This window comes from Thermosipho sp. (in: thermotogales), assembly GCF_020054775.1.
In the GTDB taxonomy this organism is placed as follows: domain Bacteria; phylum Thermotogota; class Thermotogae; order Thermotogales; family Fervidobacteriaceae; genus Thermosipho; species Thermosipho africanus.
This window is the reverse complement of the sequence record NZ_JAIHAP010000006.1, coordinates 1-54,591: the sequence shown is the minus strand read 5'-3', so window position 1 is coordinate 54,591 and position 54,591 is coordinate 1. Positions and strand designations below refer to the sequence as shown.

Sequence of the window (54,591 nt, the reverse complement as noted above, 5' to 3'; positions counted from 1 at the left end):
GCACTGTAAAAGTAAACATCATCTGGAGTTCCAACTTGTTCTATTTTACCATTTCTCATAACAACTATTCTATCTGCCATAGACATTGCTTCTGATTGATCATGTGTAACAAAAATGGTAGTAGCTCCTGTTCTATGATGTATTGCTTTTAACTCTGTTCTCATTTTAACTCTTAATTTCGCATCTAAATTTGAAAGTGGTTCATCCATTAAAAATATTTTTGGTTTTACTGCAAGAGCTCTAGCAAGTGCAACTCTTTGCCTTTGTCCACCGGATAATTGGGAAGGAAATCTTTTTAAAAGTTCTTCGATTTTTACCATCTCAGCAACTTCTTTAACAATTTTATCAATTTCATCCATAGGCATTTTTCTTAATCTTAATGGAAAGGCAATATTATCATATACTGTCATATGAGGCCAAACCGCATAGCTTTGAAAAACCATACTAACTTCTCTCTTTCTAGGCTCTAAATATGTTACGTCTTTTCCATCAATAATCACTTTTCCTTCAGTAACTTCTTCAAGCCCTGCAATCATTCTTAAAGTAGTTGTCTTTCCACATCCAGATGGCCCTAGAAAAACTATGAATTCTCCATTATTTACTTTAAGATTTACATTTTTTGCTCCCCAAACATTCTTTCCATATCTTTTTGAAAGATTTATAAGCTCAAGTGTAGCCATGTATCATCTCTCCTTTTTATAATTGTTTTTATACTTTTACTCCGCCCCACATTTGCAAAATGTACCTTCTAATAATCAGGGTAAAAATAACAGCAGGAAGTGCAAGTGAAACACCTCCAGCAGCAGTCAAATTTATTAATCCTTTTGCACCTACAAGTGTTTGATAGACAACAACTGGGAAGGTAGGATTAAACTGAGTTAAAACAATTGCTTGTGCAGTCTCAGACCAACTACCTATGAAGGCATACATTGCACTTGCTGCCAATCCAGGAAGTGCCAGAGGTAATGTAACTTTAAAAAATGCTCCCCATCTTGTGGTCCCAAATATCATAGCAGCTTCTTCTAACTCTTTAGAAATTCCCATAAAAATACTTGCTGTTATCCATATTGTCATTCCAATTTGCCCAACAGAATAAACTAATGAAAGACCAATAGGTTTATCATAAAATCCCATATTTATGAGAATTATAACCATTGGCATTGCAATTGAAATTCCTGGAAACATTCTTACAAATAGAACACTCAATTTCAGCAAATTCTTCCCTTTAAAATTATACCTTGCAAATGCATAACCTGCCATTCCACCAATAGTTAAGGAAATAAGAACAGTTAAAATTGCTACTTGAATACTTCTAAATAGGGCAGGAAGAGCATCACTTGTTACTCTGAAAAAATTAACATAATTATCAAATAAATGCTTAGAAACTGAAAATTTTACAGAGCCTATTTCATCAAGTCTTTCATTCAACTCTTTTATTTGTTTTTCATATTCTCTCTTTTCATTTTCAAATTCAATAATTTTCTCATTAATTATTGAAATCAAATTATTCATATTAGCTTTTTTTGCCTTTTCTAATTGAGTTTTATATCTTACTAGGTTAACCGTTACTGTATTTAATTTAGACTCTAAACTTGCAATTTTATTTCTTAAATTACTTATTTCTTCACTGTTTTTACTTATCAACTCATTTAACTTTTTAACCTGAATATCAAATATTTCTTTCTTTATAGTTGAATTTGTTTTATTCCTTACAAATTTTTGCAATTCTTCAAAATCATTTGTTTTAATTAGTGTAGAATATTTTTTCTTTGCAGAACTATAAACGCTGATCAAAAATTTTCCGTCAACTATTTCAAGTTTATAATTATTAAAAAAAGAAGGTACTAATTGAGTAGGCCAATCGTAAGCTTCCTGGTCCGACATTAGTGAAATTACTACTAAAAAGTATATCGGTGTTAATATTACAAGAATAATTCCAGCAACAACAAGATAAAAAAGTGTTTGTTTTAAAATTTTATTTACTCTCATATCATTGCTCCTCCCTTTCAAAGGCGCCAGAGACTTTCAAATAAATTATTGAAACAACAGAAACAATTGCAGCAACAATAACAGAGTAGGCAAGAGCAACTCTATAGAAACCTAATAATTGTTCCTCATAAAATACCACTTCTTCTAGTAACACAGGAATTCTTCTATAGCCATAAATCATTACTATTATTAACCACACTTGAATTGCGGATATTATTCTTAAAATTAAAGCAGTTTGAATACTTGGTTTAAGCATAGGCAAAGTTATTTTTCTTAAAACTGTAAATCTTGAACCACCAAAAATGTATCCTGCTTCTATTGCTTCTTTAGAAAGACCTTGAAGTCCAGCAAGAAGAATAACCATCATAAAAGGAATAACTTGCCACGCGTCAATAAGAATTATCAACATTAACGATTGAAAATCATTCCCAGCTAAAAAAGCAATTTTACCATCCGCAGAAATCAATCCTAAATGGTATAACAAACTGTTAACCCATCCATATGTGGCAAAACCACTTGACCACATTGCACCTACTGCAACAGCAGGAAGTGCCATAGGGATTAGTGCTATAGACAATAAAACTTGGGCACCTTTAAATTTTTTGTTAATTATCAATGCAAGCCCAAGAGCAACAACAAATTCAAGAGTTACCGATATGACTACAAAAATAGAAGTATTAATAACTGCTTTTTTGAAGTACTCATCTCTAAAAATTGTCAAGTAATTATTAATTGTAAAGACATTATTGTCGTCAAAAAAACTATAGTAAATTGCAGAAACAACTGGCCTTAACCAAAAAATTATATAGTAGATTAACGTTGGGGCAATAAGAAAATATGGAATCCATTTTTTTGAAAAAGTCTTTGTCAAAATTTATCACCTCTCATTTAAATAAGGGGGCATGCAGCCCCCAAAAATTTATTTTTATTTTCTTTGTGCATCAATTTGAAGTTGATAAAGTTCAAGCATATCAACATCCAATTTCCCTTCTTCAAGAATCATCTTTTTAAAAAGTTCATCATAGACAAGTTTTACTTGTCCCCAATCTTTCCAAATTGGTGCAATGTAAGAAAGAACTCCCTGATTCATAACTTTAATAGCATTTTTAATAACTTCATCTTGTTCATCATTTCCTAAATACTTGATTGCTTCATCAACTGGAGGGATAAATCCACCTGTTCCTTTATGAGATTTAACCATGATATCAGGTCTTGTCATATATTCTAAGAACTTTAAAGCGAGATCAAAATGTTTTGTACCATTGACAATTGCAAGACCACTTGTTCCAGCAATTGAACCAATACCTGCAGGTCCTTTTGGAGCAGGCGCAATAATAAATTGAGTTGGATTGCTCTTATAAACTTCACCAACACGAGCACAATGTGCAACAGTCATCCAAGTTTCTTCTCTTTTCATTGGAGGTCTTGTATCATCGTATGTTTTTACTGCAGGTGAAAATGCATCTTTCATTTTATAAATCAAATACCATGCAGCAACTGCTCCAGGATTATCTAAATTTGGCCAATGACCACCATATGATAAAGAAATTGCACCTATTTGGTAAATGAGTGATTTCATAGGAACACCAGTTACAGCAAATTTACCTTCTCCCTCACCTTGAGCAACTAAATTTGCCCATTCAGCTAACTGCTCCCAGGTAAGATTCTGAACATCAACGTCAGCTGGCTTATATTGCAACGCTTTTTTATTAATGAGCGTAAGATATACATCAGCTCCAACAGGGAGGAAATATCTTTTACCATTAAAAACAGTCATGGAATCAAAACCTTTAGAAAAGTGCCTATCGGTCCATTTGCTAACATAAGGTGAAAGGTCTACTACTAAACCATTTTCAACCCACTCTGGCATTTTAGTGGCATAAGCAATAATAACATCAGTAGTAATTTTTCCTGTTTCCTTTTGTACTTTTACTTGTTTTAACATTGTTTCATCATCCATTGTTTGGAAAACAACTTTAACGTTATACATTTCCTCAAATGGCTTGATAATCTCATTTAAAATAAATTCTTTTTCTGTTGGAGGAGTCCAAAGCCTTGAACTAACAACCAACGTTTCAACACTAAAAGCCATAATAACTGTAATTACTAATAACAAAACAAATAATCTTTTCATAACCCCACCTCCTCATGGAATAAGTTAGAATTATACAATTACTTTGAAAACAAATTTTATTGTCAAATATGTTAAAATAATTACAAGATTCTTTATAATCATCTAGTATTTTTTCAAAATATTGATAGATAGTTTTTCTAATAAAGTTATGGTCAACTTCAACTCGATAATACCATATTTAAATTTTGTAAAAAAATATTATTTATTTCAATTTTATGGAAATAATCTCCATTATATTCTAAAATTTGAAAAAACTTTCTTTTATGGAGGTGTATTATGAAACTAAATTTTAATAAATATATCGAAAAGTTAAAAGAATTAAAGGAAAACTCATTGGTTAATTTACTAAAAGAATGGAATCCAAAAAATGAACTTTTTCTTAAGGTAGATGAAAAAGGTAACTATAAGGATTTCAAGGGAGATACAATTATTTTTTTCTTGGAAGAAGAAGAAGATAAAAAAAGGTTTTAAATATTCAAAAAAATTATATTCTAAATTAGGCAATTATTTAGCACACCCTTTATCAGAAAAATATTTTCATATGACATTACATGATCTTTGCAATTATAATATAACTAAAGAAATTGAAAATTGCATGAAAAACAACAAAGAGAAGGCAAGAAAAATACTAGAAGAAATAAAATCAAGTAAAAAAATCAAGATGAAATCTTTAGGTCTCTACAATGGTGGCTCAGCCATTGGAATAATGTTTTCTCCAACAAATGAAGAGGAATTAAATCTACTATTAAATACTAGAAAAAAATTTGATACTTTGATCAAACAAAATGACTTTTACATTCCACATGTAACATTAGGATATTATTTGCCAATTGATTATAATGATAAAATTAGAAGAAAAATATACAACACATTAGTTCAAATTAATGCCGATCTTGAAATAGCGATAAATTTTAAAAACTTAGAGTATGTTATTTTTGAAAATATGGATATGTATAAAAAATAACATAAAAAAAATTCTCCCCCTTTGATATATAAAAAGGGGGAGTAAATTTGTTTTATTTTATAATGTAACCTATTAAATAACCATTTTTAAAAACTTTATTTTCCTTTATTGTATAATTTTCATTTTTTTGAAAAACTAAGTATCCTATTTTAAATACATTATCTAATTTTTTCATTCCATGTGGAGAAAATTTTATTATTTCATATGTTAACTCTTCGCCTGCCGAGTGTTTATTCATATGGTTTCCATTTTTCCATCTTTTTGAATATGTTACATCGTATATTTTTCCTTCAACTGCTACATATGCTTTCATACCATTTTTACCATTGTACATACTTAAATCTCTGTAAGGAATAATTAAAAGACCTACTTGATAAATATTATCCCAAGTTGTAAAGTCTGAATATTTTTTCTCTTTTATAAAATATGTTACTTCCTTATCTTCCAAATTAAAACCTATTTTTTCTTTCCAAGTTTTTGAATTAGTTACATCGTATACTATTCCTTCATATGAAATTAAAAATTTTTCACTATTGAATTTCTTTAAATCTTCAATAGTAAAACCTAATATTCCAATTGGCTTGTATTTTTCAACTATAGCTTTTCCATGTGGTGAAATAGAATATATTTCATAAGTGTATTCCTTCCCCGCTTTAAATCGTCCATTTGCATGCACACCGCCTACCCAAGCTTTTACATCGCTTAAATCGTATACTAATCCATTTACTGAAACCCAAGAACTTCCATTTTCACCATCATTCTTAGTAAGACTCTCATATGATATAACAAACATATTTTCATTATTTAACATATCTTCCAATGATAAAGAAAAGCCTAAAAACACAATAAAAATTAAGAATACACTAAATAACCTTTTCATAACTACCCCTCCTTCAAAAATTAAAATAGCCAAGGATTTAATAAGTGAATTAATAAAAATGCAACCAATAATACACCTAAGCTTCTATGAAAGTAAATCCACTTACGTTTTAAAAATTTCAATTTTCCTAATAAATAAAATAAGAACATCAAAATAATCATCCACCATAATAAACTACCTGTATGAAAATAAAAATTATATCCTAATGCTAAAAAACCATGTATAAAACCACTTATTACCAAAAAAAGACCTGTTATTTTGTGATATTTTTTTAAAAATCTTATTAAAAATGTTAATTTGCCATTTTTTAGTTTTTGATTTAAAAGCCTTAGAGGAAATGAACTAAAGTTAAATACTAATAGTGATACATTGAACCAGCCTAGAAATTCAACCATTATAATCTCTCTCCTTTAGAATAATTCTATCCTTGGATGAAAATCTTCATATACATCTCTTGAATCATTTTTGTAAATTAGACCAAGTGCTAATTTACTAGTATCCATAGCAATCTCAAAAGCTTTTTTTCTATCAGTTGGGTCATAATCTTCTGGAAGAATATATGTATTTTCTTTGTACCATTGATATGTATTATATTTATTAAAAGTAACACACGGTTGTAAAATATCTATCAAAGCATATCCCTTATGGTTAATTGCTTTTTTAATTAATTCTACAGTTAATTCTGTATAACCCATAAACGTTCTGGCAACAAATGATGCATTCAAAGCAACTGCAACAGCAATCGGATTAAATGGATCAATATAAACTCCATCAAATTGTAATGTCGTTTTTACGCCTTTTGGAGTTGTTGGTGAAGCTTGACCTTTTGTTAATCCATATATCATATTGTCATGAACTATATTAACGATATTAGGATTCTTCCTTATTGTATGAATAAAATGATTACCTCCTTCTCCATATGTACATCCATCACCACTTTCGGCAATTACAACTAGGGAAGGATTTGTCAATTTTATTCCAGTTGCAACTGGTAGAGTTCTACCATGTAAACCATTAAACATATTCACATTAACGTACTGAGGCATCTTTGCTGCTTGACCAATACCTGAAACAATAACAACTTGATTAGGCTTTAAGTTTAATTCAGAAAGTGCAGTTTTTAATTCATTAAGTATTCCAAAGTTACCACAGCCTGGACACCAAGCAATATCAGCATCAGGAATATCATATAATTTTACGTTCAACATTATAACGCCTCCCCAATCTTTTCTTTCAACTCTTCTACAGAGAATGGAAATCCATCGTATTTCAAAATCCTATTCGACGTGTCAATACCAAATTCCACTCTGACTAAATCTGCAAATTGTCCAGTAACATTTTGTTCTACAAAAATAACTTTCTTAGCCTTTTTCAAATAATCTTCAATCTTTCTTGCAAGAGGATATACCTGAGGAAAATGTAACATAGCAATTTTTTCATTATTTAATTCTTCTATCGCTTCTTTTAAAATTTGAGAAGTTGAACCCCAAGAAACAAAAAGATATTCATAATCTTTATTCCCACACAATACTGGTGAAATAAAATCTTTTAAAATTTCATTTAACTTTTTCATTCTTTTATTTACCATATCTACTCTAACTTTTGGACTTTCAGTTATATGTCCGTATTCATCGTGTTCATCACTATCAACTCTAACTACACCTTCTCCATATCCAGGAATTCCTCTAGGAGAAATTCCATTCTCAGTAAGTTCATATCTTTTATAATCTTTTGTAGTTTCAACAATGTATCTATGAACCTCAACTCTTGGCAATTTTTCAACGTTATAATATGTATCCAAAAAATATTGATCTGTTAAAACAAATACTGGAACTTGAAATTTGTCTGCAAAGTTAAAAGCTTGAGCAGACAAGTAAAATGCTTCTTCTAGAGTTGAAGGGGCAAGAATTATTCTTGGAAATGAACCATGGCCTGCATATAGGACTAAATTCAAATCACCTTGTTCTGTCCTTGTAGGAAGCCCAGTAGCCGGGCCTGGCCTTTGACCTAAATGAACAACTATCGGTGTTTCAATCATTCCAGATAAGCTGATTGCCTCTTCCATTAACGCAAAACCACCACCAGAAGTAGAAACAAGTGCACGTGCACCAGCATACCAAGCCCCTATAACCATATTTGCAGCAGCAATCTCATCTTCAGCCTGATCCACAATTATTTTTTTATCTTTAGACATTTTTGCAAGTTCAGTAAATACAGCAGTAGCAGGAGACATTGGATAAGATGATATAAAATTACAGCCACCAGCAACCGCTCCATTAGCAACTGCTTTTGAACCATTAAATAACATATGCTTCTTAACATCATTGTTTTTTTCAATTTCAAAATTAATATTTAAATCTTTACCAATTTCAAAGCCTTTTAAAATTGAATTTAGGTTACTTTGAATAACATTTTCTCCTTTTTCTGAAAAATATTGTTTTACTGTATTTTTAACAACTTCCATATCAGCATTAATTATTCCAGACAATATTCCTGCAGCAACAGAATTTGCATAAATAATACTTCCAAACTCCTTGGAAATATCAATTAAAGGCACAAAGATAGCATTTTTTTCACCTTTTATGAATTTTTCTTCTCCTATAATTATTGTTTCATCGTCTATTCTATCACGCAATCTTTCAATAGCATTTGAATTTAAAACAACTAATAGGTCAATCTTTCTTCTAAATGCCCTAACAGGCTTTGAAGAAATAACAATTTCAGTAGAATTATTTCCACCTCTTACTCTTGACATATATTCTTTTGTTGCAAATACATAGTAGCCAGAGTTTTTGGCAATATTTGTAAATAAATTTTCAACAGTTTGCACTCCTTGACCAGCAGCTCCGCTAAGTACTATTGAAAAAATTTCTTTCATATAATCCCCCCTTCTAATTAGTTCTAACTAATTATACCATATTGATAATAATTCTCAAAATTAACATTAATTTAAAACTTTTTATATAATAAAAATTTTATCGATTTATATTAAACACTTAAAAAAAAAAAACGGGCTTAAATAAGCCCGTTTTTTAAATACATTATATAATCAAAAATTTTTTTCTAATAGCTTTGATATAGATTTATCACTAAAAATTTTTCTTACTAATAGATAGGAAAGTTTATTGGAAAATCCTGGAATATAAAGTGGTTTGTTTTTTGAATAAGCTTTTAATGCTCCTTCGACAACTTTCTTTGCACTCATTGTTTTATCTGAATTCTGCATATTAGCTCTTTCAAAAAATCTAGTTTTTGTCTTTCCAGGTGCTAAACACATAACATGAACATTGTGTTTTTTTAGCTCAGCCCAGAGTGCATACGATAAACTATAAACATAGGCTTTTGTCGCACCATATACTGCAAAGTGTGGAATAGGAAAGAATCCTGCAACTGAACCAACGTTTATTATTCCACCTTTTCCTTTTTCAATAAACTTTTTTGAAAAATGATAACTTAAAATCGTTAATGCTTTAATGTTTACAGATATCATATTTTCATATATTTCTTTATTACCATTAACAAATTCTCCGTACCAACCGAATCCTGCATTGTTAATTAGATGATCAATAGGATAATTATCTAATTTTTTAATAAGATCTTCCATATCGTTTGATAAATCAAAAGACAATGTCTCAACCCTAATATTTTTATTAACACTTTCTATTTTTCTTTTCACACTTTCTAGTCTCTGCTCACTTCTTCCCACTAAAACCAAATTCAAATCCATTTCAGCAAGTTGATATGCAAATTCCTCACCAATTCCTGAAGAACCGCCTGTTATTAAAACCCATTCACCTTTTTGAAATTTTGGCATAATTTTACCCCCACTATTAAACTTTAAAAATACCTAGATCATTTTTTTTATTTTTTGATGGTCCCATATTAAATGTTGAACCAAGAGCCAAAACAGTTGCAAGTTCAATTGGAAGACCCACTTTAACTATTTTTTCAACGGTTTTTTTAACATCGTACTCGACAAATTTAAATCTATAACTAAACACACCTTTATCAATTTCTAATATTAAATAAGTTGCTCCTGGTTTTCCATCCTTGGTTCTACCAACACTACCAGGATTTAAAATTGTTTTTCCATACAAATGCTTTGCCATAGCCAAATGAGTATGGCCATTAACTATGATATCTTCTTCAACTGATCCTGCAATTAATTTTAATCTTTCTGGATCGGTAGATGGTTTTACATATTCCAATAAGTGATTCAAAGGACTTCCATGCACAAGTAAAATTTTAACTCCTTCAACTTCTAATGAAAGTTTTTTTGGAAGATTTTTTAAAAATTCTTTGTTATTTTTACTTGTTACTTTAATTGTCCATGATAATGATTCATCACCAACTTCAGTTTCTCTTCCAGGATTATAAGAACAACCACAACTTGTTTTTTCAAACCCAACTGCATCATCATAGTTTCCCATTACCGAAATAATATTTTCCTTTTTTATTTTTTCTATAACCTCATTTGGATTTGGTCCATAACCTACAAGATCCCCAAGGCAAAATATCTTATCAACATTTTCCTTTTTTATATCTTCTAAGACACTTTCCAAGGCTTCTAAATTTGAATGTACATCTGAAATAAATGCTATTTTCATCATTTTATCAACCTCCATTATTATTTATACCACAATTTAATGCCTATGCATTTTTAAATTTCTTTCTCGTTGTATTTGCTATTTTGACTAGTGTAAGCATTACTGGAACTTCAACTAATACTCCAACAACAGTTGCAAGTGCAGCTCCCGAGTTCATTCCAAAGAGAGAAATAGCAACTGCAACTGCAAGTTCAAAGAAATTGCTTGCTCCAATCATTGCAGCAGGTGCAGCAATTGAATGTGGAACTTTCCAAAAATAAGCCCAGAAATATCCAATAGTAAAAATAAGAAAAGTTTGAATAATTAACGGAATTGAAATAAGTAAGATGTGTATAAAATTCTTTTCTATAGTCTCACCTTGGAAGGAGAAAAGAAGTATTAAAGTCAGAAGAAGCCCAATAATAGAGATTGTTGAAAATTTTGGAATGAATTTTCTTTCAAGATATTCTTTTCCCTTATTCTTAATTACATAATGCCTTGTGATTATTGCTACAATTAAAGGAATAAGAACAAAAATAACTACTGAAAATATAAGTGTTTTGAAAGGTACTGTAATATTTCCAACTTTCAACAAAAATGAAACAATGGGAGCAAAAGCAAACAATATTACAAGATCATTAATAGCTACCTGAACAAGAGTATATAAGGCATCTCCATTTGTCAAATAGCTCCATACTAAAACCATAGCTGTACAAGGTGCCGCTCCAAGCAAAACAGCTCCTGCCACATATTCAGATGATAACTCAACACCAATTATATTTCCAAAAACTACTTTTAAAAAGAAATAGGCTATAAAGTACATTGTAAAAGGTTTGATCAACCAATTAACAGTCAAAGTAATTATAAGGCCTTTTGGGTTTCTTCCCACATTTTTAATGCTTGAAAAATCTATTTTCAACATCATAGGATAAATCATTAACCAGATTAAAATTGCGATAGGAATTGATACATTTGCATATTCCCATTTACTTAGAGTTTTTGGGACTTGAGGTAAAACCTTTCCAAGTAAAAATCCCCCTATTATACAAAGAGCTACCCAAACACTGAGATATTTTTCAAAAAATCTCATTTTCTTTTTCATATTTTTACCTCCTTTCACATCTACCAGGATTTTTTAAATACTCTCTTAAATTTCTTAAATCATTTTTAAATGGATCAATTTTACTTAATTCTTTCAATATTTCTTTTATAAAGCTATATCTTTTTAACATCTCCTGGTTCAAACTATAGTAAGTCCAATAGGAATTTTTTCTTTTATTAACTAATTTCAAAAATTCAGCCTGTTTTAAATGTTTTGAAACATTAGATTGAGTTATATTAAGAACATTTTCAATATCACAATTACATACTTCTGTATTAGAAATTAAAAATAGTATCCTTGCCCTTGTTTCATTTGAAAATAATTTTATAATTTCTATAACTTCAATCATATAATCACCTCTTAACTATATGACCATATGGTAATATAATTATAACTTTTATTCCTATATATGTCAAAAAAAATTCCCGCACATATGTGCGGGAATAAAATTTTTTTATATTTTAATTACCACTCTCCTGTAATAGCAAACACGTGAACATTTACTTCGTTTGGAAGAATTATTTCTTCTATTATGCCATTTATCTCAAATCTAATAATTTTTAAACCACATTTAATAAATTGTTTTTCTCCTGTCAAAACAAATCTATAATCTGAAATAATATCAATTTTTTCAGAACACCAATCAGGAATTTTCATTTCAAAATCTTTGCCATTAACTTTAAAGATTACATTATAATCTCCATGATTTGCAGCAACTAAAAGATATAAGTTTTTCACAAATACTTTTTTAAACTTTAAAATTTGTCCATTACACCTTATATTATCATTTCCTTTTTCATATATTTTAAATGGTATTTTATAATCTTTTATCTTTTCTATTATCTCTTGTGGAAGATAACTCCCAAGAACTGATCCAAGATTATCAAAATTTCCTTTTTCATTTATTGAATCAGCTATTCCATTGTTGTTTAAAACATTTTCAAGATTAAACAGGATAAAATTATCCATTTTATCAAATGTCACAAAACTTTCTGTTTTATTTTCAACAACTTTAGCCTCTACGTTTTCTTTTTTGAGTGTTAATTTCCCGTTTTCGTAAAAAGCAGAAATATCAGATGTTAAAACTCCTATTTTTTCAGGAATTAAAATTATTTGGTCAATAATTCCAGCCCCTTTTAATATAACCCTAAACTGATCTAGCTTTAATTTCCCAAGATGGACATAACTTCCATTTAAGGTTCCAGTTACTTTATCATCACCAGACACAACCGTACAATCGTATCCACCATTTCCAACTATTATAACATCATAAACTCCAGGAGAAACATTGAACTTGAGTCTTACATTATCTTCAAATGAAAGAGCGCTTGAACCACCAAATTTAGCATCAACCAAAACTTGAACATCGGATAATCCCCAGTCACCAGCTTCTGCTTCCAAAACTTGTAAGGGATATGATTTTAAGAGCTTTCCTTCCGATAATTTTTTTAATTTATCGGGCATAATTTCTAAAAATAACATTGTTCTAACTGCTGAAATAGTTGATTCAGCACCTGCATTGTAGTTTATATGAGCAAATTCCATTCCATCATATCCTTCACTATTTGGACCATACATAGGTTTTCCAAGCCTATTTAACCCTTTGTACCATCCTGCCATGAGGGAGGCTAAAACACCTATTTCTTCATCTCTTGTTTCGAGATAATATTTTATTGCTCCAACTGTAATACTTTCAACTGCATAAGAAAGTTCAGGAAAAAGTTTTACTTTGTCTGAAATTTCATATATAAACCCCGTAGACAAGAAAATTGGCCCTTCTATTTCAAGAGCTTTTTTTGCGTATTCTAAATATTTTTTATCTTTTAAAACTCTATAACTTTCTACAAGAGCTTCCACATACCTATTTCCCCATCCATGCCAGAGTATTTTATCTTTATAAGTTTTAAAAAATCCATACTGATAAAGTCCCAATATGGCATCTGCAGAATTCCTGATTTCATTTTTAACATTAATTCCCAAATCATTTAATGCACACAAACCAAGAATGTAAACTGATGTCTGATCGCCCACTCCATTTAACAATCCAGCATCAACATAGTTGGATAATAACTCATAACCCTTCTTAGCATTTTCAAGAAATGTAAAATCATATTTTGAAATTTTTGATAAAGCCCAAAATGCCCTAACAGCCCACCATGAATGCTGCTTTGAACTTGTTATACCAGTTTTGTTTATAGTACCATCAACATATGCAAAATTATAAAAGTCTCCGTCATAATCTTGCATTTGAACAATAAATTTTGCTGCTTTTTTTGCTAAATCAAGATATTTACTATCTCGAGTAAATTCATACATTTCAACATATGTAACAACTGCTCTTGAAACATCATCAACACATATATCCCCTTCTCCTTTTGCAGGAATTTTCCTATAACCATCTGAAGTTTTATCAGCATATACAAAATATCCTCTCACCATTTCTCCATTTAATACAAAATCTTCTCCTAAAAACTCCAAGTGATTTGTATTAATTTGTGAAAATAAAAATGCTCCAAAAAATAAAAAAATAAAAATTAAAATCTTTTTCATATAATCACCTCTTATAATACTCTCTCATTTTTGCATTTTCTGGCAAATTCATTATTTCATTTAAAACTCCTTCTACCTGCTCTTCAGACCTGGTTCTTGGATCTCTAAAAAGAAGTTCTTTTAAAACATTTATATCTCCTTTAGTAAATGCTTCAAGTGCCATTTCCATTCGCATTATTCTCGGCTTTAAGTAATACTTAATAACTCTTTCTGATAATTTTGGCATAATTTGTTCAGGATGTATTCCCGATGAATCTACCCACGCTGGAATTTCAACAGCTACATCGTTGTCTATTCCTTCTATTGCTCCGTTGTTTAGTATGTTAACAACAAATCTTTGTTTTTTATTGTTAACTATTGAATCTATAAATGGAACGTGTTGTTCTCCACTAAATTTTTTTGGATTAATTATGCTTTCAATTTCTTCTTTGAAAATTTCATTATTCATATAATCTTTGTAAGTATTATAATCCAACAATTTGATATTTGGATTCATTGAAACAAAATTTGCTAATTTATTAATCGTTTCAGTAATTTCTTTTATGTTGTTCTGATACCATTTCCAACCAATTTGTGAATCGGCACCACCAAATTTTCCATACCATTTTTTCTTTGTTTCAAGGTCATAATTATATTTCCAGGAAGAATTCCTCACAGTATCTCCTATAGGCATTTGTCCATAAAATTTATACATATCTATAGCAGCTAAAGAAAGCTGGTCATCAAAAGGATGTTTTGGTTCATAAACATTATTTCCTATCCATTCATCTATTACCTTATATCCATCTTTACCATCATACAAAAATCTATTTAACCATATACCATGATTTACACCTGCAACTTGCCAATCTAATTTGCTTATATCAAGCCCTATAACTTCAGCTAAGCGATGTACACCGTAGTGTCCATGACAAAAACCAACCATATTTATTGGTACATTTCTTAAAATCAATGTGGTTCCTTCAAACACTGGATTTGCAGCCTGCAATAGCCATGCGTCTTTTTCACCCTTTTCTTCAACTAATCTTGCAACTTTTAAAAATAAATCCAATTGATTAAAATTCGATATTGTGTAATAATCTGATACCATGTTAAATTCTTGTGAATCTATTCCTCTATAGTAGCCCCATTTTTCTCCTATTTTCCTAACTTTTTCTAAATAATCATGCCCACCTGCCATAGCTGTATTAATTACAAACCTTGCTCCATCAATTGCTTCCTCAAGGTTTGTAGTAGTTTTAAATTTTAATTTTGCTCCCATTTCTTCATTTAATTTATTTGCAAGGATGTATGTTGAATTTAACCTTGATTCATCTATATCCATCAAACAAATTTCAACATCTTTAAATTCAAGTATTTTTGTAAAATCGCTAATAATTCTTAAAGAAAAAACGGCGCTCCCCGCGCCAACTATTGCAACCTTAAACATATATTTACCCCCTTATCCATTTTTCAACTTTTTCAATCTCAATTGTTGCAAGTGCTATGTAATTATCAACTGCCCCATAATAAACATAATACTTGTCTTTATATCTAACCATTGCATCTGAAAATACTACATTTGGAACTCCTCCAAATATTTCCCATTCTTCTTCTGGTTCCAAAATTGGCGTCTCAGAACGTTTAATAACCTTTGTTGGATCATTTAAATCGAGTACAATAAATCCCAATCTGTATGTATATCTTGGCCCCTCTTGAACTCCATGGTACAATAGAAGCCAGCCATATTCAGTTTTAATTGGTGGAGCTCCTGCACCAATTTTAACATTATCCCAGTAATCTTTTCTTGGAGATGCTATTTTTACATAATCTCCCCAGTGAATTAAATCATCTGAAAAAGCAAGCCAGATATCTGGTTCTATCCTGTGTATAAGAACATACTTTCCATTAATTTTTTCTGGAAATAAAGCAGCATCCTTATTCGGACTTTCGGGAAGTATAGGTCCAAATCTTTCGTAAGTTATAAAATTTTTGGTACGTGCCATTGCAACCTTAATTCCAGTAGGAGAATATGCTGTGTAATTTACATAATAATATCCATCTAAATATGTAATTCTTGGATCTTCAACGCCGTATAGTTCCTCTTGAGTTGCTGGTGAAAAAACTGGTTTTTCAAATCTATTCCAATTTACTCCATCAATACTTACAGCATAACCCATTCTAGAAACCATATCTTCACCCTGCGCTCTGTATAACATATGAAACAACTCTCCATCGTATACTACTGCTGGATTAAAAACAAATCTACTTTCCCAAAGGTGATTTGGATTTGGTGCAAATAAAGGATTTCTTGGATGACGTTCAAGTTTCAGCTCCATATAAATTCCTCCTCTCATCAACTTATTTTAAAGATACTGAAATTCCCTGCAAGAAATATTTTCTAAAAATTAAGAAAATTAAAACCATAGGTATTGTTTGAATTACTGAACCAGCAAGTATTGGTCCAACATAACTACTATATTCATGGTTGAAACTTGCAAGCAAAACCGATAACGGCATTTTATTGTAATCTTTCATAACAATTAAAGGCCACATGAAGTTATCCCATGCACCTATAAATGTAAATAAGCCAACAATAGATGCTGTGGAACGTGCTAGTGGAAACATGACTCTTGTTACAATCCAAAAAGTATTTGCTCCGTCTATCTTAGCTGCTTCAATATAATCATTTGGAATTGATTTAAATGTTTGGGCAAACATAAAGCTTCCCCAAGCACTTATTATAGAAGGTAAAATTATTGCTGAATATGTGTTTAACAATCCAAGAGTTTTTATTAAAACAAATAACGGAACTATAAACATAAATCCAGGAAAAAGCATTTGAAAAAGAATAAAATTAAAAACACCTTTTCTACCCTTAAATCGAATTTTAGATAAAATATATCCAAAAAATGCCGAGGAAACAATTACAGAAAAGGTAATAGTAACTGAGATGAATATACTATTTAAGAGTGCTCTAAAGAAAGGTCTTTGAAGTTTATCTGACATCAAAAATATAAATTTATAATGCTCTATTGTAAATTTGCTTGGCCAAAAGCGTGTATAAATTTCACTAGCTGGCTTAAAAGATGAAAAAAGAAGCCAGAAATATGGATAAATCCAAATTATCGCTCCGATAAATAACAATGTGAAAGTAATGTATGGAAATCTTTTTTTCTGAGCATTTGTCATACAAGGGACACCTCTCTTTCAACCAAGAAGCGGACAAGTAAAACACAACCATAACTTAAGAGTCCCGTTATTACTGCTAAACTTGCAGCATATGAAGGATCCATCCTTTGAAAAGCAGTTGTATAAATATGCATCATAAACGTAAGAGTTCTTCTCATTGGACCTCCACCAGTTATCATATATGGTTCTGTGAATATTCCAAAAGTCAGGTTAACAGCAAAAACAAGAACTGTAGTTAATGCAGGATTAATTAATGGAAATGTTATTTTCCAGAATTTTTGCCAGTTAGTAGCTCCGTCAAGTTCGGCTGCCTCGTATAAAGATTTTGGAATAGCATTTAAACCTGCAAATAAAATCAATCCATAATAACCAACAAACTTCCATGTTACCATTATTGCAATTGAAAGAAGAGCAAGTTGCGGATCACTAAACCAAGGAACAGTAATACCAAAATTTTTATATAAAAAACTATTTATTGGACCACTCTCTGAAAAAAGATTAGAAAAAAGAATCGAATATGCAACACCAGATGAGACATTTGCTATCAAAAAGCTTAAAGCAAAAAAAGTTCTAAATATATTTACTCTGTATAATGCAAGCGCAAAAAGTAATGACAAACCAAGTACCATCGGAATGAAATAAACCATAAAATTAACTGTATTTAAAAAAATTCTCCAAAAAATTGGATCACTGAAAAGCCTTATAAAATTTCTAAATCCCACCGGTCGCGGTGAACCAAAAAAATTCCATTTAGAAAATGAAAGAATTACTAACCAGACAAAGGGATAACCCCAAAAAATTGCTGTGTATATTAAGTAGATGGAAGAAAATCCCCACCCAAGATAATTTTCTCTTTTTCTTAATTTAGAAACCAAATAAATCCCTCCTAAATAGAACTCTTTCTTTTAATAAATTTTGTGAATAGAGACATCATTATTGGATGTATGTCATGTCCCACCAAAAGTTCATATATTCTCTTAGCAGCTAGTGAGCCCATTTCATCTTTAAAAACTTTTAAAGTAGTCAAATGTGGATCAAAACTCTCTGCACTTATAATGTCATCAAATCCTATAACTGAAACATCTTTTGGAACTTTGAAATTTCTCTTTTTCAGTTCCCTTATCACCCTCATTGCAGTTATATCATTTGACGCAAAGATCGCTTCGGGTTTTTCGTTCTTTCTAAGCATAAAATCTATTACATCAGACATGTTATCTTTAATGTCGTCATATTCATAATATTTTGGAAGAAGTCCAGCTTCTTCCATTGCACTTGTGTACCCATCAAATCTTCCTTTAAATCCATATGAATTTAAAGGTCCATGTATATGATAAATTTTCCTTAGCCCTTTTTTTATTAAATATTTTGTTGCAAAATAAGCTCCATCAAATCCGTTTGTAACAATACAATCAACTTTTTCTCCAGGAATGTAATGGTCCAAAAGTAAAAAAGGCTTTTTTAAATTTTTATATTCTTTTATTAACTCTTTAGTTGTGTCACCGCCTACCAAAATATAACCATCACATTCGCTCGGGTTAAATAAATCCATTTTGCAAAATTTAATTCCATAAGCTTCTCCGGTTTTTTCAAGAGCTGTAAGAATTACAGTATAAAACTCTGGAACTACTTTTTCTTTTTCCATATCGATTAATCTCTTACTTTCACATATTCCAACTCTAAATTTTTCTTTGTGTCTTGCTAGAGCAGATGCAAGAATCTTAGGTTTGTAATTCAATTCTTCAATAGCCTTCCATACTTTAAGTTTTGTTTTTTCTGAAACATTATTAGCGTTATTAAGAACTCTGGATACAGTAGCAATAGAAACGCCTGCTTTTTTTGCTACATCTTCAATAGTTGCCAATTTTATTCCTCCTTCTTTTTTTTAAAGTTGCGGAGGAAGGCTCCTCCGCAATATTATTTTACTATTTTTATTCTTCTAAAAGAGTCGCTTTTAACCTCTAAGAATTTAATCCATTCTTCAAGACTATTAGATTTATTAATACTATATAATCTTTTAAAATTCACTTGTTGACCGGCATAATATCTGTTTGGCCAATAATTCATGTCAGTTGGATATGCTCCTTTTGTTGCTTCAAATGCTTCAAATTCTCCAGGAATCCATTTGAATATACCATCTCTGAATTCCTGCGATTCAAATACCCATGTATTTCCATTAATCCATTCCACAAAATTATCTTTTACTACAGGAATTTCTGGTAAAATTTCTGCAATTCCCAATTTGAATTTTTCAGAATAGTTTCCTCTCCATCTTTCTTCAGATGCAAAAATGTATGTTGCTCCCCACCATAACGGTTTCATTGAATCTTTTGCTGGAAATACAATATATGGTTTATTGTTAACTATTCTTATTGCTTTTCTTTCTGACCAATATTCGTAAGGCGTTATATTTAGTTGATCTGCCCAAACCAATTTTCTAAAAACTGGTAGAACATGAAGAGCATCTCCATCAATGCTTGTAAGAACTCTAGTTACCATATGTTGTAACTTCATCAAATCTGCGTAATTTCTAAAGGAAACATTGTTATCCACTAATATATCTCCATTCTTAAATACATGGGTAGCAACATATTGATCAAGTCCTGAAAAAGTTATAGATCTCAACTTTGTATAAACACTGAAAGCAACAGGACCTGTTATAACTTTAATTGATACAGGTTCAAAGGCGTATGATACTTCTTCAAAATGTTTTCCAAGTTCGCCGTTAACATAATAAGTACTATTTGCAAATCCTGCAACTCTTAAAATTCCTATTTCATCCAGGAGTATCCCCTCAACACTTCCATATTTTGTAACGTGAACTAGACCATGATCATCTATTTTGAATGTTTCACCGTTTTCACCACTAATAATCCAATTTTTGCCATCTTTACTTACTTTAAAATAACTTTCAAATTCTACTTTGCCCATTTCATTTTCAGGTATAATTATTTCACAATTTCCGTGTGCAAGAAACATTAAATAATCATCACCAGATATTCTTCTATTGCCATCAACATCATCAATCTGGAAAGGAACGTAATTCCCGTCAACCTTTACCCTTATAGCATCCCAATAAGGATCTACATCTTCTGGTATATAATCAAGAAAGTCTGACATTTTCATTACGAATGGAATATCTGCATTACCAGCTTCAACCTTTAAGGTAAAAGATAATGCTAAAGTGGAAATAATAAAAAGAATTAAAATTAAATATCTTTTCATGTCTTATCCCTCCTATTAATAAAGTATTTTATTAATTTCTTTTACACATTTGTTAATTGCATCTTCTGGAGTACTTTTCAAATACATTAAAGGTTCAATTAGGTAAACTGTCATTGCATCTTGAACGTCAATTGTATTTGATACCAAGGCTGGTGGAATAGCGTTTCCAACTTCTTTAGCATAAGCCGCAAAATAAGGATCATCATTCATGAATTTTTCAAATAATGGATTTGTTGTTAAATCTTCTCTTGCTGGGGGCATTTTAGTTATTTCAATCCACCTAACATCATTTTCTGAGTTTCCAAATACCCATTTAATAAATTCAAAAATTTCCTTCTTATACTTTGAATGACTAAATACCACTAAGCCCTTTGTATCAGCAAATGTTTTTATTGGCCCTCCATTATAGTTATCTGGAACAGGAGGTGGTGAAATCCAAATATTCTTGTATACTTCAGGGTAAGTGTTTTTCGCCCAATTTAAAGACCATGGCCCCTGTAAAACTCCTAAAGCTTTTCCGGTTGACAAGGAAAATTGATTTCCCATTTCAACTGCTGTCCATTTGTTTTTAAACATTGTATAGATAAATTTTGCAACGGATTTTCCGTATTCATCATTAAATGACGCTCTATAACGTTTTGTGTCAATATATGATTTTCCTGAACTTGCCGCATAATAATAAGTTATAAAATCAAACCATCTATCCCACCAATTTCTACCCTGAACAACTTGCATTGCATATCTATCAGGAGGATCTGCATATTTTTTAGCTACTTCATAAATATCAGAATATGTTCTTGGTGGTGTGTCAAAACCTAATTCCAGAAGTTTGTCCTTTCGCCACCACATCAAGATTGGGTTAGAATAAATCGGGAAAACGTAATAATGATCACCTAATTTCCAACCTTCAATAACCTTTTCCATATTCCTTGTTTTAACTAAGTTAAAAAATTCCTGGCCGTATTCCTCATCGAGAGAAACTATAATCCCTTGCTCAGCAAGTTGTGCAGCAAACCCACTAAAGATATTTGTACAGAAATCTGGAGCGCTTCCAGCGGCAACTGCTGTTAAAATAGCTTCCTCAGAACTTCCAGCTGCTGGGATAGTTTTCCAATCAATTTGTACATCTGGATGATTGTTGTTCCATTCTTCAATCAAAGGTTTCCAAAATTCTTCTTGCAAGGGATTTGGGGCAGTCCAAAATACTATCTTGTCTGCAAAAACAATAAAACAGAGTAAAAATAAAAAAATAATTAAAAGTTTCTTCATACTTTCACCTCCCTATTTGTTGTAAGCGCTTACATATATCGTTAGAAGATTATCATATTTTAAATAACTTTTCCAAATTCATTTACTCAAAATTAAGAGCAATTAAATCTAATTATTTTTATTATTTTTAAAATTACCTTGTTTTTTGTAAGCGCTTACATATCTGTATTACATTTTAAACTTAGTCCTTATTTTGTATCACAAGATACAAAATTTTGTCGAAAAATTGTATATAATTTAACTGAAAACATAATGTATTGGAGGTTATTGTATGAAAATCTTGGTTACTGGATTTGAACCTTTTAGTGGAGAAAAAATCAACCCTTCTTTTGAAGCTGTTAAAAAATTACCAAATTATATTGGTAACGCACAAATAATTAAAGCATCAATTCCAACTATATTTAGAAAAAGCATTGAAGTCCTTGATGAATTAATTGTAAAAGAAAAGCCAGAGATTGTAATTTGTGTAGGTCAAGCAGGTGGAAGATATGAAATAACTGTTGAAAGAGTTGCAATAAATATTGATGATGCAAATATCCCAGACAATGAAGGAAATAACCCCAAAGATAAAGTTATTTTCGAAGATGGTGAAAATGCTTATTTTTCTAACTTACCAATCAAAAAAATGGTTGAAGAAATAAAAAATTGCAACATTCCAGCCTCGATTTCAAATTCTGCTGGTACTTTCGTATGTAATCACCTAATGTATGGGCTACTTTATCTTATAAACAAAAAATACAAAAACATGAAAGGTGGTTTTATTCACGTTCCATATTTACCACAGCAGGTTTTAAATAAGAAGAATGTTCCCAGCATGTCTCTAGATAATATTGTTCAGGCTTTAGTCTGTTCTATAAAAGCCATATTAAAAGAGTACAATGACGAATAATCTTGGAGGCTTTTAATATGGAAATCTTTTCTTATGAATCAATTTTTGATAAAGAAAAGCAAAATGAATTGAGAAATGTTTTTCTTGCTCTTGCAAAAAAAGGCAAACAGATAGAAGTTGGTAAAAATTGTGAGATTGAACTTTCAAATGAATCTTCCATTGCAATTGTCGTTGAAGGAAAACTCAAACAATCGCTTACTAATAAAGAAGGACTAGAAAAGATTCTATTTTATCTTCAACCTGGCGAAATATTTGGTGAAGTTGATTATTTTGGTGAAACCAAATTCAATACCATTACAATTGCTGTGGTCAATTCTAAAATTTCTATTCTTGAAAAGAAAATAATAGAAGAACAATTAACTGCTTCACCGATTCTTTACCGATATTTTATGAAAAGCATTATTAGAAAACTTAGAATTATCGAATTTCAAATGCTAAACATGACCTTTAATGATTCAATTGGCAGAATTTCAAATACTTTACTCAGGCTTGCAGCTCAGCAAGGAATTAAAAAAGATGGCAAAGTTATAATTAACTTTCCTTTAACGCAACAGGAATTAGCAAATATAATTGGATGTTCTCGTATAACTGTTACGAGAACTTTCAAAGATTTAATTTCAAAAGGAATTATTTCAATAAAAAACAAAAAAATAATTATAAAAAATCTAAAAGAACTTGAAAAACTTGATAAATCATTTTAAAAATAGGGGGGAAAATATGAAATTTTTGACAACACCTATACCAAAGGATATTGAAAAACTTATAAATCTTGGTATGTTTAAACAGGTAAAAGAAAACATTTTAAAGAGATTTAAAAAACCTATTCCAGAATCATTGAAAGAACGTCTAAAGTTCGAACTCTTCAGGTTAGAACTTTTAGAAAAAGCCTATCCATATAACGAAAAAGAAGCTTTTGAACTTTTTAAAAAGCTTTTTAAAAACGCAAAAAAACAGGAATTTGAAAAGCTTCTAGAAGATGGGTATATTGATTTTAGATTTATTAACGGAGAAAAAAGGTTCCAGGAAAGATTTCATTACAATGTAGGTTTTACATTGAAAGAATATAAAGAAAGACAGAAAAAAGATAAAAGTAGGAGAAATCTTAGAAAATTAACTAATGACACAATAGTAAGATTATTAAAAACTAAACAAGAAAAAACTTACTCTGTTTCTGCTAAAATCTCAATTAAAAGAAAAAATCCTAAAAACGAAGATGTTTGTGTTTGGCTTCCTGTACCATTTGAGAAATTCCAACAAACTTCAGTAAAAATAACTAATGCAAGCCATGATTATATCTTGTCTTCTCCGACAACTTTACAAAAAACAGTACACATGAAAGGAAAAGATACAGAAACTTTTTGGGTTGAATTTAGCTATAATATTTCAGAATGGATTGGAGAAAATTCAAAGTACAAATACAAACCTACAAAAGCTGATTTATCTGAAAAACCACCTCATGTTTTATTTACACCATATTTGAAAGAAGTTCTCCAAAAAATATTAAAAGCCGTAAAACCAAATAATGATTATGAAATAGCAAAAAGCATATATGATTATCTCACCAAAAACGTTTATTATTCCTATGTTCTTCCTTATGCTCTTTATGACAATATTCCTGAATACGTTACAACAGTATTTAGAGGAGATTGTGGATTTTATGCAGTTACATTTATAACGTTATGTAGACTTGCTGGCATACCTGCAAAATGGCAATCAGGATGGTTCGCAACCCCTTCTGGTGCATCTCCTCATGATTGGGCATTAGTTTACCTTAAAGATTTTGGATGGGTACCAGCAGATTTATCTTTTGGAGGTAGTAGAAGAGATAACGAAGAAATGAGAATGTTCTACTTTGGAAATTTAGATGGATTTAGAATGTTTGCTAATCTTGATTTTCAGGCTGACTTTTCTCCCAAGAAAAAATATTTCAGAAATGATCCATATGACAACCAGGTTGGCGAAATGGAAAGTAAAGATGGTTATATTATAGACACAGAATCTGAAATTGAAATTTTATCATTTAAAGAAGTTAAATAAAGGGGGAAGAAAAAATGGGTAAAATAAAATCAGTAAAATTTAAATTAAACGTCTTTGAATATGAAAAACCATTTCATATTACAAATAGTATCTCAACTAAAACAAGCAACATTGAGGTACGTATCGAATTAGAAAACGGTATACTTGGTTTTGGAGAAGCATCTCCGTCTTTTAGAGTAAATGGAGAAAAGGTGGAAGCTTTGCTTGCTCTTGAACCAGTAATAAATGAAATGATAAAAGGTTATGATACGAAAAATTATAGACAGATTTTTGATATTACAGACAAACTATTTGCATTTCCAAGCATTAAAGCAGCAGTACAATATGCTGTATTAGATGCCTTATCTGAAGAAATTGATTTGCCAGTTTATAAAATCCTGGGTGGTGCAAAAGGAAAAATAGAAACAGATAAAACCGTTTCTATTGGTACGTTAGAAGAGAGAGTAAATGATGCAACAAAAATTTTTGAAGAAGGTTTCAGAATTATAAAAATAAAAGTTGGAGAAAATCTCAGGGAAGATATTGAGACTATAGAAAGAATATATGAAAAAACAAGTGGAGCAAAATATATTGTTGATGCCAATATGGGATACACACCAAAAGAAGCTATTACCTTTGTAAACGAACTATACAAAAAGGGAATTGATATCAACGTTTTTGAGCAACCTGTAAAAATGCACGATATTGAAGGATTAAAATTTGTTAGGTTTCACTCTCCATTTCCTGTTGGAGCAGATGAAAGTGCAAAAACAAAATATGACGTTATGAGGTTAATAAAAGAAGAAGCTGTTGACTATGTAAACATTAAACTTATGAAGAGTGGAATCTCAGACGCATTGGCTATAGTCGAAATTGTAAAAGCAGCAAACTTACATTTAATGATTGGTTGCATGGGGGAATCAAGCCTAGGAATAAATCAAAGTGTTCATTTTGCACTTGGAACTGGTGCGTTTGATTTTCATGATCTAGATAGTGCATTAATTATAAAAGAAGAAAACTTTAGAGGTAAATATAAAACAGAAATCCCTTATCACATAGCAATATAACTGTTTGTAAAAGAACTTTATAGTTGAAAAATATAATTTTTATGGAAAAGTTGGCTAGTTTTAGCCAACTTTTTTAGTTTTTCATTTTTTGAATGATATAAACAAATGTTGAACAAATATATATGGTATATTACTTGAATTTTCTGTTTTCTCTTAATTTTATCCTACTCATATAATATATATCTACGTTTTTTGATATTTTTTATTTTTTTAATCCATTTCTAAGTAAATCCTAAGTAATTTTTAAGTATTCATTAAGCTTTTTAGTGTAAGATTAAAATTGTCAACGAAAAATATCATAAAAGGAGAAGTGATTAACATGAAAAAAGTAATAGCTTTTGCAGTTTTAAATTTTTTATCAATTGTTTTATTTGCTGGAAATTTAACTGTGGATAAACAGGTAAATTCTTTACCATATGAAACACTTTCTGCAAGTGAAGTAGAGGGTATAATGCAGATGAGGGAAGAAGAAAAATTAGCAAGAGATGTTTATTTGGAATTATATAAAACATGGGACTTACCAGTGTTTTATAACATTGCGCAATCTGAGCAAACTCATATGGATGCAGTAAAAACTTTAATTGAAAAGTATAATCTTAAAGATCCAATAACTGATGAAGATTTTGAAAATATTGGAGTATTTAAAAATGAAGAACTGCAAAATTTATTTAATGAACTTTTATCACTTGGAGAAAAATCATTAAGCGATGCTTTAAAAGTAGGAGCAACAATTGAAGATCTAGATATTTTTGATTTAGAAGAATTATTAAAAAGTACTGATAATGAAGATATCAAATTTATTTACAACAATCTAATGAAAGGATCAGAAAATCATATGAGATCGTTCATAAAAAACCTTGATAAACTCGGCAAAACTTATACTCCACAATTTATATCATTGGAAAGATTTAGAGAAATTTTAAAATTTTGAATAAAAATTATTAAGACTTTAAAAACAAAAATCCCCATCTTTCATAATGAGAGATGGGGATTTACATTTTTTCATTCAAGTTTTTATAAATTAAATACTTTTTCTTTTAAAAATACTTTTTCTTCTAACCTTATATCTCTTGATGAAGCTCCGACTCTTATTCTATATTCTCCTTCTTCAAGTACCCATTTATCCTTACAAAAACTAGTTAAATCTCTTAATGCAATCTTTATTGATATTTCTTCTTTTTCGCCTGGTTTTAACATTTTCGTTTTATAAAAACCTTTCAATTCCTGGAACGGTTTATCTAACCTTGCTTTAGGAGCTTTAACATAAACCTGAGCAATTTCTTTACCTTCAACATTACCACTATTTTCAATTTCAAAACAAATTTCGATATTTTCATCATCATGCTTCACAATCAAATTTTTGTAATCAAACTTAGTATATGAAAGGCCATATCCAAACTCAAATAATGGATCGATTTGGAATGTATCATAATACCTATAACCAACGTAAATATCTTCCTCATATACTACCTCTAATGGATTTTCAACTGGTTTGCCAGGAAACGACTTTGAAGGAATATCCTGATAATCCTTTGGAAAAGTTGTTGGAAGCTTTCCAGAAGGATTTACAGTCCCCAAACAAACATCTGCAACAACTCTTCCAGCTTCTTGCCCCGGCTGCCAGATAAGTAGTAATCCATCCACCAACTCAATCCAGCTTGCAATTTCTATAGGACCACCTATATTAAGTAACACTATAACCTTCTTTCCTTTACTATGAAATTTTTTAGACACATTTTCTATAAGCTTTTGTTCATCATCACTTAAATAATAATCTCCTTTTACAGCCCTTCTATCAACAAATTCACCAGAAATTCTACTAATTACAATAATAGCTAAATCATTTGTTTCAGAAGCTTCATCAATCATACTTTCATCCAAAATATCTTCTGGTAGTTTTGGAGGAATTTTTAAATTAAACTCATTGACATAATTTGGCCTATAATTTCCATTTCTAAGTTCAAATACTTTCTCTTTATAGAAATTTCCAATTTTTTCATCTACTTTAACTCCTTTTTCTTTAAAACCTTCAAAAATACTTATAGTATACCTTGGATGTGTATCTCCACTACCAAATCCACCTTTTACAGTTTCAATCTGACCTGTTCCAAAAATTGAAACTTTTGCATCAGCACTAAAAGGTAATACATCGTTATTCTTCAAAAGAACAACTCCTTCAGAAGCAGCATTGTAAGAAATTCTAGCATGTTTTTCAAAATCTGGAGCATTAGAATATTTATATCCTTTGAATGATGGAGTCTTCATCAAAATATTTAAAATTGTCCTTACCCTTTCGTTAATAATATCATCAGTAATTTCACCCTTTTCATATGCCTGTTTCAACTCTTTAATTTCATCTTTTCTATCTTTAAAAACATTGTAAGTTTTGCCAGGCATAATTAAATCATTACCTGCTTTTATTTGTTCAACAGGATTATCACCAGCAAACCAATCACTCATTACAAAACCCTCAAATCCCCATTCTTCTCTCAAAACCTTTGTTAAAAGCCATTTATTTTGAGAGCAATATTTTCCATTTAATTTATTGTAAGCACTCATAACCGTCCATGGCTTTGCTTTTTTCACTACAATTTCAAATCCTTTCAAATAAATTTCTCTTAATGCTCTTTCTGATACAATAGTATCTATCTTCATTCTATTTGTTTCTTGATTATTTGCAGCAAAATGTTTTAAGCTTGTTCCAATACCCTCTGACTGAACACCTTCTACAAAAGCAGATGCAAGTTCACCTGTCAAAATGGGATCCTCTGAATAATACTCAAAGTTTCTTCCACACAAAGGATTTCTATGAATATTTATTGCCGGAGCAAGCAAAAAATCAACTCCATATTCTTTAGCTTCATTCCCCATTGCTTTTCCAACTTCAAACAAAATCTCTTTATTCCAAGTAGAAGCAAGCATCGAAGCAATAGGAAATGCAGTTGCATGATATTTATTACTGTCATTTTCTCTTTCAGGATCTATTCTCAAACCTGCCGGGCCATCAGCATGAACAGTAGAAGGTATTTTTAACCTTTCTATTTGGTGAGTTTCACCCGCTGCACCTGGTACTCTAGATGACTTATTTCCAAACATTCCTGGGAGTCCTACTCCCACTAAAAGTTTTAACTTTTCTTCAACTGTCATTTGTGAAATTATTTTTTCAATATCCATTATTATGCCCCCTTAAATTATTCAAAATAACATATAACTTCGTCTATTTTTTTATTTCTCAATTTATGAGCCAATTCTCCTTTTATTTTATTCCCATGTATCTCAAATTTTTTACCATCTACAAAAACTTCAATTCTGCCAATCTTTTCTTTTAACTGAGGATTAACATATTTTACTTTAGTCTTTGAAAATAGTTTGAATTCAATTACACCGTTTTCAAAGAATTCTTTATTTATTTTCGGTTCAAAGGTAAATGTAAGTTCATTATTTTCAAGTGTAAATAATTTATCACCTATGAACATGTACTTCCACATACTTAAAAATTCTGCCGTTGAACCACTAAGGCGTGCATAAAAACCTTGACCGTGAAGATTTGGATTTGAATTTGCACTACTCACTATAAACGAAGAATTTTCTAAAATACTTCTACCATACACCTTATAATCCATGTAAGGTGGAAGTGCTGTTTTTATATCTTCATAAAACTCTTCAAGCATATCCGATTTAATTAATTCAAGTAGATACTTAAATTCCATATGCATGAAAACAGATTCATTTTCGAGCCAACCAGGTGTAAATGCTCTTATTCTACCAATACTATAGGGTTGATTTAAAATACTCTCAGAAGTTTTGTACATCTTTAGTTTTTTATCATAAATATTTGAATTCTTTACAAAATCATATAATTTTTTCTTCTCGTCTTTATCTATAACCTTAAATGCTCTAACAATTCCTTCAAGAAAATAAGGTAAAACATTAACCTCAAATTTCTTAGGTATAATTACACCATCTATAACTTCATAATCGACAAGCTCATAAGTAAAAAAGGTAGGATATATACCTTTTCCGTAATTTTTAGCCCTTTCAATTCCCTCATCAAGCTTTTTTATCATCTTCTTTAAAATTGCTAATAATTCAACTTTTGAAATCTTCTTTTTATTTCCTGTTATACTATAAAATACCTTACTTCTATATTCTTCTTTTGCATTTGAAACATTGTCCCAGTATATAAACTGATCATTGTCATTAAAATAATTTTCAAGTTCCACTTTTATTTTTTGAATGAATTCTTGCAACTCTTCAAAAACTTCAATATCTTTATTGTATTTTTTTAGTTCTTCATACATAAAATTAATTAATCTTTTCAACTCAAAAGTCTCGCTCATTCCAGAACCAAAGAGTGCTGGAAGCCCATTTAAAGCATCATTCCATCCTGGTTTGTTGGCTTCCATTTCCAAGCCCATTCCATAAGGATCAAGTGTCGCAAATTTATTTACAGCAAGTAATAATAGCTTTTCAAACATATTTGTTTTATAAATATTACCGTTTCTATCTGTCAAATAATTGTGACCTCTTTCTTGAATTATTTTTAATTTTTCATGAGATTCTCCAACTGCAGCAATTTGCCTTACCTTTCCTTTATATAATTTATACTTTTCTTTTCTTGGTTTGACATATGCATGACTGTCATATATTTTATATTCAAACTTCTCGAATAATGTTTTCTGTAATTTATCTGGATAAATTTCTTTATAAGTATCAACTAAATCCATTAAATAAGTCCAATGATCAATCCAGTAACCTTCCCCAAATTCCGCTTGTTCATGCTGAGAAGAATGATACAAAATTTTCGAAACAAATTCATCCTCATTAACGTTCTTATCCTTAAGTTTTTCAAGAATTTCCCCTGGAGTAAAATAATTATTTAAAATAAATTCCTTTAATTCTTCATTCACACCATCTAATATCGAGGGGTCACCTTCAAATTTAAATCTTGTTCCTTTAACAACCAATGGATTGTTACCGTCAGCCTGTATTAAATTCACAAACATGCTTAAATTAAAATCCTCTATTTCTGGATGAAAGATAACATCATTCCTTCTGTTTTGTGCAACATCTCTGAAATTACCATTACCTTGAGAATATTTTTTTGCCTCTAATACGAAAAAATTATAATCTCTTTCTAAATCTCCATGTTTTCTTGAATATATATGATAAACTACCTTACCATCTTTATTTTCAAAAACTAATGGATATCCTCCTCTTAATACATTATCAAGATAATTCTGCTCACAATACTTATCAAACAACTTGTTGGAGGTTTTTGTTTTTATTTCACTAACCAATTCCTCAACAATTAAGTCTGCTTCTTCTTTTTTTGAAATGATATACTCATCCTTTTTAAGAGTATTGATATTATTATTTATCAGTCCTTTCTCTTTAGAAAAACCTATCATGCTATTAATTACTACTTTATCTTTTAGTTTTCTCTCCAAAACTCCAAAAGCACTTGGGAGAAGATTTTCATCATATTGTTCTTTTCTTAGTACTTCTTTAATTCCTAATTCTTTAAATACAAGCGGAACTTGGAGTGATGTTGAATTACCAAATAAGACATTTTTATCGTATATTACCTCAAGTAACTCATCTCCACTTGATGCAAAATAAAAATAACCATTATTAATTTCTTCTACAATTTCAAGATCACCAATTGTTGTCCTCACACTATAAAACGGTACCTTTTTTTCATAATTGTATACATGCATCCATGCACGTGCAGTATATCCCATTTCTTTGTAAAGACCATTTGAAACACCATAAGGAATAACCTCGGGGAGACCATCTATAATCTCAATATGTTTTTCATATTTATCTTCATTTTCAATTTCTACTCTTCTTACTAAAGCTGCAAAATCTTCATTTGGAAGGACAAAATAAATAACTTTTACCTTCAAACCCAATTCATTGTTTCTTTCCTCAATTTCAAGGCTATTTTTATTAATTCTCATTTCCCTTTTGAAATTAGTTAACTCAGAAAATGGTTCATAATATCTACCGTCAACTTTTATGAATGTTCTAAATCCTTTGAGCGGAGTATCCGTATGACTCTGCCCGGCAGGTTTAAATTCGAGAATTGAATTTGCCTTATTTTCAATCCCAAAACTTGCTATACACTGTCCCCTATTCACATAGAATACCCATAAAGGTATTCCATTTTTCCCGGCAATTCCTGGTAAAAAACTTGAAAATAATTTTTGCTTTGAATAGTTTTCAATCACAAAGTCAAATTTTTTCAATTTTATCACCTCTCATACATTTTTATAATACATCTATTCCTCTTGAAGCTTTCAATAAATAAAACCATTCTTGCCTATCAAGTTCTATATTTAAAGCCTCAACAGCTGTTTTTATTCTTTCAAAATTCCCACTACCTACAACAGGGTAAATTTTTGAAGGATGCTTATAAAGCCATGCATATGCTATATGCTCAGGAGTTGTATAATGATTTTTTGCAACCTCAACAAGTGCATTATGAATTCTTAAAACCCTATCATCTTTTCTTATATCTTCTTCTTTAAACAATCTTCCACCAGCAACTGGGGACCAAGCCATTGGTAAAATACCTTTTTCTTGACAATAATCCAAAGTTCCGTTAAAAAAAGAATCTACATTCCATAGTGAGATTTCAATCTGATTGTAAAGCAAAGGCAATGATAATTTTTCAACAAATAAAGACATTTGACTTGGATAAAAATTTGAAACACCAAAAGACAGTACCATTCCTCTTTCCTTTAATTTTTCAAATGCTCCAGAAATTTCTTCCACATCCATCAATGGATCTGGCCTATGAATCAAAAGAACATCTATATAATCAGTTCTCAAATCTTTCAGAGTCTTCTCCACAGATTCTATAATATGCTTTTTTGATGTATCATAATGTTTTACATACACATTAGGATGCTTATTTGAAAGTAAAACAATACCAACTTTTGAAATTAACTGAATTTTTTTCCTTAAAGAAGGATCTTTTTCTAGTACTCTTCCAAAAATTTCTTGAGCCTCATAATCTCCATAGATATCAGCAAGATCAAATGTTGTAACACCTAAATCTATTAACTTATAAATCAAACTTAACAATTCTTCTGTGGTATATTTCCAACTTTTAATTCTCATTAAACCATGAATAACTCTACTTAATTCAACCCTCATTTTTTCACCACCTCATTTAATTTTTTTTACAGATTCCCTTATAACTAACTCAGGCGGAATAACAACATTTCTAGGAAGTCTAGATCTTTTAGATGTAATTCTTTCTATCAAAATCTGTGCAGCAGTATAACCTAGTTCCCATCTCGGTTGTCTTACTGTTGTCAATTTAGGTTCAATATAATCAAGAAAAGGTGCATCGTCAAAGCCTATAATTGATACATCATCTGGCACTTTTATACCTTTTATCCGCAAAGCATCTATCGCTCCAATAGCTGTCCAATCATTAACAGCAAAAATTGCAGTAAAGTTTAAACTATTTTTAGTAAGATATTCAAATATAGCATCTTTACCATCTTGAGAATTATATCCTCTTATATTTGTATAATATATCTCTAAATCATCCACACTTTCCAAAAATCTTTTTACTCCTTTTTCTCTTTCATTAGCTGCTGGAGACCATTCAGGGCCTGGGATAAAAAGTATTTTTCTATGACCGTTTTCATATAAATACTTTATTGCATTATATGCACCCATCATATTATCAACATTTACAACGTCAAAATTTATTTCTTCCACACTAAAATCAAGAACTACCAATGGAATCCCACTTTTCAAAAACTTTTCGATATAGTTTTCTCCTCCTAAAAGCTCTGCAACTATTATTCCATCAATCTTTCTTTTAAAATATTTTTCGAGAATGTGTTTTTCATTATCAATATCCGCCTTTGGAATTGAAAGAATAACGTCAAAACCATTTTCAAAAGCACAACTTTCAATAGCCATAACGATATCGCTATAGTGATATCCTCTTATATCTGGAACTAATACACCAATAGTTTTAAAAAACACTTCGTTATTACCAAAGTATGGTTTAGGTCTAAAGTTTAATTTTCTCATTGCCCTCAAAACTTTTTTACGCGTTTCTTCTGAAACTTTATCACTACCATTAATAACTCTTGATACAGTAGCTATTGAAACATTTGCCTCTCTTGCAACATCCCTGATTCCTGCCACATAAACCACCTTCTATTCATTTTTTTGCCAAATCCTAATATAGTCAACATACATTTTAGCAGGAAATTTGGTCGTATTATCTGGATATCCAGGCCAGTATCCTCCTACTGCTAAGTTTACTATTATAAAGAAATAATTATCAAAAACCCATGGATATCCTTGACTCAAAATAGCTTTTTTAGTAACTGTGTAATAAACCGTATCATCCACATAAAAAGAAATTTTTTCTTTATCCCATATTACACCAAATCTATGAAATTCTTTTGTAAAATCTGGTTCCTCAATTTTCAGTCTATATTTCCAAGATTTTGCTTTATCCTTACTATATCCTGGGCCATGAATTGTTCCATAAACTGTATATTTATCATGTCCTAAAAATTCAACAATATCTATTTCACCACACATCGGCCAACCCACATATCTATAATTTGTCCCTAACAACCATACGGCCGGCCACAATCCCTTACCGTACGGAAATTTTGCACGAACTTCTATTTTTCCATATTTTATTTTGAATTTTCCTTCAGTATTTATCCTCGTAGAAGTATAATAATATTCACCATATGAATCTCTAATCTTCTCTTTCCTTGCTTCAATAACTAAATATCCATTTTCAAGGTACATATTTTTTCCTTCGGTATAATATTGAAGTTCAGCATTACCCCAACCTGGATTCCATCTAGAATGTCCATTTCCAATATCAAACTTCCAAACCTCAGTATTTAATTTATCTCCGTTAAATTCTTCAGACCAAACTAACTTCCATTCAGATTGTCCCATCTCTTCGCCTCCATTTGCAAAAAAAATCGAAATTAAAACAAGACAAAGAAAAATAACTAATACCTTTTTCATATAATCACCTCACAATAAATCTTTTTATTCTTCTTTTTTCCAAACTCTAATATAATCAACATACATTTTAGCAGGAAATTTAGTCGTCTCATCTGGATATCCAGGCCAGTATCCTCCTACTGCAAGGTTTACTATTAAATAAAATGGTTTATCAAACACCCAATTGTAGCCTTTGCTTAACACAAATGACTTTGAAACAGAATGATAAATTTTTCCATCAACATAAAATTCAATTCTTTCATCATTCCAAATTATCTCAAAAGTGTGAAAATCTTCTGTAAAATTTGGAGATTTTGTTATATAAATATTAGAAATACCTTCACTCCCTGAATATCCCGGCCCATGAACTGTACCATAAATTTTATTTGGTTCATGTCCAAGAAACTCAACTATATCTATTTCACCACAATTAGGCCATCCCACTTTATTAATATTTTCGCCCAACATCCAAACTGCTGGCCACAATCCTTTTCCATATGGAAATTTTGCACGAACTTCTACTTTTCCATATTTTACTTGAAATTTTCCTTGAGTTGTCATTCTCGCTGAAGTATAGTTATATGTTCCATATGAATCGCTAACTTTTTCTTTTCTTGCTTCAATAACTAAATATCCATTTTCTATATAGGAGTTTTGTCCATTAGTGTAATATTCAAGCTCTCCATTACCCCAACCTGGAATTTTTTTTAAATGACCATTTCCAACCTCAAAATTCCAAACATTTTTATCTATTAAATAATCATCAAAATCCTGTGACCAAACAAGCTTCCAGTTGTCACCATCAGAATCTATTAACTTACAAGAGACAAAAATAAATAAAATAATTGTTAATGTAAATATTAATACTTTTCTCATAATATCACCTTCATTCACCAGTTATTCCTGTTCTTTCAAGGCTTTCCACAAATTGCCTTTGTAAGAATAAATAAGTAATAAGTAATGGTAAAATTGTTATAAAAGTTGCGGCAAGACGTATTCCTTCATTAATCCTGTTAACTGAATTTCCTGTCGATGATGGAAACATCTGGGCATATCTCCATATAAAATCTCTTAAAGCAATTGGAAGTGTTTTAATTGAATTTCCCAAAATAAGACCTGAAATAAGCGTTTCATTCCAATACCATACAAGAGAAAAGATAAAAGTTGTTACTAATGCTGGAATTGAAAGTGGAAGCATTATAGTCCAAAAAATTCTAAAAGGACCAGCTCCATCAAGCTCTGCTGCCTCATCAAAAGCTTTTGGTAACATTTGAAAAAAATTATAATAAAGCAATATAAAAATTGCACTTTTTATTCCCTGACCAAAAAGTGCAGGTAAAAATGAGGCAAGCGGGGTTCCGACAAGCTTTAACTTACTAAAAAGCATGTACTTAGTGACAAGTGTGGTCTGAGCTGGAATCAAAAATGTTGCAAGAACTAAGAAAAGCCAAAACTTTTTTAAAGGAATATCAAACCTCTGAAGCCCATATGCAATTATTGCAGTACTAAAGGTTTGAATCAACGCAGGCACCACTGAAAGATAAATACTGTTAATTAATGTCTTTGATACATCCAAAACTTCCCAAGCTAATTTATAATTATCAAGAGTTGGATGTACAGGTATCCACCTAATTGTTGGATTAACAAGATCTTCTACACTCATAAAACTGGTAGTTATCATGTAAAGTAATGGATACAAGTATGCATATCCAATACCAATTAATAAAACATATAAAACTAATTTTGCAGTTGGAGTTTTTATGTATTTGTAATAAAAAGATCCTCTCATTTTTTCACCCCGTTTAATCTTTCTTTCTTAATAGTAAAAATGCAATACCTATAATTATCATCACTGATACAAAATAAATCCATGACAAAGCAGCTGAGTATGAATATGGCTTATCAATATCAAACATATGTTGAGTTATGCTTGTGTTTACAGAATTGTTTGCAAACGATGCAAGATCAACTATAGTATAAATAGTAGTAATTAAAATAAATGGTCTAATCAAAGGCAATGTAATTTTCCAAAAAATAACCCAAGAATTTGCACCATCAATTTTGGCCGCCTCATATATTGAGGGACTTATTTTTTGCAATCCTGCTAGAAAAAATAAAATTTGAACACCAGAAAACCACAAAATAAGTACTAGATTATCAAACATGTATAAAAATGGAAAACTAATTCTGTCCGGAAGTGTTGTGAAAAATTGATAGATAAAATATTTACCAGGATCCACAATTTTTGATGCATTATTTGCTACTAATTCTGATACAACTGGCCCACTTATAATAACCACAGGTAGAAAATATAAAAGTCTGAAAAATGCTCTTAACTTTATTTTATTATTCAACAAAATAGAAACAATTAAAGCAAAAATTACAATCAAAGGCGTTGATAAAACAATGTTTATAATTGTATTAGTAAAGTTAATCGGAAAAGTTAAGTCACCTCTAAATGCATATTTATAAAATTCTAAACCAACAAAAGTTGATTCAACACCAGAAACAGTGAATCTGACTTTGAAAAAGCTTAGGTATAGCGAGTAGAAAAAAGGATAAGCTGTAAAAACTATAAAACCGATCAGCCAAGGAGAAAAAAACAAGTATCCAATTAACGCTCTTTTTGTCTTTACTTTAATTTTATTACTCATATTTATCTTCCCCTTTACTAATCAAAATCCATGATTCTGGCAGTACCGTAAAATTACCATATTCATATTTATTCTCTGTATAATTTATTAAAAAACTTACTCCATTTTCATAACTTACCAAGACAATTCCTGGAGCAATTACATCTCTATCAGAAATAGAAAAGCCTCTAACATGCTTTAAAGCCTTATTAATTTCTTTATAAATATCAACTATACTATTTTTCCAATCTTCAAATTTTGTTGAGGGATAATACAAAAGCGGAGTTTTTGCTAAATAATAATTATCTATTTCAGTTAAAATAAAATTTGGATATGCGCCAAAATCAATTGCTTTTAAAACGTCTAATTTTGAGAAAAAACCATCGTTCATAAAAGGAACAAAATATTCTATGTATCCACTTAATAAAATTTGGAGAAAAGGAACAGTATCAGTTTCATAAAGATATTGACTATTGTTCATTGGAATATTAATTATCGAATTGGTATACTTCCATAAATAATCATTAGCATTAAAAAATGATACATTTATATTTTTTGAAATATTTGCTATTGTTTTTATTATCAATTCTTTGGCTTGATTTCTGTAAATTTCGTTATCTATTAGTAATTCCCCATACAACTTTATTCCATACTCCTTTAATGCTAAATTTTTAATTCCAAGTTCATTCATTTTTAAAGCTTTTTCTTTTAAATAATCACTTGAAAGTTTTATATTTGTATAGTATGATCTAAAAAACCAAAGATCTCTATTATTTTTATCTTCATATATCAAAGATTGAGATAGGTTAGTTCCTGCTTCTTTATTAATATTTATCTGTTGTTGAGTTACCTTTGTAACATTCTCCACAAGATATATTTTTATGTCATTATCGTTAAATTTCTTATACAAACTCAAAAGTCCATCTTTCCCTCCAACAGATTTTTCAAAAGAGAATTTTGAGATTTTATTTCCGCTCCGACCTCTTTCTTGCCAACCTTCTAAAAAGATATTTAATTTGTTAACGCCTAAATGCTTAAAGTAATCAATACATTCTTTGATGTAATTGTATGTTGTTACTTTTATAGAATTAAATCCCAAAACTTTTTTCTCTAACTCTGAAACTACAAAGTCAAGAGAAAGAGGAATATTCCCACTTTTTGGTTTCTTAACTAAAACTCCTTCTTTTACAAGGATATTCCTATAAAATTTTGCCATCCCAACATAGCTTGCCTGTTCACCAGTTAAAAAGTACACTCTATACCTTACGTCCAATTTATTTTTTAATTTTTGTGGAACCTGGATTCCATTACCGCTTCTAGTTGTTGGTTGTAAATACTTTTGCCTATAAATAAATTTAAAACTTGCCCAATAAAAAGGACTTATTACACCACTTGGGTAAGCTACTATTGAACTATACTCTGCACCAGAAATAATTCTTCCAAAAATTGCATTTTGATTTACACCATGGACTATTCCAAACACAGGCATATAAATTGAAGGCTCTTCTCTTAAAAAATCATTTGGTCTACTAGCTTTTAAGTCGCTAACTTCTCTGAGATTATCAATACTATAATCCTTTCCGTAAATCCTTTTTTCAAACATACTTGAATTTAGAGATGATTTAGAAAATCTTATTAATGCTCCTGGACCATCTGGGATAAAAATATATCCAGATTTTTTATTTTCTCTCACTGCACCCAAAAAAAGGTGCAATATATATTGATGCTAGTTTAAAATTACCTTTTTCATCAATGCTTTCATATGGAATGTAAAATTCTATATGGTCATCATTTAAATATATGTATAGTTTTAGTTTTATAGCAAGACTTTCATAATTTGCTTCTATTTTAATCCCATTCTCAAGTTTTGAATATTTCTTTATTACACTTTTATCTGATATACTTAAAAGATAATTTAATGCATTATCATCAAAATACTCTATTGTCAAAACAGAAGATGCTATTCCTTTCCATATATTGTTCATTCCTGATAAATTTTCCGAATCCACTAATCCCCATAAATATCCACTTTCTTTATTAAGAATCCTAATAGAATAATTTTTCTCATCAAACCAGAGTTCTAATTTTTCTGATTCAGCAATTAATTTAAAACCCTCAGTATTTAAATCATTTATAACTCGATTTTTTTCATCAGGTTTTGTAAATCTATTTGAAAGATAATCATTCCCTATTGAAAACAAAAGACTAGAAATTAAGATAAATCCGAAAAGGGCTATCTTCAATTTATCTGACACGATATAACACCTCCTGAATTATTCCATACACTGTTTCAAATATTTGATCCCATAACATATAAACTATTGAAAATACAAGAACAATTACTAAAATCCAAATCAAAGAATATAGAATACTGCCAATTGTCCCTTTTACGTGATAATCATGTGTTTCTTTAACACCAACAAAAAGAATAATAAGTGTCCAAGATATAATAAAGAAAGAACCAAAATTTATAAGGAAGCTTTCATTATATGTCAATATATATGTAAGAAATATTATAAAAGGTTGAAAAATTATATAAGGTGCAAATGAATATGCAGTAAAAATATAAATATTTTTAAGTGTTCCTCTCCCATCAGTTATTGAACTAACAAGATAATTAGAAAATACCCACAACAATACTGGAACAATTGTAGATAAAAGAACATAACCAACTGATCTTTCAGAAGTATTTAGATTAAACAAAAAGCTTCTTCCCATATAATCAAAAATTACAACTATAGCAAATAAACCATAAATTATTGTCGCTGATAAAATACTTCCATAAGTTCCTTTTCTTAAATAATAAAAACTATCAATTGGATGTCTTAAAATATTTTTTAAATAAAAAATATCACTCAAAAGTTTATTTTTAATTGTTATTTTTAATTTATAATTTTTCAATTTTAGAATTCTTCCCACTATTTCATAAAATATAAATATTAAAAACAAAACTATTAATATTGCTTTCATATTATTCTGTAAAAATTGATTTCTTATTTCCCAAAACGCATTAGAGTACTCTCTTTTATTATATGCAACCTTAAAATGCAAAGCAGCATATTTATAATTGCCTTCTTGAAAATATGCTTTCCCAAGTCCATTATGAATGATACTTGAATAACCATCATATTTTAAAACATCTTCCCAAATAGATTTACTCTCAATATATTTACCTTGCATATATAAATCCAAAGCCCTGTGTATCTTCAAAGCATAAACAGTTGGATTAAACACTTGAACAATTCCTTTTTCTTTATCAAGAACATATATCTTTCCCTCTTCATCAACTTCAATTGATGAAGCTACTGAAAAAAGACCATTTTTGTCATATGATATTGCCCTTCCACCAAAAGAAAATATTAAATTTCCTTCCTGATCATATTCATAAATAAGTCCTGTTTCAGTTAAAGCAAATATTCTTCCTTCTTTATCAACCGTTATATCAACAAAATTTTCCTCATCCACCATCAAATTTAAACGAGATAAATACAAAATATTGTTTCCAAGTGTATTGTGCTTCTTTATAGCATCTCCCCTTTCTTTTTGGGTAATTGTATATACTAATCCTTTATCATCAATTGCTATATTAAAATATGGTTTAGGTGTTCTCGTTAGAAGTCTTTCTTTTTGCTGCTTTGAATAAAATAAATCAATAAATTTATCTAAAGCAGTTATTCTTACTTTATTTGCTCCAAAATAACCTAAAAACTCACCATTTCTATCAAGCTGAATAATTCCATCTAAAGACCCTTCACTTACAATATAAAAATTCCCCCTTTTATCAACGACAACTTTCTTTGGTTTAAATTTTGTGTATTGACCAAACAATATACTTTTTGGTTTACCTATTCTTCTTATTTCATTTCCTTCTTTATCAAAAATAACAATTTCTGATAACCCAGCATCAGCAACATAAATGTATTTATCGTCAACAAATACAGCTGTTGGAGTAAAAAGTGACCATTCACCAACTTCACTATATTTTCTTGTTTTTAAATCATAAACAACTATTCTAGCATTTCCAGAATCAGCAATATAAAGCTTTCCACCTTCTAAATACATATCTTCAGGATAATAAAGTCCTGCATCTTCCAAAATAATTTCACTCACTAAATATGCATCCTGAGTTATTTTCCATTTATTATTTTGCCCAATTGTATATGTATAAAATGTACTGTTAGAAGCAATAATATAAATTGCTAGAATTAAAAAAAGACTAATGATTCTCTTTCTCACAATTATTCCTCCTAACTACTTCAATCCACTATGTGCCATTGTATTCATTACTCTAGATTGCATGAAAATAAAGAGCACAAGATTAGGTACAAACATTATTAAACTTGCCGCTGCTGCAATACCTTGACCGGCAATAGTGTTTCCCGTAACAGCGGTTAAATTCGATACATAAAATGCAAAAGTTCTAAGATTCTCATTGTTTATAAAATAAGTTGACGCATCCGCACTATTCCATGCAACCTGAAATGCAAGAATACCAACCGTAGAAATTGCAGGTTTTAAAAGTGGCATTATAAGATTAAAAATTATTTGAAAATCATTTGCACCGTCAATTAAAGCAGCTTCAATTAAAGCATCAGGTATTTGATCCACAAATTGTTTAATTAGAAATATACCTATCGGCATTGCAAGAAGAGAAAGAATGTTAATTACAAAAGTATCAATTAAACCAAGTTTTTGAATAATTAAATATCTTGGAATAATTACTGCAACAGGAACAAACATAAGCGCTAAATTATTTATTGTAAAAATCAAATTTTTAGCTTTAAATCTTTTTTTTGAAAGTGCATATCCTGCAAATACCGAAATTATAATTGTAAAAATAACAGTAAATAATGCAGTTAAAATACTATTCATCAAGTATCTACTCACAGGTATTGTTGAACCTTTTGTTGCAGCAAAAAGTTCGTAAAAATTATTTAGAGTAGGCTTTCTAACAAAAAACCTTGGAGGGTAAAGAAAAAGTTCGTCTATTGGTTTAAAGGCTTGAGAAAATATAAAAATAATTGGTAAAAGCATAAAAGCTGCTATAGGAATTAAAATAAAATAAAATTTTATTTGACTTTTATGAAATCTTTTTGGATTTGTTTTAGGTGTAAATCCTGCCAAAGTATCACCACTCCCCTATTAATTGTCTCCGAATAATTTCCATGCAATTTTAGAAAACAAATAAATAATTATTAATAAAACCACTGAAACTGCTGCTGCATAACCCATTTCATATCTTAAAAATCCATAATCTTCTATATGATTGACAATTAATTGACCAGCATACTGTGGAGTAGGATTTGTACCAGATAAAGCTACTCCAATACCAGCTGTAGTAAAAGTTTGAACAATTGACATAACTGCACCAAATAACATCTGTGGCTTCATCGAAGGTATTGTAATATAAATTATTTCCTGTAATCTATTTTTTATTCCATCAATATAAGCAGCTTCATATAATGTTTCATCAACATTTAAAATACCAGCAAGCATAGCTAAAAAACCAACTCCCATGCTACTCCATAATGAAACTATTATCATAATAGTCAATAAATATTCAGGGGATTGAAGCCACTGTATTGGCTTGTCTATAAATCCTAACTTTAATAATAGTGCATTCAAATAACCTTGTTGATCACCATTAAACAAAACCCTCCATACTACTGCCATTGTTACACCTGCTGTCAGCGAAGGAGAATATAAAATCAGGGCAAAGATTGTTCTTGGAACCTTAGTAAGTTGTGCTACAAGCCAGGCTAGAATAAATGATAAAATGTATCCACCAGGACCTACAATTAAAGAAAACTTAATTGTATTTGGCAAAACCTTTTGCATAAAAATCTCATCTCTTGTAAAAAGATTTACGTAATTTTGTAATCCTATCCATCTTGGAGATTGAATTGCATTAAAATATGTAAAAGAAAGGTAAATTGCAACAATTATTGGTAACAAAATGAAAATTATAAATAAAGTTAAATAAGGTGATAATAATATCCAATGCATATACTTTTTAATTTTCTTCATTCAAACCACCTCGTAATAATTCATAAATTGAATCATAAATAGGAAATTTTTTTATAATCTTTCCATTTTTTATATAACCAAATTCGGCAAGTTTTCTTTCAAGTTCACGATTAATTAATATTTCTGCTCTATCAATTGTTGGTCTTAAACTTTTTCCCTCAATAACAACTGCATTCCATATATTACTTACTTCTCTCTCTGTCATATAGCCACCAGGATGTCTTTGGACCTCTTTTATCCATCTCCATTGTTCCAAAATAACTTTTTTGTGATTTTCAGGAAAATAATCTAATTCCTTAAATGCCGAAATATTAGCCGTGTTAAACATATATTCTGGTCCATATCTATTAACAAGCATCCTAGCATATTTTACTTGAGTTTCTTTTGAAAGCCACCATTTTAAAAATGTCCAAGCTTGTTCCTTTTTATTAGAATTTTTGAATATTACATCTGCTCTATCACTTGCAACCTGATATCTTACAATTTCATTTTTTTCATTAATAATACCAGGCGAAGGTGCTATATCCCAAAGGCCATAAATTTCATCTGCTGCATTTGACAAAAGTATATAATTAGCAAAATCTGCAACACCAATTGGAATAAGACCATATCTAAAACTATTGTAAAAACTTGCTACTTGTTCTGGTAAACCATAGATAGAAAATAATTCTGTCATCAATTCAAATCCTTTTACAGCCTTTTCTTCACCTATAGCAGCTTTTAAACCATCTTTTGTATATATTCTTCCTCCAGCTTGAAAGATGAAAGGAGCAGTTGTATTAAAAAATTTTGTAGTTTGTTCACACATAGGTATAAAGAAGTTCATACCTCTTCGCTGAATCTCAGGAAGAATTTTTTTCACATCTTCCCACGTTTGTGGAATTGGAATATCGAGCTTTTCTAGAATATCCTTTCTATAAAATAAAACATAGAAATTTTGAGCTTCAGTAACTCCATAAATCTTATTTTCCAATACATAAGGTAGCAGAGTTTCTAGATTATAATAATCTTTCAAAGTGTCAACAAAGTCTGGAAAATTAGATAATGGGTATAATGCTCCTCTAATAGCAAGATCAAAAGGAATCCAGCTACTTATTCCTAATGCTACATCAGGGGTATTTCCCGCTGCACTTGCCAAAATTAATTTCTGTTCGTTTTGCATTATAGAAAGTTTAACTTTTATTCCATATTTTCTTGTAAAATCTGAATCAATTAAATATTGAAGAGTTTCAACGTATTGAACTGGTCTATTTACCCAAACTGAAAGTTCATCATCTGAAGACTTTTCATACACTGAATAATATTCATTTTTATTTGTGAATGACAAAAATAGTTTATACAATTCAGCATATGAATTAATTAAGAACTTGCTTTGACTATTTTCAACAAATTTATCGTTTGAATAAATAAATATCTTGTCAATTCCTAAAGGTTGTTTCTTCAAATTCAAAGAAAGATTAGACAATCTTTGTGCAATTGAAGCTGCTCCTTCGCTTAAAACATCCAAATAAAACGGGATTCTTTCAGGTTCTTTTATAATTTCTCTGATTAATTCTGCAGCAACAATCATATCTGAAATTGATGCTCTTCCTTGCTCACCAAGTATTTCCAATAAAGATGTATATTTATCTTCAAGAACATCAGCAAGATTTTCCAAATCACTAACAACATTAGGCATATATTTTTCTATATTCCATGTTCTATTAGGATCAAAATTATTACCTATTAACTTTCTTATATCAAGACCAATATCTTGTAATTTTCTTACGCTTTCTTGTAAAAATTGAATGTATTTTTCAAAGGGCCCAGTTGCTACTTCCAAAGTTAGAAAATGAAGCCCTTTATCTAAATAAACAAAATAAGGCTTTACACCATCAGAAAGCGTAACAGTAGTCCATTTATACCCTGTATAATAAAATGGATAAAATTCAAATTCTTTAAATGGTATTTTCCCATCTATTTTTATGTTTCTGAATGATGGAATACCTTTGTTAATAGTTTGTTTATATCTGAAAGCAATTTTGTATAATCCTGGCTCATCTATATTAAAAATCCATATTAGTTTCTGCCCAGAGGATGAGAATGTATCTTCCAAAATGTTATTAAGTCTTTTTTTCGTAATTTCAAATGGCGTTATTTCAGGTGTTTGTTCATTTCCAATACTTGATGTAAAATCAGACTTTAAAATTAAATCTTCAGCCTCTATCATTAAATCTTTTGTAGAATAGTTATCGTAATTTTTTATGTAATCTTCATAATTTAATAACTCCTCTTGTTTTAAAAGATATATACTTTTTATAGTAATATCAGATTTTAAATTTTTTAAGACAATCTTATTATTACCACTTACAAACTCAAAAGTAAGTGGTTTAGAAATAATTCTTTTTGCATCTTTTAACACACTGTACAATGCTATATCAACCCTGTATTGCTCAGGTACCACTTCATTACCATATCTGTCCAAAATTAGCTGTGATTTATCATAATATGCATAATTATCCAAAAGCCCTATGAAACTTTCTTCACCTTCCTTTGAAATTTCTAGAGAACCGTTGTTGGTTGTATTTGAATCTATCTTGTAAACTAATAATATATTAAAAATTCCACCTTTTTTTAAGTAAAAATTAATGGTTGTAGATTCATCAGTATGTAAAACCATTTCTCCTGAATAAATTGGTGTTTTTTCCAAATTTTCATAAAATGAAAAGTATCGTCTTAAAGCTTCATCAGGAGTAATCTGAACATTTATTTGATTTTTTTTGATACTTTTAATGTAATTAGAAAATTCATAATAGCTTTTCTGACCAAATAAAAATAATATTAGAGATATTACAAATAAAGTAATAAAAATAAGACCAATGATTTTTATAAGCCGAATCACCCTAATACCTCCTATTAATCATTAAAGCTCCCCGAGTAACTCGGGGGGCTAAATTACTTTTCACTTTCTATTTTTTTCCTAAGTTTACTAAAATTCTTTTGAACTTCTTCAACTTGCTTTATAAATTCATTCCATGCCTGTTCTATTATTTCATTAAGTTTTTCTTCTGTTTCTGCTGCTATAGCAGTAGGTTCTGCATCACCACTTCTAATTTTCTCTTCAGTAGGAATCATTACATCATTAATAGCCTGGAACCATCCAGGTATAACTTTCCACATATCAACCTGAACAGTTTTATCAAGATTTTCAAGCATATATTTTACTCCATTAGGGATGAATTTAGCTTCTTTAAATTCTTTTACAACTTCTGGATGCATTGTTGCAGGAACAAACCAAAACGAGTTACCAATCGCATCAGTTACAGAGGTAACATATTTAAATTTAACAACAACACCTTTAGGATCATAAGTTATGTATTTCAAAAATTTGAATGCTTCTTTCGGATGTTTAGTTGTAGAAGTCATAAATGCGTAGTTAATGTGAATAGGTTGTCTCATCCCAATTTCATGATCATGTGGTAATGGATACATATCCATTTTCCATGGAAGTGACTTTAAACCTTCTTCGTCCCAATCCCATGTACCTTTAAAGCCCATTAAAATTTTTCCTTCAAAAAATGCATCTGTATCTTCCCCAAATTTTTTCTGATAATCATCCAGTTCTCCCTGATCTCTTAGCTGTTGATTAAAAAGCATAGAAGCATCAAGGCCAGGAATTTTTCTCAATTTTTCTTGAATTTCAACAGCCTTAAGCCATCCACCATTTATTAAATCAAATCTTTTTTTGTTAAAATCAAAACTCCAGAAAGTAGTACGATCACTAAAAACAGCTGCCATGTATGCATCAAATTCCCATAAGTTATCAATTCCAGAGTATTCTCTGTTTGTTGCACGTCTTGCAAGGTACATGAATGTGTTAATATCCCAATCATAACTAGGAACAGGTAAGTTTAATTTTTCAAGCAAATCAAGGTTTAAAACTATAGTATTAAAATGAAGCCTTTCACCAAGAGCATATGTCTTTCCTAAAAATTTGAAAGCATTTTGTATAGATTCAGGTACATAATTATAATCAGGATCGTTTTTAATAAACTCATCTAATGGATAAACCCAACCTTGTGATACAGGATAGACAATTGGCTCCCACGACTGAGCAATTACATCTGGAAATTTTTCCCCAGATGCTGCTTTGGCGGTTAATAAACTATTTATAATATCACCAGGAGTCCATGGGATTTCAACAATTTCGATCTTAATATCCGGATTTTCTTTTTCAAATTCTTCTGCTATTTGTTGAAATATAGGAACATCCCAACTAAAAACTCCCACTGTAACAACTGTTTCAGAAAATGCTAAAATTGCAAAAAATATCATTAAAAATCCAAATAATACACTAATTTTATTCATTTTACCACTCCTTTCAATTAAATTGTGTTTAAAATAATAAAATTGTTACACAAGCATCTTTTTAGTAAAATTGCCAAATTAAGAATTTCTAATGAAATTATATCTATGTAACATGTTACACACAAAATCATGAAATCATTTTTTTTGAAAAAATATTATAGAAAAACGTTACAGAAATCCATTTAAATACCATATAATCATCGAAAAAAATAATAAATAATTAATTTTCATTGGTTTAAAGCAAAGAAACACTTTTCATTTAAATAAAAAATCCCCTACTAAATTTAGTAGAGGATCAACAGGTTTAAGCAAATTTTTATTCAGTTAACCACTTATAAATCAATCTTGCATATATTCTAATAAATTTCTTATAAGATTCTAGCGACCAATGTTCATTAGGTTGATGCATACCTGTATCTTCTCCTGGAAATACTGCACCAAACGCTACTCCATAAGGTACAGATTTAGCATAAGTTCCTCCGCCCAATGCTATAGGTTCTTTTTCATCTTTAGTAACATCTCTATACACCTTAAGTAACATCTTTACAAGTTCACTGTCTTTAGAAACATATAATGGTTTACTGTGTGAAATTTGAAGAAGATCAAATTCTTTAAAAGCTTCTTTAATTTGATTAGTAATCATTTCTATATTCATAAATATTGGATACCTTATATTAATTTTGACTTCTAAATCCCCATTTTCAATATTTATCGTTCCTAAATTACAGGTAAGTTCTCCACTTGCAATATCTTTAGAATAAATACCAAGGCGGATACCATTAATATCCAAACCAAGTTTTTCATTCAAAACTCTTATTACAAAATTATCCTTACCAAAATCAATGTTTGATAAAAGATTTAACATACATGCGATAGAATTTAGGCCAAGTTGTGGAGTTGAAGCATGTGCAGATTTTCCAATAGTTGTTATTGATATTCTATTTCCATTAACTTCATATTTTAATTTACACTTTGTATTAAAATTTTCAACAAGATAAGCTACTTCATTTACCTTATCAGTTTCTATAACTACGTTACATTCTTCCGGAACAACATTAACTGCAGTCCCCGCTTTCATCTTTATCAGTTTAGTATTATAATCATTATTAAGATAAGTACTTATTTTATAAGTTGTATTTCCTTTTTCCGCAAAAACAAGCGGAAATGTCCCATCAGGTGTTACAGCTGCATCTGGATATGGTTCATTTTTAAAATAATATTTTAAACATTTTGAACCATTTTCCTCATTTGTTCCAAAAATTAACCTAACAGTGTTTTTTGGAGTTTTTACCAACTCAGATGCTATTTTTAAAGCATACAATGCTCCAATAGTTGGTCCTTTATCATCTGAAACTCCTCTTCCAAACATTTTTCCATCTCTAATTACAAGTTTATAAGGATCTGTTTCCCATTTTTCTAAATCTCCCTCAGGAACTACATCTAAGTGTCCTAATATTCCATAAAGTTTTCCTGAATTACCATAAGTGACATGCCCAGCATAAAAGTCAATATTTTTAGTTTCAAAACCTAACTTTTTTGAAATTTTTAATGCTTCACTCAATGCCTTAGCAGGCCCTACTCCAAATGGTGCATCTTGACTTGCCGGTCCCATCACCGATTTAATTTCAATTATTTTTTCAAGATTTTCTAATACTTCATCAAAATACTTATCAACAAGTTTATCAATTGCATCTTCAACAATTTGTTCCATAGTCAACCTCCTATTTTATAAATTCTTTTCATAAACTAAAAAGTATAATATATTAAATCAATTTTTCTATTATTTTGAGAAATAAATCCAATTTCAAAAACTAGATAACCTTCATCGTGTGTATCAATATAAACCGACGCTACTACATAGTCTATGTCATAGTTTTTTGGAGAGTCATCCTCAAACATTGAATTTAATAAACTAGATAGATAACTATAAATGGTTAAGGCTTCAGAATTTATTGAATTATTTGAATCATAAGCTATTTTATTAAAAGCATTATAAAGCAAATTCAAATCCGAATCAAATAAAGATACCGAATATAGATATAGGTCACCTTGTACTTGATACTCAGATATAAAATCTAATGGCAAAATATAATCAGAATTAACATCTCTATTAGAAAAATAACTTAAAAGCGTCAAAATATGATTTTTAAAATACTCATCGTAAGGCGAATAAAGATATTCATAATTTTTTTTACTCAAACCATAATCTGTAAGAGAAATTTTAAAATCATAACTTTCTAAATTGTCAATTAAACTAGTGATTTCAGAAACCAAGATATCACTTGGAACAATCAATACATAATCTATTGTTGTTGAAAATAAAAATATAGTAAAAACAAGTAATATGAAAACTAAGATTTTTTTCATAATATCGCCTCCAAAAAATGAGATACTAAAATTATATCATAATAGGAGCATTAAAATAAAATTATTAAATTAACTCTCTTAAAGATTTAAAAACTACCAAAAATAATATTACTAAAACAATTGGTTTTATTATTTTATCTCCTTTCTTTATAGCTAACCCTGAACCAATCCAATTTCCTAAAATTCCAAAAAATGCTGCAGGAAGTCCTATATGAAAAAGCACCTTATTATTTATCAAAAAAGTAATAAGTGCACTAATGTTGGAAGATAAATTAACAATTTTTGCTGTAGCACTTGCACTTATTGAATCAAATGAAAGAAAGCTAGTGTACATAATTATCAAAAAAGTACCTGTCCCAGGCCCAAAAAAGCCATCATACATTCCAATAATAAAACCTATAAAACTTGAGATAAAAAATTTCTTTTTAAAAGAAGTTTTAGGAATTTTACTAATTACCTTTTTTCTTTTATTCATTAACATAAAAACTCCAGCAAAGACAATTAAAACAGAAATAATTACTTTTAAATAAGAGTCTGAAATTAAAAGAGCAAGTCTAGCTCCAAAGAAAGAACCTAAAAATGAAAAAATAGCCGAGATAATACCAATTTCGAATACAACGTATCTTTCTTTTGCATATCTAAATGTACTAAATATACTCCCAATTGAAGATGGGAGTTTATTAGTTGCAAGTGCATTATGAGAAGGGATACCTAAAAATAAGTAAGCAGGAAGTGAGATAAGTCCTCCACCACCTGCTATAGAATCTACAAAACCTGCTAAAAATATCATGAAAAACAAAAATAAGTATTCATAAATTGATAAATGCAATTTTGTCAACTCCTTTTTGTTTTTATTCCTAACTAAATTTTACCTCTTTTTGTATTTTTGTGAATTGGTATGATATAAAAAAATGTTGAACAAACACATATAACATCATCAATTGTAATATTAATTTACTTTACATATAAATATATCTACACGCAGACAAAATTTTCAAGTTATAGTGATATAATAGAACTATAAATAAAAAGAAATGAGGTGAAAAAATGGAAAGAAACGATTTTCCAAAAGATTTTATTTTTGGCGTTGCAACAGCTTCTTATCAAATAGAAGGCGCATATAATGAAGATGGAAAGGTTCCTTCAATATGGGATGTATTTTCACATACTCCAGGAAAAATTAAAAATAACGAAAACGGTGATGTTGCTTGTGACCATTATCATAGATACGAAGAAGATATAAAAATAATGAAGGATATAGGGGTTGATGCTTATAGATTTTCAATATCCTGGCCAAGAGTTATGAAAAATACAAAAGAAAAAAACGAAAAAGGAATTGACTTTTATAACAAGCTAATTGACAAATTACTTGAAAATAATATAATTCCGTTTATTACAATCTATCACTGGGATCTTCCGTTATTTTTATATGAAAAAGGTGGATGGTTAAACGATGACATAGCACTTTATTTTCAAGACTATTCATCAATATTATTTCAAAATTTTGGAGATAGAGTAAAACACTGGATTACATTAAATGAACCTTGGTGTTCTTCATTTCTTGGATATTTCTATGGAATTCATGCCCCAGGACACAAAAATCTGCAAGAAGCTATTAAAGCTGCCCATAACTTGCTAAGAGCTCACGGATATTCTGTAGAAGCATTTAGAGATCTAGTAAAAGACGGAAAAATAGGGATAACAAATGTTACAACTAAAGTAGAGCCTGCTGATGAAACAGAAGAAGATTTTTATGTCGCTCTTTTAGTTGATGAATTAACAAATGGATGGTTTTATGATCCAATAATTTTTGGAAGGTATCCAGAAAATGCAAGAGCAATTTTACAGAGAAATGGTATAGATATTTTCGAAAATGATATGGATATTATTTCAAAAAAGATCGACTTTTTCGGAATAAATTATTATACTAGGCAACTAGTCAAATATGCTCCTGAGGAACCTTTCATGTTTAAAACTATAGAAGGTGAACTAGAAAAAACAGAAATGGGTTGGGAGATATATCCTGAAGGATTATACGATATGCTTTTAAAGATTTATAACAGATACAAAACCCCACTTTATATAACCGAAAATGGAATGGCTGGTCCAGACAAGATTGAAAATGGAAAAGTGCATGATACATACAGAATAAACTATTTAAAATCTCATTTTGAAAATGCTCTAAAAGCAATAAAAGATGGAGTAGATTTAAAAGGATACTTTATCTGGACTTTAATGGATAATTTTGAATGGGCAGAAGGATATTCAAAAAGATTTGGAATAGTATACACTGATTATACTACTCAAAAAAGATATTTAAAAGATAGTGCAATATGGCTAAAAAAATTTTTAGAAGGGGAAATAAATCTATAAAAATTTTTCATACCTTTACAGTTTTTTTTACTATTTAGTCTTATTGGATTTTCTCAACCTCTTATGAAAATACTTGATACAGGAAATATATCTATTGGAATTAGAAATATTCCAAGTGAAGTTGTCTATTTTTCAAGTAACAAAGAAAAACCTGGATTTTGCTATGAAATCGCCACAGAATTTGCAAAATATCTTGGAGTAAACCCTGAATTTAAAATAGTTGATGGGTTTTCAAAATATTTTGAAAATACAATTTTTAATTCCATTGATATGATCGCTGATATTATTACTATAACTGAAGAAAGAAGTAAAACTTTAACTATGATCAAATTTGTTGAAAATGTTGAGATATTAATTGGCAGGAAAGATGAAGAAATTACTAATATATCAAAGATTTAGTTGGAAAAAAAATAATTACTTTTGAAAACTTTACTTATTTTAAAACTCTACAAAAAATATTGAATGAAAACAATATCGATTATTATATTAGTAATGTTACAATCAAGAATAATGAACTAGTTTATATTAATAAAAGTAAAGTTAACAATGATCAAGTTGAAATTTTATTAATAAAAAGAAATACAAGTTACTCACCATACTTTTTATATTTACAACTCATTGAAAACAAAGCAGATTTCACAATTATTGATTCATTTTCTTTTGTTAAAAATATTATAATACTTTATTTATGAAACAAAATTTAAAACCTATATTTCCTTTGACAAAAGAAGTTGAATATCTTTCTTTCTGTTTCCCAAAAGATGCTACATTACTGTCATCTCAATTTGAAAAGTTTCTAGATTATTACAAAAATAGTGGGAAATTTGATAAGCTATTTAAAAGGTATTTCATTATAAATTATTATGTATACTTAAGTATAATTGGACTGATAAAATGACTTTACAAAAAAAGATTTTTAGAGCACTTTTATTTTCAATTTTTATAACAGCATCTATTATTTTAATTATTACATCAATATATGAAATCTCAAGAACAATAATAAATGAGAAAATGAGGAATTAATTCTTTTAACAAAGAACTTTAACTCTTACTTTAATATTATCGAACCATATATACAACATAATAATAAAGTAATTTACAGCAACGATTTTGTATTTTTATTTGGGCAAAATGAAATTCTTAAAAATTTTTCCAATATATCAGTTAAAAAAACATTGATGAATTAATAAACAAGAATGAATTTATTAAAGGTGTTTTCATTAATATTAATAATAAGCCTTACTACATTTTTGACCCAATCGATAACAATATTGATTTATCCAAAAATTACAATATAAATAAAAATGAAATCTATTACATTTTAAAAAATAAAATATCCATAATTGAAAACGCTTACTATATAATGATAATAGATCTTGGTAATTTATACAAAAGTTTTTAATATCAAATAATCTTTCACTAGACTCACAACTTATGATTAAAGACAGCCATATTTGTTATAATCCAGAAAAAGATATTATAAAAAAAACTACAAATCTTGAATGTTTCGGAGTTTTTGATTTAAACGAAAAATTTTTATATAGTAAAAGATAAATACTATTTACTAAGAATACTTTTTCATACGTTTTATACTATTTACTAATGTTTTTTGTTGCAATACTTATTTCATACTTTTTATCAAAAAAATTATCAAAAAACATAGGGTATTATCTAAAAAAAATATCCACTACTTTATCAAAATTTTCAGAAAAACACTTTGAAACAGTTGAGGTTGAGGAAGGCATGGAAGAAGAAATTAAAGTTTTCGTAAATACTTTCAACAGCGTTAGCAATAAATTAAAATATACTCTTGAAAATATAGAGAACATAATCTTTCAAAAAACAAATGAACTTAAAGAAAAAAACAAGATGTTAAGTGAACTTTCAATAAGAGATCTATACTGCTCCCCTGAAGGATTGGACAGCTAGAAAGTAGAGAGTATAATTTTTCATGAGGGGGAGTGAAAGATATGAGGAGAAAATTTTCTGCTGAAGA

The 54,591-nt window shown here is 29.6% G+C and carries 50 protein-coding genes; 12 read left to right on the top strand and 38 right to left on the bottom strand.

Annotation, left to right across the window (positions count from 1 at the left end):
- The 4 genes from JG780_RS02475 to JG780_RS02460 all read right to left on the bottom strand — a co-directional run.
- Positions 1–680, bottom strand: a 680-nt coding sequence (locus tag JG780_RS02475; RefSeq protein WP_287569110.1) for an ABC transporter ATP-binding protein, incomplete at its 3' end; no start/stop codon positions are given.
- A 28-nt stretch (positions 681–708) separates the two neighbouring features.
- Positions 709–1,989, bottom strand: coding sequence for a carbohydrate ABC transporter permease (locus tag JG780_RS02470; RefSeq protein ID WP_004103060.1), 1,281 nt, complete (start codon positions 1,987–1,989; stop codon positions 709–711).
- Between the two features lies 1 nt (position 1,990).
- Positions 1,991–2,860 (bottom strand): carbohydrate ABC transporter permease, encoded by an 870-nt coding sequence (locus JG780_RS02465; protein ID WP_004103059.1) that lies wholly within the window; start codon positions 2,858–2,860, stop codon positions 1,991–1,993.
- Positions 2,861–2,914: 54 nt separating this feature from the next.
- On the bottom strand, positions 2,915–4,123 hold the full coding sequence (locus JG780_RS02460; protein ID WP_004103058.1) for an ABC transporter substrate-binding protein: 1,209 nt from the start codon (positions 4,121–4,123) through the stop codon (positions 2,915–2,917).
- A gap of 276 nt (positions 4,124–4,399) precedes the next feature.
- On the opposite strand from JG780_RS02460, the gene JG780_RS02455 reads away from it, so the two are divergent.
- Positions 4,400–4,594, top strand: a complete 195-nt coding sequence (locus JG780_RS02455) for a hypothetical protein (RefSeq protein WP_038042547.1) — start codon at positions 4,400–4,402, stop codon at positions 4,592–4,594.
- 124 nt (positions 4,595–4,718) lie between these two features.
- Complete coding sequence (locus tag JG780_RS02450; RefSeq protein WP_287569109.1) at positions 4,719–5,087, top strand: hypothetical protein; 369 nt, start codon at positions 4,719–4,721, stop codon at positions 5,085–5,087.
- 52 nt (positions 5,088–5,139) lie between these two features.
- Here the strand turns inward: JG780_RS02450 and JG780_RS02445 are convergent, their stop codons facing one another.
- The 16 genes from JG780_RS02445 to JG780_RS02370 all read right to left on the bottom strand — a co-directional run bounded on the left by JG780_RS02445 (position 5,140) and on the right by JG780_RS02370 (position 21,867).
- Positions 5,140–5,967 (bottom strand): cytochrome b5 domain-containing protein, encoded by an 828-nt coding sequence (locus tag JG780_RS02445; RefSeq protein ID WP_287569108.1) that lies wholly within the window; start codon positions 5,965–5,967, stop codon positions 5,140–5,142.
- Positions 5,968–5,987: 20 nt separating this feature from the next.
- Positions 5,988–6,362, bottom strand: coding sequence for a hypothetical protein (locus tag JG780_RS02440; RefSeq protein WP_004103056.1), 375 nt, complete (start codon positions 6,360–6,362; stop codon positions 5,988–5,990).
- Positions 6,363–6,377: 15 nt separating this feature from the next.
- Complete coding sequence (locus JG780_RS02435; protein ID WP_114702807.1) at positions 6,378–7,175, bottom strand: thiamine pyrophosphate-dependent enzyme; 798 nt, start codon at positions 7,173–7,175, stop codon at positions 6,378–6,380.
- Positions 7,175–8,845: a 2-oxoacid:acceptor oxidoreductase subunit alpha gene (locus JG780_RS02430; RefSeq protein ID WP_287569107.1), complete on the bottom strand. Its 1,671-nt coding sequence runs from the start codon at positions 8,843–8,845 to the stop codon at positions 7,175–7,177. Before JG780_RS02430 ends, JG780_RS02435 begins: the two co-directional genes overlap by 1 nt.
- A gap of 171 nt (positions 8,846–9,016) precedes the next feature.
- Positions 9,017–9,781, bottom strand: coding sequence for an SDR family NAD(P)-dependent oxidoreductase (locus JG780_RS02425; RefSeq protein WP_114702805.1), 765 nt, complete (start codon positions 9,779–9,781; stop codon positions 9,017–9,019).
- 16 nt (positions 9,782–9,797) lie between these two features.
- Positions 9,798–10,574 (bottom strand): metallophosphoesterase family protein, encoded by a 777-nt coding sequence (locus tag JG780_RS02420; RefSeq protein WP_287569111.1) that lies wholly within the window; start codon positions 10,572–10,574, stop codon positions 9,798–9,800.
- A 43-nt stretch (positions 10,575–10,617) separates the two neighbouring features.
- Positions 10,618–11,655 (bottom strand): ACR3 family arsenite efflux transporter, encoded by a 1,038-nt coding sequence (gene arsB, locus JG780_RS02415; RefSeq protein ID WP_287569106.1) that lies wholly within the window; start codon positions 11,653–11,655, stop codon positions 10,618–10,620.
- Positions 11,656–11,659: 4 nt separating this feature from the next.
- On the bottom strand, positions 11,660–12,004 hold the full coding sequence (locus JG780_RS02410; protein ID WP_287569105.1) for an ArsR/SmtB family transcription factor: 345 nt from the start codon (positions 12,002–12,004) through the stop codon (positions 11,660–11,662).
- 116 nt (positions 12,005–12,120) lie between these two features.
- Complete coding sequence (locus JG780_RS02405; RefSeq protein ID WP_287569104.1) at positions 12,121–14,205, bottom strand: beta-sandwich domain-containing protein; 2,085 nt, start codon at positions 14,203–14,205, stop codon at positions 12,121–12,123.
- A gap of 4 nt (positions 14,206–14,209) precedes the next feature.
- Complete coding sequence (gene aglA / locus JG780_RS02400) at positions 14,210–15,634, bottom strand: alpha-glucosidase AglA (RefSeq protein WP_012580515.1); 1,425 nt, start codon at positions 15,632–15,634, stop codon at positions 14,210–14,212.
- Positions 15,635–15,638: 4 nt separating this feature from the next.
- Complete coding sequence (locus JG780_RS02395) at positions 15,639–16,523, bottom strand: glycoside hydrolase family 130 protein (RefSeq protein WP_287569103.1); 885 nt, start codon at positions 16,521–16,523, stop codon at positions 15,639–15,641.
- 22 nt (positions 16,524–16,545) lie between these two features.
- The gene (locus tag JG780_RS02390; RefSeq protein WP_287569102.1) at positions 16,546–17,376 is read right to left on the bottom strand and encodes a carbohydrate ABC transporter permease; all 831 of its coding nucleotides are present in this window, start codon (positions 17,374–17,376) and stop codon (positions 16,546–16,548) included.
- Positions 17,373–18,251 (bottom strand): carbohydrate ABC transporter permease, encoded by an 879-nt coding sequence (locus tag JG780_RS02385; protein WP_287569101.1) that lies wholly within the window; start codon positions 18,249–18,251, stop codon positions 17,373–17,375. The genes JG780_RS02390 and JG780_RS02385 overlap by 4 nt, the downstream gene beginning before the upstream one ends.
- An 11-nt stretch (positions 18,252–18,262) precedes the next feature.
- Positions 18,263–19,237, bottom strand: coding sequence for a LacI family DNA-binding transcriptional regulator (locus tag JG780_RS02380; RefSeq protein ID WP_287569100.1), 975 nt, complete (start codon positions 19,235–19,237; stop codon positions 18,263–18,265).
- Between the two features lie 53 nt (positions 19,238–19,290).
- A complete protein-coding gene (locus JG780_RS02375; RefSeq protein WP_004103030.1) occupies positions 19,291–20,598 on the bottom strand; it encodes a hypothetical protein in 1,308 nt (435 codons plus the stop codon).
- Between the two features lie 15 nt (positions 20,599–20,613).
- The gene (locus JG780_RS02370; RefSeq protein ID WP_004103028.1) at positions 20,614–21,867 is read right to left on the bottom strand and encodes an extracellular solute-binding protein; all 1,254 of its coding nucleotides are present in this window, start codon (positions 21,865–21,867) and stop codon (positions 20,614–20,616) included.
- Between the two features lie 271 nt (positions 21,868–22,138).
- Here JG780_RS02370 and pcp point away from each other — a divergent pair, with 271 nt between their 5' ends.
- The 5 genes from pcp (at position 22,139) to JG780_RS02345 (ending at position 26,770) form a co-directional block, all read left to right on the top strand.
- The gene (gene pcp / locus JG780_RS02365; RefSeq protein ID WP_004103026.1) at positions 22,139–22,756 is read left to right on the top strand and encodes a pyroglutamyl-peptidase I; all 618 of its coding nucleotides are present in this window, start codon (positions 22,139–22,141) and stop codon (positions 22,754–22,756) included.
- Positions 22,757–22,773: 17 nt separating this feature from the next.
- A complete protein-coding gene (locus JG780_RS02360) occupies positions 22,774–23,457 on the top strand; it encodes a Crp/Fnr family transcriptional regulator (RefSeq protein WP_012580494.1) in 684 nt (227 codons plus the stop codon).
- 16 nt (positions 23,458–23,473) lie between these two features.
- Positions 23,474–24,793 carry a transglutaminase-like domain-containing protein gene (locus JG780_RS02355; protein WP_004103022.1) on the top strand — a complete coding sequence of 440 codons (1,320 nt, stop codon included), beginning with the start codon at positions 23,474–23,476 and terminating at the stop codon, positions 24,791–24,793.
- A gap of 14 nt (positions 24,794–24,807) precedes the next feature.
- Entirely contained in the window at positions 24,808–25,839 is a 1,032-nt protein-coding gene (locus JG780_RS02350; RefSeq protein ID WP_004103019.1) for an L-Ala-D/L-Glu epimerase, read from the top strand.
- 319 nt (positions 25,840–26,158) lie between these two features.
- Positions 26,159–26,770, top strand: a complete 612-nt coding sequence (locus tag JG780_RS02345; protein ID WP_004103016.1) for a DUF2202 domain-containing protein — start codon at positions 26,159–26,161, stop codon at positions 26,768–26,770.
- Positions 26,771–26,853: 83 nt separating this feature from the next.
- On the opposite strand, the gene JG780_RS02340 is transcribed toward JG780_RS02345, so the two are convergent.
- The 18 genes from JG780_RS02340 to JG780_RS02255 all read right to left on the bottom strand — a co-directional run bounded on the left by JG780_RS02340 (position 26,854) and on the right by JG780_RS02255 (position 51,051).
- Positions 26,854–29,013 (bottom strand): glycoside hydrolase family 3 N-terminal domain-containing protein, encoded by a 2,160-nt coding sequence (locus tag JG780_RS02340; protein ID WP_012580493.1) that lies wholly within the window; start codon positions 29,011–29,013, stop codon positions 26,854–26,856.
- Positions 29,014–29,030: 17 nt separating this feature from the next.
- The gene (locus JG780_RS02335) at positions 29,031–32,099 is read right to left on the bottom strand and encodes a hypothetical protein (RefSeq protein ID WP_232617943.1); all 3,069 of its coding nucleotides are present in this window, start codon (positions 32,097–32,099) and stop codon (positions 29,031–29,033) included.
- A 13-nt stretch (positions 32,100–32,112) separates the two neighbouring features.
- On the bottom strand, positions 32,113–33,003 hold the full coding sequence (locus JG780_RS02330; protein WP_004103010.1) for an aldo/keto reductase: 891 nt from the start codon (positions 33,001–33,003) through the stop codon (positions 32,113–32,115).
- Positions 33,004–33,015: 12 nt separating this feature from the next.
- Positions 33,016–34,017, bottom strand: coding sequence for a substrate-binding domain-containing protein (locus JG780_RS02325; RefSeq protein ID WP_012580492.1), 1,002 nt, complete (start codon positions 34,015–34,017; stop codon positions 33,016–33,018).
- 12 nt (positions 34,018–34,029) lie between these two features.
- Positions 34,030–34,869 carry a glycoside hydrolase family 16 protein gene (locus JG780_RS02320; RefSeq protein ID WP_114702800.1) on the bottom strand — a complete coding sequence of 280 codons (840 nt, stop codon included), beginning with the start codon at positions 34,867–34,869 and terminating at the stop codon, positions 34,030–34,032.
- Positions 34,870–34,893: 24 nt separating this feature from the next.
- Positions 34,894–35,724, bottom strand: a complete 831-nt coding sequence (locus JG780_RS02315) for a glycoside hydrolase family 16 protein (RefSeq protein ID WP_004103002.1) — start codon at positions 35,722–35,724, stop codon at positions 34,894–34,896.
- Between the two features lie 10 nt (positions 35,725–35,734).
- Positions 35,735–36,637 (bottom strand): carbohydrate ABC transporter permease, encoded by a 903-nt coding sequence (locus JG780_RS02310; RefSeq protein WP_004103000.1) that lies wholly within the window; start codon positions 36,635–36,637, stop codon positions 35,735–35,737.
- 13 nt (positions 36,638–36,650) lie between these two features.
- Positions 36,651–37,502 carry a carbohydrate ABC transporter permease gene (locus JG780_RS02305; protein ID WP_012580491.1) on the bottom strand — a complete coding sequence of 284 codons (852 nt, stop codon included), beginning with the start codon at positions 37,500–37,502 and terminating at the stop codon, positions 36,651–36,653.
- Positions 37,495–39,195: a DUF5696 domain-containing protein gene (locus tag JG780_RS02300; protein ID WP_287569096.1), complete on the bottom strand. Its 1,701-nt coding sequence runs from the start codon at positions 39,193–39,195 to the stop codon at positions 37,495–37,497. The genes JG780_RS02305 and JG780_RS02300 overlap by 8 nt, the downstream gene beginning before the upstream one ends.
- Positions 39,161–39,736 carry a DUF5696 domain-containing protein gene (locus tag JG780_RS02295; RefSeq protein ID WP_287569094.1) on the bottom strand — a complete coding sequence of 192 codons (576 nt, stop codon included), beginning with the start codon at positions 39,734–39,736 and terminating at the stop codon, positions 39,161–39,163. The genes JG780_RS02300 and JG780_RS02295 overlap by 35 nt, the downstream gene beginning before the upstream one ends.
- The gene (locus JG780_RS02290; protein ID WP_287569093.1) at positions 39,726–41,717 is read right to left on the bottom strand and encodes a YIP1 family protein; all 1,992 of its coding nucleotides are present in this window, start codon (positions 41,715–41,717) and stop codon (positions 39,726–39,728) included. The genes JG780_RS02295 and JG780_RS02290 overlap by 11 nt, the downstream gene beginning before the upstream one ends.
- Positions 41,718–41,732: 15 nt before the next feature.
- Positions 41,733–42,605 carry a carbohydrate ABC transporter permease gene (locus tag JG780_RS02285; RefSeq protein WP_287569092.1) on the bottom strand — a complete coding sequence of 291 codons (873 nt, stop codon included), beginning with the start codon at positions 42,603–42,605 and terminating at the stop codon, positions 41,733–41,735.
- Between the two features lie 18 nt (positions 42,606–42,623).
- Positions 42,624–43,508 carry a carbohydrate ABC transporter permease gene (locus JG780_RS02280; RefSeq protein WP_004102984.1) on the bottom strand — a complete coding sequence of 295 codons (885 nt, stop codon included), beginning with the start codon at positions 43,506–43,508 and terminating at the stop codon, positions 42,624–42,626.
- On the bottom strand, positions 43,495–46,389 hold the full coding sequence (locus JG780_RS02275) for an extracellular solute-binding protein (protein ID WP_004102982.1): 2,895 nt from the start codon (positions 46,387–46,389) through the stop codon (positions 43,495–43,497). The genes JG780_RS02280 and JG780_RS02275 overlap by 14 nt, the downstream gene beginning before the upstream one ends.
- Before the next feature lie 53 nt (positions 46,390–46,442).
- Positions 46,443–47,855, bottom strand: a complete 1,413-nt coding sequence (locus JG780_RS02270; RefSeq protein ID WP_012580488.1) for an ABC transporter substrate-binding protein — start codon at positions 47,853–47,855, stop codon at positions 46,443–46,445.
- A gap of 316 nt (positions 47,856–48,171) precedes the next feature.
- Entirely contained in the window at positions 48,172–49,566 is a 1,395-nt protein-coding gene (pepV, locus tag JG780_RS02265; protein ID WP_004102978.1) for a dipeptidase PepV, read from the bottom strand.
- Between the two features lie 35 nt (positions 49,567–49,601).
- A complete protein-coding gene (locus JG780_RS02260) occupies positions 49,602–50,222 on the bottom strand; it encodes a hypothetical protein (RefSeq protein ID WP_287569090.1) in 621 nt (206 codons plus the stop codon).
- A gap of 64 nt (positions 50,223–50,286) precedes the next feature.
- Positions 50,287–51,051 carry a sulfite exporter TauE/SafE family protein gene (locus tag JG780_RS02255; RefSeq protein WP_287569088.1) on the bottom strand — a complete coding sequence of 255 codons (765 nt, stop codon included), beginning with the start codon at positions 51,049–51,051 and terminating at the stop codon, positions 50,287–50,289.
- Positions 51,052–51,269: 218 nt separating this feature from the next.
- Between JG780_RS02255 and JG780_RS02250 the strand changes: the two genes are divergently transcribed.
- The 5 genes from JG780_RS02250 to JG780_RS02230 all read left to right on the top strand — a co-directional run bounded on the left by JG780_RS02250 (position 51,270) and on the right by JG780_RS02230 (position 54,524).
- Positions 51,270–52,595, top strand: a complete 1,326-nt coding sequence (locus JG780_RS02250; RefSeq protein WP_004102967.1) for a GH1 family beta-glucosidase — start codon at positions 51,270–51,272, stop codon at positions 52,593–52,595.
- 63 nt (positions 52,596–52,658) lie between these two features.
- The gene (locus JG780_RS02245; protein WP_004102965.1) at positions 52,659–52,994 is read left to right on the top strand and encodes a transporter substrate-binding domain-containing protein; all 336 of its coding nucleotides are present in this window, start codon (positions 52,659–52,661) and stop codon (positions 52,992–52,994) included.
- Positions 52,995–53,053: 59 nt separating this feature from the next.
- The gene (locus tag JG780_RS02240) at positions 53,054–53,287 is read left to right on the top strand and encodes a hypothetical protein (protein WP_287569087.1); all 234 of its coding nucleotides are present in this window, start codon (positions 53,054–53,056) and stop codon (positions 53,285–53,287) included.
- A 26-nt stretch (positions 53,288–53,313) separates the two neighbouring features.
- The gene (locus JG780_RS02235; RefSeq protein WP_287569086.1) at positions 53,314–53,493 is read left to right on the top strand and encodes a hypothetical protein; all 180 of its coding nucleotides are present in this window, start codon (positions 53,314–53,316) and stop codon (positions 53,491–53,493) included.
- A 704-nt stretch (positions 53,494–54,197) separates the two neighbouring features.
- Positions 54,198–54,524, top strand: coding sequence for a hypothetical protein (locus JG780_RS02230; protein ID WP_287569084.1), 327 nt, complete (start codon positions 54,198–54,200; stop codon positions 54,522–54,524).
- Positions 54,525–54,591 lie beyond the last annotated feature (67 nt).

What these genes read in the sequence shown, in the direction of transcription:
- JG780_RS02470 (WP_004103060.1), bottom strand. Translation starts at nt 1,989, where the DNA reads ATGAGAGTAAATAAAATTTTAAAACAAACACTTTTTTATCTTGTTGTT.
- JG780_RS02460 (WP_004103058.1), bottom strand. Translation starts at nt 4,123, where the DNA reads ATGAAAAGATTATTTGTTTTGTTATTAGTAATTACAGTTATTATGGCT.
- JG780_RS02455 (WP_038042547.1), top strand. Translation starts at nt 4,400, where the DNA reads ATGAAACTAAATTTTAATAAATATATCGAAAAGTTAAAAGAATTAAAG.
- JG780_RS02450 (WP_287569109.1), top strand. Translation starts at nt 4,719, where the DNA reads ATGAAAAACAACAAAGAGAAGGCAAGAAAAATACTAGAAGAAATAAAA.
- JG780_RS02445 (WP_287569108.1), bottom strand. Translation starts at nt 5,967, where the DNA reads ATGAAAAGGTTATTTAGTGTATTCTTAATTTTTATTGTGTTTTTAGGC.
- JG780_RS02440 (WP_004103056.1), bottom strand. Translation starts at nt 6,362, where the DNA reads ATGGTTGAATTTCTAGGCTGGTTCAATGTATCACTATTAGTATTTAAC.
- JG780_RS02435 (WP_114702807.1), bottom strand. Translation starts at nt 7,175, where the DNA reads ATGTTGAACGTAAAATTATATGATATTCCTGATGCTGATATTGCTTGG.
- JG780_RS02430 (WP_287569107.1), bottom strand. Translation starts at nt 8,845, where the DNA reads ATGAAAGAAATTTTTTCAATAGTACTTAGCGGAGCTGCTGGTCAAGGA.
- JG780_RS02425 (WP_114702805.1), bottom strand. Translation starts at nt 9,781, where the DNA reads ATGCCAAAATTTCAAAAAGGTGAATGGGTTTTAATAACAGGCGGTTCT.
- JG780_RS02420 (WP_287569111.1), bottom strand. Translation starts at nt 10,574, where the DNA reads ATGAAAATAGCATTTATTTCAGATGTACATTCAAATTTAGAAGCCTTG.
- arsB (WP_287569106.1), bottom strand. Translation starts at nt 11,655, where the DNA reads ATGAAAAAGAAAATGAGATTTTTTGAAAAATATCTCAGTGTTTGGGTA.
- JG780_RS02410 (WP_287569105.1), bottom strand. Translation starts at nt 12,004, where the DNA reads ATGATTGAAGTTATAGAAATTATAAAATTATTTTCAAATGAAACAAGG.
- JG780_RS02405 (WP_287569104.1), bottom strand. Translation starts at nt 14,205, where the DNA reads ATGAAAAAGATTTTAATTTTTATTTTTTTATTTTTTGGAGCATTTTTA.
- aglA (WP_012580515.1), bottom strand. Translation starts at nt 15,634, where the DNA reads ATGTTTAAGGTTGCAATAGTTGGCGCGGGGAGCGCCGTTTTTTCTTTA.
- JG780_RS02395 (WP_287569103.1), bottom strand. Translation starts at nt 16,523, where the DNA reads ATGGAGCTGAAACTTGAACGTCATCCAAGAAATCCTTTATTTGCACCA.
- JG780_RS02390 (WP_287569102.1), bottom strand. Translation starts at nt 17,376, where the DNA reads ATGACAAATGCTCAGAAAAAAAGATTTCCATACATTACTTTCACATTG.
- JG780_RS02375 (WP_004103030.1), bottom strand. Translation starts at nt 20,598, where the DNA reads ATGAAAAGATATTTAATTTTAATTCTTTTTATTATTTCCACTTTAGCA.
- JG780_RS02370 (WP_004103028.1), bottom strand. Translation starts at nt 21,867, where the DNA reads ATGAAGAAACTTTTAATTATTTTTTTATTTTTACTCTGTTTTATTGTT.
- pcp (WP_004103026.1), top strand. Translation starts at nt 22,139, where the DNA reads ATGAAAATCTTGGTTACTGGATTTGAACCTTTTAGTGGAGAAAAAATC.
- JG780_RS02360 (WP_012580494.1), top strand. Translation starts at nt 22,774, where the DNA reads ATGGAAATCTTTTCTTATGAATCAATTTTTGATAAAGAAAAGCAAAAT.
- JG780_RS02355 (WP_004103022.1), top strand. Translation starts at nt 23,474, where the DNA reads ATGAAATTTTTGACAACACCTATACCAAAGGATATTGAAAAACTTATA.
- JG780_RS02350 (WP_004103019.1), top strand. Translation starts at nt 24,808, where the DNA reads ATGGGTAAAATAAAATCAGTAAAATTTAAATTAAACGTCTTTGAATAT.
- JG780_RS02345 (WP_004103016.1), top strand. Translation starts at nt 26,159, where the DNA reads ATGAAAAAAGTAATAGCTTTTGCAGTTTTAAATTTTTTATCAATTGTT.
- JG780_RS02340 (WP_012580493.1), bottom strand. Translation starts at nt 29,013, where the DNA reads ATGGATATTGAAAAAATAATTTCACAAATGACAGTTGAAGAAAAGTTA.
- JG780_RS02330 (WP_004103010.1), bottom strand. Translation starts at nt 33,003, where the DNA reads ATGAGGGTTGAATTAAGTAGAGTTATTCATGGTTTAATGAGAATTAAA.
- JG780_RS02320 (WP_114702800.1), bottom strand. Translation starts at nt 34,869, where the DNA reads ATGAAAAAGGTATTAGTTATTTTTCTTTGTCTTGTTTTAATTTCGATT.
- JG780_RS02315 (WP_004103002.1), bottom strand. Translation starts at nt 35,724, where the DNA reads ATGAGAAAAGTATTAATATTTACATTAACAATTATTTTATTTATTTTT.
- JG780_RS02310 (WP_004103000.1), bottom strand. Translation starts at nt 36,637, where the DNA reads ATGAGAGGATCTTTTTATTACAAATACATAAAAACTCCAACTGCAAAA.
- JG780_RS02305 (WP_012580491.1), bottom strand. Translation starts at nt 37,502, where the DNA reads ATGAGTAATAAAATTAAAGTAAAGACAAAAAGAGCGTTAATTGGATAC.
- JG780_RS02280 (WP_004102984.1), bottom strand. Translation starts at nt 43,508, where the DNA reads ATGAAGAAAATTAAAAAGTATATGCATTGGATATTATTATCACCTTAT.
- JG780_RS02270 (WP_012580488.1), bottom strand. Translation starts at nt 47,855, where the DNA reads ATGAATAAAATTAGTGTATTATTTGGATTTTTAATGATATTTTTTGCA.
- pepV (WP_004102978.1), bottom strand. Translation starts at nt 49,566, where the DNA reads ATGGAACAAATTGTTGAAGATGCAATTGATAAACTTGTTGATAAGTAT.
- JG780_RS02260 (WP_287569090.1), bottom strand. Translation starts at nt 50,222, where the DNA reads ATGAAAAAAATCTTAGTTTTCATATTACTTGTTTTTACTATATTTTTA.
- JG780_RS02250 (WP_004102967.1), top strand. Translation starts at nt 51,270, where the DNA reads ATGGAAAGAAACGATTTTCCAAAAGATTTTATTTTTGGCGTTGCAACA.
- JG780_RS02245 (WP_004102965.1), top strand. Translation starts at nt 52,659, where the DNA reads ATGAAAATACTTGATACAGGAAATATATCTATTGGAATTAGAAATATT.
- JG780_RS02230 (WP_287569084.1), top strand. Translation starts at nt 54,198, where the DNA reads ATGTTTTTTGTTGCAATACTTATTTCATACTTTTTATCAAAAAAATTA.